General features: G+C 67.8%; 54 protein-coding genes and 2 tRNA genes (2 of these 56 cut by a window edge). 38 read left to right on the top strand and 18 right to left on the bottom strand.

All coding sequences use genetic code 11. From position 1 onward, the window contains the following. On the bottom strand, positions 1–460 hold the 5' portion of the coding sequence (locus tag ACYVAN_RS21530; protein ID WP_460962428.1) for an MBL fold metallo-hydrolase. It extends 347 nt beyond the left edge of the window; 460 of the gene's 807 nt are visible here — the first part of the coding sequence; the start codon lies at positions 458–460; the stop codon falls past the left edge of the window. Positions 461–694: 234 nt separating this feature from the next. Between ACYVAN_RS21530 and ACYVAN_RS21525 the strand changes: the two genes are divergently transcribed. The 3 genes from ACYVAN_RS21525 (at position 695) to ACYVAN_RS21515 (ending at position 2,446) form a co-directional block, all read left to right on the top strand. Continuing rightward, entirely contained in the window at positions 695–1,165 is a 471-nt protein-coding gene (locus ACYVAN_RS21525) for a ribose-5-phosphate isomerase (protein ID WP_460962425.1), read from the top strand. A 16-nt stretch (positions 1,166–1,181) separates the two neighbouring features. After that, positions 1,182–1,538 carry a hypothetical protein gene (locus tag ACYVAN_RS21520; protein WP_460962424.1) on the top strand — a complete coding sequence of 119 codons (357 nt, stop codon included), beginning with the start codon at positions 1,182–1,184 and terminating at the stop codon, positions 1,536–1,538. Positions 1,539–1,636: 98 nt separating this feature from the next. Further along, positions 1,637–2,446, top strand: a complete 810-nt coding sequence (locus ACYVAN_RS21515; protein WP_460962422.1) for an Fpg/Nei family DNA glycosylase — start codon at positions 1,637–1,639, stop codon at positions 2,444–2,446. Positions 2,447–2,468: 22 nt separating this feature from the next. Here ACYVAN_RS21515 and ACYVAN_RS21510 read toward each other — a convergent pair whose 3' ends face one another. From ACYVAN_RS21510 to ACYVAN_RS21495, 4 genes are all read right to left on the bottom strand, one after another. Further along, positions 2,469–3,239 (bottom strand): hypothetical protein, encoded by a 771-nt coding sequence (locus ACYVAN_RS21510; RefSeq protein ID WP_460962420.1) that lies wholly within the window; start codon positions 3,237–3,239, stop codon positions 2,469–2,471. Between the two features lie 195 nt (positions 3,240–3,434). Continuing rightward, positions 3,435–4,070 (bottom strand): 2'-5' RNA ligase family protein, encoded by a 636-nt coding sequence (locus ACYVAN_RS21505; RefSeq protein ID WP_460962418.1) that lies wholly within the window; start codon positions 4,068–4,070, stop codon positions 3,435–3,437. Positions 4,071–4,157: 87 nt separating this feature from the next. Next, complete coding sequence (locus tag ACYVAN_RS21500; RefSeq protein ID WP_460962416.1) at positions 4,158–5,612, bottom strand: MDR family MFS transporter; 1,455 nt, start codon at positions 5,610–5,612, stop codon at positions 4,158–4,160. Between the two features lie 406 nt (positions 5,613–6,018). Then, positions 6,019–6,089 (bottom strand) — tRNA-Gly (locus ACYVAN_RS21495). Positions 6,090–6,375: 286 nt separating this feature from the next. On the opposite strand from ACYVAN_RS21495, the gene ACYVAN_RS21490 reads away from it, so the two are divergent. Then, a tRNA-Pro gene (locus ACYVAN_RS21490) sits at positions 6,376–6,449 on the top strand. Positions 6,450–6,855: 406 nt separating this feature from the next. On the opposite strand, the gene ACYVAN_RS21485 is transcribed toward ACYVAN_RS21490, so the two are convergent. Then, positions 6,856–7,782, bottom strand: coding sequence for a sucrase ferredoxin (locus ACYVAN_RS21485; protein ID WP_460962414.1), 927 nt, complete (start codon positions 7,780–7,782; stop codon positions 6,856–6,858). 203 nt (positions 7,783–7,985) lie between these two features. On the opposite strand from ACYVAN_RS21485, the gene tig reads away from it, so the two are divergent. The 5 genes from tig to ACYVAN_RS21460 all read left to right on the top strand — a co-directional run bounded on the left by tig (position 7,986) and on the right by ACYVAN_RS21460 (position 13,332). Beyond that, positions 7,986–9,377, top strand: coding sequence for a trigger factor (gene tig, locus ACYVAN_RS21480; protein WP_460962412.1), 1,392 nt, complete (start codon positions 7,986–7,988; stop codon positions 9,375–9,377). 326 nt (positions 9,378–9,703) lie between these two features. Further along, positions 9,704–10,327, top strand: coding sequence for an ATP-dependent Clp protease proteolytic subunit (locus ACYVAN_RS21475; RefSeq protein ID WP_460962410.1), 624 nt, complete (start codon positions 9,704–9,706; stop codon positions 10,325–10,327). A gap of 35 nt (positions 10,328–10,362) precedes the next feature. Next, positions 10,363–10,995 carry an ATP-dependent Clp protease proteolytic subunit gene (locus ACYVAN_RS21470; protein WP_460962408.1) on the top strand — a complete coding sequence of 211 codons (633 nt, stop codon included), beginning with the start codon at positions 10,363–10,365 and terminating at the stop codon, positions 10,993–10,995. 302 nt (positions 10,996–11,297) lie between these two features. Then, on the top strand, positions 11,298–12,584 hold the full coding sequence (clpX, locus tag ACYVAN_RS21465) for an ATP-dependent Clp protease ATP-binding subunit ClpX (protein ID WP_460962407.1): 1,287 nt from the start codon (positions 11,298–11,300) through the stop codon (positions 12,582–12,584). Positions 12,585–12,687: 103 nt separating this feature from the next. Continuing rightward, the gene (locus tag ACYVAN_RS21460; RefSeq protein WP_460962405.1) at positions 12,688–13,332 is read left to right on the top strand and encodes an RBBP9/YdeN family alpha/beta hydrolase; all 645 of its coding nucleotides are present in this window, start codon (positions 12,688–12,690) and stop codon (positions 13,330–13,332) included. A 4-nt stretch (positions 13,333–13,336) separates the two neighbouring features. On the opposite strand, the gene ACYVAN_RS21455 is transcribed toward ACYVAN_RS21460, so the two are convergent. Next, complete coding sequence (locus ACYVAN_RS21455; RefSeq protein WP_460962403.1) at positions 13,337–14,200, bottom strand: alpha/beta hydrolase; 864 nt, start codon at positions 14,198–14,200, stop codon at positions 13,337–13,339. Between the two features lie 136 nt (positions 14,201–14,336). Further along, positions 14,337–15,185, bottom strand: coding sequence for a formate dehydrogenase accessory sulfurtransferase FdhD (fdhD, locus tag ACYVAN_RS21450; RefSeq protein ID WP_460962401.1), 849 nt, complete (start codon positions 15,183–15,185; stop codon positions 14,337–14,339). A 139-nt stretch (positions 15,186–15,324) separates the two neighbouring features. On the opposite strand from fdhD, the gene ACYVAN_RS21445 reads away from it, so the two are divergent. Continuing rightward, positions 15,325–16,641, top strand: coding sequence for an L-lactate MFS transporter (locus ACYVAN_RS21445; RefSeq protein ID WP_460962399.1), 1,317 nt, complete (start codon positions 15,325–15,327; stop codon positions 16,639–16,641). Beyond that, on the top strand, positions 16,641–16,748 hold the full coding sequence (locus ACYVAN_RS21440) for an MFS transporter small subunit (protein WP_460962397.1): 108 nt from the start codon (positions 16,641–16,643) through the stop codon (positions 16,746–16,748). Before ACYVAN_RS21445 ends, ACYVAN_RS21440 begins: the two co-directional genes overlap by 1 nt. Positions 16,749–16,789: 41 nt before the next feature. Here the strand turns inward: ACYVAN_RS21440 and ACYVAN_RS21435 are convergent, their stop codons facing one another. Continuing rightward, positions 16,790–17,155, bottom strand: coding sequence for a VOC family protein (locus ACYVAN_RS21435; RefSeq protein ID WP_460962395.1), 366 nt, complete (start codon positions 17,153–17,155; stop codon positions 16,790–16,792). Positions 17,156–17,531: 376 nt separating this feature from the next. Between ACYVAN_RS21435 and ACYVAN_RS21430 the strand changes: the two genes are divergently transcribed. After that, on the top strand, positions 17,532–18,146 hold the full coding sequence (locus tag ACYVAN_RS21430; protein WP_460962393.1) for a YwqG family protein: 615 nt from the start codon (positions 17,532–17,534) through the stop codon (positions 18,144–18,146). Between the two features lie 29 nt (positions 18,147–18,175). On the opposite strand, the gene ACYVAN_RS21425 is transcribed toward ACYVAN_RS21430, so the two are convergent. After that, positions 18,176–20,497: an FdhF/YdeP family oxidoreductase gene (locus ACYVAN_RS21425; RefSeq protein WP_460962391.1), complete on the bottom strand. Its 2,322-nt coding sequence runs from the start codon at positions 20,495–20,497 to the stop codon at positions 18,176–18,178. A gap of 230 nt (positions 20,498–20,727) precedes the next feature. Here ACYVAN_RS21425 and ACYVAN_RS21420 point away from each other — a divergent pair, with 230 nt between their 5' ends. The 4 genes from ACYVAN_RS21420 to ACYVAN_RS21405 all read left to right on the top strand — a co-directional run bounded on the left by ACYVAN_RS21420 (position 20,728) and on the right by ACYVAN_RS21405 (position 24,417). Beyond that, on the top strand, positions 20,728–20,937 hold the full coding sequence (locus ACYVAN_RS21420) for a M48 metallopeptidase family protein (protein ID WP_460962588.1): 210 nt from the start codon (positions 20,728–20,730) through the stop codon (positions 20,935–20,937). Between the two features lie 104 nt (positions 20,938–21,041). Next, the gene (locus ACYVAN_RS21415; protein ID WP_460962389.1) at positions 21,042–21,314 is read left to right on the top strand and encodes a type II toxin-antitoxin system Phd/YefM family antitoxin; all 273 of its coding nucleotides are present in this window, start codon (positions 21,042–21,044) and stop codon (positions 21,312–21,314) included. Further along, on the top strand, positions 21,314–21,712 hold the full coding sequence (locus ACYVAN_RS21410) for a type II toxin-antitoxin system VapC family toxin (protein WP_460962387.1): 399 nt from the start codon (positions 21,314–21,316) through the stop codon (positions 21,710–21,712). The genes ACYVAN_RS21415 and ACYVAN_RS21410 overlap by 1 nt, the downstream gene beginning before the upstream one ends. 71 nt (positions 21,713–21,783) lie before the next feature. Continuing rightward, on the top strand, positions 21,784–24,417 hold the full coding sequence (locus ACYVAN_RS21405; protein WP_460962385.1) for a valine--tRNA ligase: 2,634 nt from the start codon (positions 21,784–21,786) through the stop codon (positions 24,415–24,417). Positions 24,418–24,471: 54 nt separating this feature from the next. Here ACYVAN_RS21405 and ACYVAN_RS21400 read toward each other — a convergent pair whose 3' ends face one another. Then, positions 24,472–25,065 carry a pentapeptide repeat-containing protein gene (locus ACYVAN_RS21400; protein ID WP_460962383.1) on the bottom strand — a complete coding sequence of 198 codons (594 nt, stop codon included), beginning with the start codon at positions 25,063–25,065 and terminating at the stop codon, positions 24,472–24,474. Between the two features lie 125 nt (positions 25,066–25,190). On the opposite strand from ACYVAN_RS21400, the gene folC reads away from it, so the two are divergent. The 4 genes from folC to ACYVAN_RS21380 all read left to right on the top strand — a co-directional run bounded on the left by folC (position 25,191) and on the right by ACYVAN_RS21380 (position 28,070). Beyond that, a complete protein-coding gene (folC, locus tag ACYVAN_RS21395; protein WP_460962381.1) occupies positions 25,191–26,558 on the top strand; it encodes a bifunctional tetrahydrofolate synthase/dihydrofolate synthase in 1,368 nt (455 codons plus the stop codon). Further along, the gene (locus tag ACYVAN_RS21390; RefSeq protein WP_460962379.1) at positions 26,555–26,998 is read left to right on the top strand and encodes a DUF4233 domain-containing protein; all 444 of its coding nucleotides are present in this window, start codon (positions 26,555–26,557) and stop codon (positions 26,996–26,998) included. The genes folC and ACYVAN_RS21390 overlap by 4 nt, the downstream gene beginning before the upstream one ends. A gap of 386 nt (positions 26,999–27,384) precedes the next feature. Next, entirely contained in the window at positions 27,385–27,633 is a 249-nt protein-coding gene (locus tag ACYVAN_RS21385; RefSeq protein ID WP_460962377.1) for a ribbon-helix-helix protein, CopG family, read from the top strand. Next, the gene (locus ACYVAN_RS21380) at positions 27,630–28,070 is read left to right on the top strand and encodes a TA system VapC family ribonuclease toxin (RefSeq protein WP_460962375.1); all 441 of its coding nucleotides are present in this window, start codon (positions 27,630–27,632) and stop codon (positions 28,068–28,070) included. Before ACYVAN_RS21385 ends, ACYVAN_RS21380 begins: the two co-directional genes overlap by 4 nt. Positions 28,071–28,085: 15 nt before the next feature. Here ACYVAN_RS21380 and ACYVAN_RS21375 read toward each other — a convergent pair whose 3' ends face one another. Next, positions 28,086–29,186, bottom strand: a complete 1,101-nt coding sequence (locus ACYVAN_RS21375; RefSeq protein ID WP_460962373.1) for a zinc-binding dehydrogenase — start codon at positions 29,184–29,186, stop codon at positions 28,086–28,088. A 364-nt stretch (positions 29,187–29,550) separates the two neighbouring features. Here ACYVAN_RS21375 and ndk point away from each other — a divergent pair, with 364 nt between their 5' ends. The 5 genes from ndk (at position 29,551) to ACYVAN_RS21350 (ending at position 37,343) form a co-directional block, all read left to right on the top strand. After that, a complete protein-coding gene (gene ndk / locus ACYVAN_RS21370; protein WP_460962371.1) occupies positions 29,551–29,961 on the top strand; it encodes a nucleoside-diphosphate kinase in 411 nt (136 codons plus the stop codon). Positions 29,962–29,966: 5 nt separating this feature from the next. Next, positions 29,967–30,503, top strand: coding sequence for a GNAT family N-acetyltransferase (locus ACYVAN_RS21365; RefSeq protein WP_460962370.1), 537 nt, complete (start codon positions 29,967–29,969; stop codon positions 30,501–30,503). A 214-nt stretch (positions 30,504–30,717) separates the two neighbouring features. Next, positions 30,718–32,682, top strand: a complete 1,965-nt coding sequence (locus ACYVAN_RS21360) for a TIGR03960 family B12-binding radical SAM protein (protein ID WP_460962368.1) — start codon at positions 30,718–30,720, stop codon at positions 32,680–32,682. A gap of 316 nt (positions 32,683–32,998) precedes the next feature. Beyond that, positions 32,999–33,832, top strand: a complete 834-nt coding sequence (locus ACYVAN_RS21355; RefSeq protein ID WP_460962366.1) for a TIGR03936 family radical SAM-associated protein — start codon at positions 32,999–33,001, stop codon at positions 33,830–33,832. 169 nt (positions 33,833–34,001) lie between these two features. After that, the gene (locus ACYVAN_RS21350) at positions 34,002–37,343 is read left to right on the top strand and encodes a translation initiation factor IF-2 N-terminal domain-containing protein (protein ID WP_460962364.1); all 3,342 of its coding nucleotides are present in this window, start codon (positions 34,002–34,004) and stop codon (positions 37,341–37,343) included. Between the two features lie 235 nt (positions 37,344–37,578). Here ACYVAN_RS21350 and ACYVAN_RS21345 read toward each other — a convergent pair whose 3' ends face one another. Then, a complete protein-coding gene (locus ACYVAN_RS21345) occupies positions 37,579–38,574 on the bottom strand; it encodes a glycosyltransferase family 2 protein (RefSeq protein ID WP_460962362.1) in 996 nt (331 codons plus the stop codon). Beyond that, the gene (locus ACYVAN_RS21340) at positions 38,574–40,337 is read right to left on the bottom strand and encodes a hypothetical protein (RefSeq protein WP_460962360.1); all 1,764 of its coding nucleotides are present in this window, start codon (positions 40,335–40,337) and stop codon (positions 38,574–38,576) included. The genes ACYVAN_RS21345 and ACYVAN_RS21340 overlap by 1 nt, the downstream gene beginning before the upstream one ends. 626 nt (positions 40,338–40,963) lie before the next feature. Between ACYVAN_RS21340 and rplU the strand changes: the two genes are divergently transcribed. The 4 genes from rplU (at position 40,964) to proB (ending at position 44,453) form a co-directional block, all read left to right on the top strand. Next, a complete protein-coding gene (rplU, locus tag ACYVAN_RS21335) occupies positions 40,964–41,272 on the top strand; it encodes a 50S ribosomal protein L21 (protein WP_460962358.1) in 309 nt (102 codons plus the stop codon). Positions 41,273–41,286: 14 nt separating this feature from the next. After that, entirely contained in the window at positions 41,287–41,544 is a 258-nt protein-coding gene (gene rpmA / locus ACYVAN_RS21330; protein WP_460962356.1) for a 50S ribosomal protein L27, read from the top strand. Between the two features lie 156 nt (positions 41,545–41,700). After that, a complete protein-coding gene (gene obgE / locus ACYVAN_RS21325) occupies positions 41,701–43,311 on the top strand; it encodes a GTPase ObgE (protein WP_460962354.1) in 1,611 nt (536 codons plus the stop codon). Continuing rightward, on the top strand, positions 43,308–44,453 hold the full coding sequence (gene proB, locus ACYVAN_RS21320; protein WP_460962352.1) for a glutamate 5-kinase: 1,146 nt from the start codon (positions 43,308–43,310) through the stop codon (positions 44,451–44,453). The genes obgE and proB overlap by 4 nt, the downstream gene beginning before the upstream one ends. A gap of 72 nt (positions 44,454–44,525) precedes the next feature. Here proB and ACYVAN_RS21315 read toward each other — a convergent pair whose 3' ends face one another. Both ACYVAN_RS21315 and ACYVAN_RS21310 read right to left on the bottom strand, forming a co-directional pair. Next, positions 44,526–45,806, bottom strand: a complete 1,281-nt coding sequence (locus ACYVAN_RS21315) for an MFS transporter (RefSeq protein WP_460962350.1) — start codon at positions 45,804–45,806, stop codon at positions 44,526–44,528. A 134-nt stretch (positions 45,807–45,940) separates the two neighbouring features. Further along, positions 45,941–48,076, bottom strand: a complete 2,136-nt coding sequence (locus ACYVAN_RS21310; RefSeq protein WP_460962348.1) for a RecQ family ATP-dependent DNA helicase — start codon at positions 48,074–48,076, stop codon at positions 45,941–45,943. 146 nt (positions 48,077–48,222) lie between these two features. On the opposite strand from ACYVAN_RS21310, the gene ACYVAN_RS21305 reads away from it, so the two are divergent. Next, complete coding sequence (locus tag ACYVAN_RS21305; protein WP_460962346.1) at positions 48,223–49,527, top strand: glutamate-5-semialdehyde dehydrogenase; 1,305 nt, start codon at positions 48,223–48,225, stop codon at positions 49,525–49,527. Positions 49,528–49,579: 52 nt separating this feature from the next. On the opposite strand, the gene ACYVAN_RS21300 is transcribed toward ACYVAN_RS21305, so the two are convergent. Continuing rightward, entirely contained in the window at positions 49,580–50,416 is an 837-nt protein-coding gene (locus tag ACYVAN_RS21300) for an SAM-dependent methyltransferase (protein ID WP_460962344.1), read from the bottom strand. A 216-nt stretch (positions 50,417–50,632) separates the two neighbouring features. On the opposite strand from ACYVAN_RS21300, the gene ACYVAN_RS21295 reads away from it, so the two are divergent. The 3 genes from ACYVAN_RS21295 (at position 50,633) to ACYVAN_RS21285 (ending at position 51,932) form a co-directional block, all read left to right on the top strand. Then, the gene (locus ACYVAN_RS21295; RefSeq protein WP_460962341.1) at positions 50,633–50,854 is read left to right on the top strand and encodes a ferredoxin; all 222 of its coding nucleotides are present in this window, start codon (positions 50,633–50,635) and stop codon (positions 50,852–50,854) included. 197 nt (positions 50,855–51,051) lie between these two features. Further along, a complete protein-coding gene (nadD, locus tag ACYVAN_RS21290; RefSeq protein WP_460962339.1) occupies positions 51,052–51,675 on the top strand; it encodes a nicotinate-nucleotide adenylyltransferase in 624 nt (207 codons plus the stop codon). A gap of 92 nt (positions 51,676–51,767) precedes the next feature. Further along, positions 51,768–51,932 carry a hypothetical protein gene (locus tag ACYVAN_RS21285; RefSeq protein ID WP_460962337.1) on the top strand — a complete coding sequence of 55 codons (165 nt, stop codon included), beginning with the start codon at positions 51,768–51,770 and terminating at the stop codon, positions 51,930–51,932. 37 nt (positions 51,933–51,969) lie between these two features. Here ACYVAN_RS21285 and ACYVAN_RS21280 read toward each other — a convergent pair whose 3' ends face one another. Beyond that, positions 51,970–52,320, bottom strand: a complete 351-nt coding sequence (locus ACYVAN_RS21280) for a hypothetical protein (RefSeq protein WP_460962335.1) — start codon at positions 52,318–52,320, stop codon at positions 51,970–51,972. Positions 52,321–52,563: 243 nt separating this feature from the next. Here ACYVAN_RS21280 and rsfS point away from each other — a divergent pair, with 243 nt between their 5' ends. The 5 genes from rsfS to ACYVAN_RS21255 all read left to right on the top strand — a co-directional run. Next, a complete protein-coding gene (gene rsfS / locus ACYVAN_RS21275) occupies positions 52,564–53,016 on the top strand; it encodes a ribosome silencing factor (protein ID WP_460962333.1) in 453 nt (150 codons plus the stop codon). Beyond that, entirely contained in the window at positions 53,013–53,627 is a 615-nt protein-coding gene (locus ACYVAN_RS21270; protein WP_460962331.1) for a histidine phosphatase family protein, read from the top strand. Before rsfS ends, ACYVAN_RS21270 begins: the two co-directional genes overlap by 4 nt. A 50-nt stretch (positions 53,628–53,677) precedes the next feature. Next, the gene (locus ACYVAN_RS21265; protein ID WP_460962329.1) at positions 53,678–54,541 is read left to right on the top strand and encodes a DegV family protein; all 864 of its coding nucleotides are present in this window, start codon (positions 53,678–53,680) and stop codon (positions 54,539–54,541) included. A gap of 197 nt (positions 54,542–54,738) precedes the next feature. Beyond that, entirely contained in the window at positions 54,739–55,647 is a 909-nt protein-coding gene (locus ACYVAN_RS21260; protein ID WP_460962327.1) for a helix-hairpin-helix domain-containing protein, read from the top strand. Beyond that, a protein-coding gene (locus tag ACYVAN_RS21255; RefSeq protein ID WP_460962325.1) for a ComEC/Rec2 family competence protein crosses the window boundary here: on the top strand, positions 55,644–57,018 show its 5' portion. It continues 989 nt past the right edge of the window; 1,375 of the gene's 2,364 nt are visible here — the first part of the coding sequence; the start codon lies at positions 55,644–55,646; its stop codon lies off the right edge, out of view. The genes ACYVAN_RS21260 and ACYVAN_RS21255 overlap by 4 nt, the downstream gene beginning before the upstream one ends.

Here is a 57,018-nt window from a genome sequence, read left to right as displayed (position 1 = left end):
CCGGTCCGAGGTGCCGCAGCGAGACCGAACGCCCACCGAGTTGGAGGTCGACCCCGGCGCCGACCGGATGATCGGGGAGCGCGGGTTCCGTGGCGGTCAGCGCCGCGGCGACCTCGGGGCGACCCTCGGCGCGGTAGTGCGCGACCCAGTGATCGCGTTGCCGGGCCGACGTTCGCGCCAGGAACTCCCCGCAACCCTCGTGCGCCCACACCGGCGCGGGCAGCAAAGCGGACGTACCGAAGCAGTGATCGAAATGGCCGTGGGTGAGCGCCACCTGCACCGGCAACGACGTCACGCGACGGACCGCTTCGGCCAACTCGGTGCCCTGCGTGTGGTCGCCCCGGGTGTCGATGACCAGGGCTTGTTCCTCGCCGACCACCAGGCCGACGGTGAGGTCGAGTTCGGCGTATCTGCGGATGAGGACACCGTCGCCGAGTTCCTGCCAACCGTGCAGCGTCATCGATCCTCCGAAGTCATCGCCCGCAACCGGGCCGGGTCGCCCATATGGAACAGATCGCCCATCGAGGGGCAAGTTGTTCACCGAGGGACAGACTGCCCGTCGAGGCGCATACCACTCCGGGCGGGGGAGCCTCCTGGCGCGGGTTTCGGGACGATCTTCCGAAAAGCTACCCCGAACCGTCCACCACCGGACCAGGGTTCCGCTGCCCGGCACACCGTTTGGCAGACTGCCGATGTGCGCGTCTACCTAGGTTCCGATCATGCAGGGTTCGAAGTCAAAAGCCACCTGGTCAAGTGGCTGACCGACAAGGGTTACGAGGTGACCGACGTCGGTCCCGCCGAATTCGACGCCCAGGACGACTACCCGCCGTTCTGCGTCGAAACGGCCCGCCGCGTGGTCGCCGATGAGGGCAGCCTCGGGCTGGTCCTCGGCGGCTCCGGCAACGGTGAGCAGATCGCGGCGAACAAGGTCCCCGGCGCCCGTGCCGCGCTGGCCTGGAACGTCGACACCGCGAAGCTGGCTCGTCAGCACAACAACGCGCTGCTGGCCGGCATCGGTGCTCGGATGCACCCGATCGAGGAGATCGAGAGCATCGTCGAGGCGTTCGTGACCACCGAGTTCGAGGGCGGCAGGCACCAGCGCCGGATCGAGATGCTCGCCGAGTACGAGACGACCGGCGAAGCCCCGGCCCTGCCCGGCGACTGAGCCCGGCCGGTCGATCATGAGCACGACACCCCCGGCCAACACGCTGCTCACGCCGCTGGCCGCGTTCGCGGGAACGTTGGCCGGGGTGCTCGTCCTCTTCTACGCCCAGGTCAGGATGGTGCCTGCGCTCGCGGGCGGCATCCAATCGATCTGTCGCCACCCGGACTGCGTCCTCGGGCTCGGCGTGTGGCTGATCGTCGGTGCGTTCGCCGCGCTGTGTGCCTCGGTGATCGTCTCGACGATCGTGGCGTTCCGGCATCGCCAACCCGCCGTCCGAGCGGCCCTGCGGCGGGGCATGTGGGTCAGCGGATGGTGCCTGCTGGCCTACGTGGTCGAATCCGCCGCCGTCTGGATGCTCGTCCTGGGCTCCTGAAGACGGGCGACGTGTCCGCCTGTGCACTCGCGGTCACCGCTGAAGGAGCGCGGTCACCGCCCGGGAGGAGCGCGGTCACCGCCGAGGGGAACGAGGTCATGCCCGAAGGTCACACGCTGCACCGGCTCGCCGAGCTGCATCACCGTCGCTACGCGGGGTGCGAGGTTCGCGTGGCCAGTCCACAGGGCAGGTTCGCGGGAAGCGCTTCCCTCCTGAACGGTTCGGTCCTGCAGCGAGCGGAGGCGCACGGCAAGCACCTGTTCCACGTCTACCGGCCGGATCAAGTGGTGCACGTGCACCTGGGGCTGTACGGGGCGTTCACGGAATTCCCGGTGCCCGAGGAAGAACCCCGCGGACAGGTGCGCATGCGCGTGGTCGGCGACACCCACGGCACGGACCTGCGCGGTCCGATCAAGTGCGAGCTGCTGACCGGCGCCGAGGTGACGGCGCTGCGCGAGAAGTTGGGGCCGGACCCACTGCGGGACGACGCCGAACCCGAGCGCGCGTGGCAGCGGATCTCCCGGTCGAAAACGAGCATCGCCGCGTTGCTGATGGACCAGAAGATCCTGGCCGGAGTGGGCAACGTGTACCGGGCCGAAGTCTTGTTCCGGCACGGCATCCCGCCGCACACACCCGGGCGTGGGCTCGGCCATGAGCGGTGGCGGTCGATCTGGGCCGATCTCGCCGAGTTGATGGCTCACGGAGTTCGGGTGGGCCGGATCGACACCGTGCGTCCGGAGCACGACCCCGTGGTCACCGGTCGGGCACCTCGCCAGGACAGACACGGCGGGGAGGTCTACGTCTACCGGCGTGCTGCGGCGCCCTGCCTAGTGTGCGGGACGGCGGTGGCGACGGCCGAACTCGCGGCGCGCAAGCTCTATTGGTGCCCCTCCTGCCAGGCCGGGTGACCTTTCACCCCGCGTCAGGCAATCAGAAGCCGAAGCCGTCGAAGCCACCCATGTCGAAGTCGTCAAAGCCCGTGTCACCGGCTCCGTCCGCGCCGGCGTCCTCCATACCGGCTTCGTCCATGCCGGCTTCGTCCATCCCGCCGGCGTCCGCACCGGCCTCCGGCGAAGCGGCCGCCGCGGGCACTCCGGCCATGCCGCTGAACAGCGCACCGGCCAGCAGGAACGATCCGACTCCCCACGTGCCCGCGACCAGCGCCGGGCGCCACCACGGTTCGCTGTACCAGCCCTGCGGTACGGGACGCCCGGCCACGCGGCCACCGGGGTAGTAGTGCGGGGTCCGCTCGGTCGGTTCCGGAGAGGCGGCCTGCTGCCTGCCCTCCACCTCGACCTCACGGAACTCGGTGACCTTGCCCGCATTGCGCTGCTCGGTCGACTCGGGCAGCTCGGGGCCCGGATCCAGATCCATGGCGGTCCTAGCGGCCCGAACGTAGTAGAGGCCTTCGAGAGCCGTCTGAGTGGTCAACCGACACTGCTCGACGGAAGTGGCCTGCTCCATCTGCGACCCGGCCGCGTTGTGCCGCTCCGAAGCATCGGCAAGGGCCTGCTTGGCGGCGTCGTTGGTGCCGACGAGGTTGAGCACCTGTCCGCTGAGCCGCTCGATCCAGCGTCGCGCTTCGGCCGCGGCATTGTCGAACTCGCGTTGGTGGTGGGCAGCGGCTTGCCTCCGAGACCACCACACCGCACCGATGATCACCAACGCGGCGATGACGATGACGAGGAGCGCGGTCTCCATGACAGCCTCCGATGCGCTACCGGACGTTCGTACCCCTACCGTTTTCGGATGATTCCGACGATACGCCCATCCGTTGCGGGCGCGAACGGCTCTCCCCGGGCTCGTGGGTGATGTTCCGCGGCCGCGCACGCAACGGACCACCCCGAGCCACATTTACGAGGAACTTCTTCGCCGGTGGCCGGTCGGATGCCGGATTCAGCCGCCGAACGGAACCCGCGCGACCGTCTCCCACTCGGAACACGAGTGATCCCGGTTCAGCCTGACCAACGACATCTCGGGCACCTTGACGGTGACCGGATCGACGATCGTGGCGCCGAGCGTGGCGACGGCGAACACGGCCGGTCCCTCGGTGGTGGAGTGGGCGAGGCTGACGTGCTGGTCCACGTCCTCGGGTTCGGCGGGAACCTCGGCACCGCCCAGCGCCTGCCCGATCGCTTCCCGCACGGAGGCGCGGAGTTCGAGCAATGTGGACTGCGGCTCGGCAGGCAGGGCCAACGATTCCGGCAGCACGATCGCCCGGTGGAAAGCCAGCGACGGCGCCGGAATCTCCGCCAATCGCTCGCGGGTGGTCGCCACGGTCCGCTCCACCTGTTCGTCGGAGAGCTCGTCGGCGAAACCGACCTCCTGCACGACGATGTGCATCCACTCCAACGGCATGAGATCGAAACCGGGGAGGTCCACCAATGCGTACTGGTACTGGTTCGCCAGTTGGCGAAGCCCGTTCTCCGCCCCCAACGTCAGTAGCCAGGCGTAGCTTCTGCGCCCGGAGTACCAGCCGGTTCGCCAGCGGGTGTGGTTGCGGACCTGGTCGGCGTGTGGAATGTCGGTCACCCTTCAAATGGTGCACCCGGAACGCGCTTTGTGGGGCGACCTTGACCTATCTCACGCGGGTGTCGCCCGGTTGTGATTCCGCCGTTCTCAGCCACTCGAAGCCGGTGTGGATTCGGGCTCTCGCGGATGGTCCAACGTGGCGGCCGCGTCCGAGTCCCGGACGAGCCAGGAGATCGCGAAGCCGAGCAGTCCGGCCAGCGCAGCCGGGATGAAAGCACCGTTGTACGCGTCCATCCGGACCCGGAGGACCTGGTCGGCGGCGGACGGATCCACACCGGACATCCCGGAGGTGGTGAGCACCACGAGCACGGTGGCCACGATAGCGGTGCCGAGCGCGGTCGCGACCTGCCTGCTGACGTTGAACATCGAACTGGCATGCCCCATCGAGGTGGGTGAAACCTGGGCGAACGCCGCTGTTTGCAGCGGTGTCATCAACAACCCCATCGCGGTCCCCTGCAACAGAAGCAGCCCGACGACCAAGGTGAGGGGAGTGCGCACGTCCAACAGCTGCATACCGGCCGCGACCGCGATTTGGGTCGCGAACCCGAGCAGCAGCAGGCGCCTCGGACCGACCCTGCCGTACACGCGGCTGATCACCTGTGTGACCAACAGCATCATCAGGGCCTGCGGTGTCAGGGTAAGTCCGGCCGTCATGGGGGAGATGCCCCGCAGGTTCTGCAGGTACAGCGGAATCAGGAACAGCATGCTGAACATCGCGGTGGTCGAACACATGAGCAGCGCGTTACCCGTGCCGAACATCCGATTGCCGAGCAGCCGTACGTTGAGCATCGGGGCCGTCGTGTTCAGCTCCCGCCAGATCAGCGCGAGTATCAGCACCACAGCGGCACCGAGGATGATCCAGACCGTGGGCGCACCCCAGCCGGACTGCGCGCCCCGGTCGAGGCCGTACAGCAGGCACGCCAGCCCACCGCCGGCGAACACGAACCCCGGGAAGTCGAACCTGCCTGGGCGGTCCTGCCGCTCCTCCCGCAGGAAGATCACGGTGAAGGCCAGTGCGATCGCGCCGACCGGCACGTTGATGAAGAAGATCCACCGCCAGCTCGCGTAGTCCACCAACGCCCCGCCCAGCACCGGACCGAGCATCGGTGCGACGGTGATCGGGATCGCGAGTACCGCCGAAGCCTTGGCCCGCTCGTTGGCGGGGAAGGCGCGGAAGAGCATCGCCTGACCGACCGGCACGAGCATGCCGCCCCCGACACCCTGCAGCACCCGGGCGGCGATCAGCATCCACATCTCGGTGGAAAGACCGCACAACACCGATGCGAGCGTGAAGATCACCACGGCCGACTGGAAGGTCCGTTTGCTGCCGAAGCGGTCGGCGAGCCAGCCGGAGGAGGGGATGAACACCGCGAGGCTGATCATGTATCCGGTCAACACCCACTGCAGGGTGCCCTCGCCGACCTGGAATTCCCGGCCGAGCGTCGCCAGCGCGACGTTCAGGATCGTGATGTCGAACAGCTGCATGACCAAGCCGAGCACGAACGTGATCCCGACCAGCCACTTGTATTCGAGCCGTCGCAACAGCCAACTCCAGGTTCGATGTGTCGTGCTTCGTGCCGCTCCGGTGAACCGGCCAATCCACGCCCGATCGTTGCTACCCGTCCGGAGTGCTGCCTTCCGTTCGGTACAGCGCGGCGACCTCGGTGGCGCGCAGGCCGGACCCGCGCAGGCCGGACCCGCGCAGGTCGGACCCGGCGCAGCCGGACCACGTCTCCGGCTGCCTCCCCAGCGCGCGGACCCCAGTGGACGGAACTCACCCGGCCGTGAGCATGCTTCATCTCACGAACAACGGCCAACTCATTTCCATTCCGAAACACCGCTGAGCGTCACCTCGGTGGCGCTCGTGGCCGTGGGGAAGGCGAGGGCGCACGTGACAGGCGCACATAGAAGGGCCCTGCCCGCGAATCGCGAGCAGGGCCCTTCTCGGAGCGGGCGACGGGAATCGAACCCGCGTAGCCAGTTTGGAAGACTGGGGCTCTACCATTGAGCTACGCCCGCATGCTTGTTCGAGTGCTTGTTCGAGCTCAGCACCGAACTTGATCCATCATGCCTGATGCCTCGGGGATGAGTCCAGCGGGGGGTATGTCGGATCACATCCGTCGGGTCGACCGCAGGGCAGAACCGGTGGATCAGGCCCGTCGGCTTGGCCCGGTGGATCAGGCCCGGTGGATCAAGCTTTGTGGAGTTGTTCGGGTCCGTTCTCGACCTTGCTGTTCCAAGCTTAACGGGTCGCGATAGGGTCTCCGCAACACACCCCGGCGTTGAGGGTGTGTTGCAGCTCGGACGGGGTGTAGCGCAGCTTGGTAGCGCACTCGCTTTGGGTGCGAGGGGCCGTGGGTTCAAATCCCGCCACCCCGACGCTGCGATCGGCCACCCGCGCACAGCGCGGGTGGCCGATTTTTTCGCGAATCTCCCCGCCGGTCCGAGCCCGCCGGTCCGAGCCCGCCGGTCCGAGCCCGCCGGTCCGATTCCCGCCGACCACGCCGGATCACTCTCGGTGATGCCGCCTGTTCGATTCGCACGGTTGGTAACGATTGGCCGGATCGGCTCGATGGTCCCGGCGTGCACGATGGCACTCGAACTCACGGGCGTGGACAGCGATCACCGATACCCGCCGCGGTGGTGGGCGTGGTGCTGGGTGCCGCCTCACTGGGACTGGTCGGCGTTTCGATCTTCGTGGAGGGGCCGCGGACGCAGCTGCCGCAGCCCTCCGGCGGGATCGTCACGGCAGTGACACCCACCGACATGGGAGGTGCCGGAGCCGCTATTCCGGAACCTTGACGACGTGGGTGACCACGAACGCGCTCTGGTCGGCGGGTTCCTTGCCGCAGCTGTTCGGCCTGGGCGGTTCGAGTCGCCGCTCCTGCACGGTGACGAGCCATCGGCGCCCGTCCTGATGCGCCAGGAGTACTCGATCACCGGCCTCGTTCTCGATCCGCAACGCATCGACCAGCGGTTCGCCGACGTGCTCACGCACCGCGAGCTCGGCGGACTGCCCACGGGGTGACCACGTGGACCGGCCGCGGCAATGCTCGATGCTGACCTTTCCCGAAGCCGCTGCCGAAAGCGCCGCGTCCGCGCTGGGAGCGGTCATCTGCCCGTAGGTGAATCCACTGGGCAGCAGCACCGTGGCCGGGGCGAATCGGTGGCCGCCGGTGTGCGTCGTCTCCCAGACCGACTCCCCGTGGCGGTCGCCCAGCTCGTCGAGGAGCAGGCGTCCCCGGATCGCGCAACACCGGTCGCGTCGCCCGTTCGTGCACACCAGGAGCAGCGGGTCGTGGACGGGGACGCCGAGGTCGTCGTGTTCGCCCTGCGCGATCCGGTCGAAATCGAGGGCGAGGAGCTCCGTCGCATCGGTGACCTCCCAGCCGCGCAACCAGCACCGCTCCGGATGGGTGTGGGCGAGGTAGACCCGCCGGGGTGCGGCCGTGCCGGTGTCCGGATGTTTGCCGGTGCGCCGGATCAGCTGGACCCGTACACCGCTGCGCGCCGCGCGGTCGGCGAGCGCCTGCCCGACCGCCGGATCGAGGTGGCTCCGCAGCAGCGCGTCGGAGCCCCACGGGCCGGGCTGCTCCAGGCACAGCCAGGTGCTCGCCACGGCCGCGGTGCCCGGTCGCGGCTCGGCCCACTCGCGGGCCAGCGCCGAGCAGGTGGCGAGGTCGGAGGTCGACCCGGTTGGTGTTGCGTGCACATCTCCACTGAAGCACGTTCGCGGAGGGGTGGCCGCTCGCAGGGCGCGATGCCTGCCGAAAAGGGCGTTGTGGGAACCCCCGACCAGGACCGCTCCGCGGGAAGCAATAGACTCGGTGGTCAGCCCGGCATTGACGGAGCAGGGCCGACCTGTTCCATGCCGTATGTGCCGGGGTTCGAAGCACGTTCGCACTAGGAGACCACGTGAAGAGCACCGTCGAGCACCTGAGCCCGACGCGCGTACGGATCAACGTCGAGGTGCCGTTCGACGAGCTCAAGCCGAACTTCGACCGCGCGTACCAGTCATTGGCCAAGCAGGTTCGGATCCCGGGCTTCCGGCCGGGCAAGGCGCCCTCGAAGGTACTGGAGAGCCGCATCGGTCGGGCCCCCGTGCTCGACGAGGTCGTCAACGAGGCGGTTCCGGCCAAGTACCTCGAAGCTGTCAACGGCACCGAGATGCGCACCCTCGGTCGGCCCGAGATCGAGGTCACCAAGATCGAGGACGGCGAAGAGATCGCGTTCACCGCAGAGGTCGACGTCCGCCCGGAAATCACCATTCCGGCTTTCGGTGAGCTGTCGGTTTCGGTCGACGACGTCGAGGTCACCGAAGACGAGGTTTCGGAGCAGCTCGACGAGCTGCGTGCCCGTTTCGGCACGCTCACCGGTGTTGACCGGCCGGCGCAGAACGGCGATTTCGTCAGCATCGACCTCTCGGCCACCGTCGACGGCAACGAGGTCGAGGAAGCGCAGACCAGCGGCCTGTCCTACGAGATCGGCTCGGGTCAGCTGATCGACGGCATCGACGACGCGCTGATCGGCGCGAGCGAGGGTGAGACCAAGACGTTCACCACCAAGCTCGTGGCCGGCGAGTACGCCGGTCAGGACGCTGAGGTGACGGTCAAGCTGAACTCCGTCAAGGAGCGCCAGCTGCCCGAGGCCGACGACGAGTTCGCCCAGATGGCCAGCGAGTTCGACACCGCCGAAGGACTCATCGAGGACCTGCGCGAGCGGCTGGGCCGGGTCAAGAAGATGCAGCAGGGCATGCAGGCCAGGGACAAGATCCTGGACGCACTGCTGGAGACCATCGACGTCCCGCTGCCCGAGAGCGTCGTCCAGTCCGAGGTCGAGACTCGCCAGCACGACGCGGTGCACCCGTTCGAGCACGACGAAGAGCGCTTCGCCGCATCGCTCGAGGAGCAGGGCAAGACCCGCGAGGAGTTCGACGCCGAGACTCGTGAGGAAGCCGAGAAGGCTGTCCGCACCCAGCTGGTGCTCGACACCATCGCGGACAACGAGGACGTCAACGTCTCGGACAACGAGCTGACCGAACGGATCATCTACCAGGCGCAGCGGTTCGGCGTGAGCCCCGACCAGTATGTCCAGCAGGCCCAGGAGTCCGGCCAGCTCGGCGCGATCTACGCCGACGTCCGGCGCAGCAAGGCCCTGTTCTCGGTGGTTCGGCAGGCCACGGTCAGCGACGAGGCGGGCAACACGCTCGACCTCGACGAGCTGTTCGGCCAGCAGGACGACTCCGAGGAGACCCCTGATCAGGTCGAGGGCAGCGTCGAGGAGCAGTCCACCGCGAAGGCGGACTGACCCTTCCGACGACGGGTGACCTCGTGGGCCGCGCTCGTTTTCGAGCGGCGCGAGCTCTCCGGACGTCCGGTGGAGGAGCCGCGGGCTTCTCGGACTCGTTCGGGCGAAGGGACCCGAGCCCGACTGGCGGGTTCGAAAAACATGCTCTAAGCGAAAGTGGGCGGTACCGGGAAGCTGGTACCGCCCACGTTCGTTAGGGTCGGTTGTAGCGGATCACCCGTAAGGGAAAGCACGACGTGCCACGAAGTCCCGGCTGGACAGGCCGATGGCCGGGTCCATTGTGGAAGATCGTGGAAGAGGCCCACTGTGGGAGAAGGCAGGGAGACGTGACGCAACACCTGACTCACCCGGCGTCCGACGCGCAGTCGCCGCAAATGCGGTCGACGAACGGACTCTCGCTCAACGACTCGGTGTACGAGCGGTTGCTGCGGGAGCGCATCATCCTTCTCGGCTCCCAGGTCGAGGACACGATCGCCAACCAGATCTGCTCCCAGCTGATCCTGTTGGCGGCCGAGGACCCGGAGCGGGACATCTCGCTCTACATCAACTCGCCCGGCGGTTCGGTCACCGCCGGCATGGCGATCTACGACACCATGCAGCTGATCAAGCCCGACGTGGCGACGGTTGCCATGGGCTTCGCGGCTTCGATGGGTCAGTTCCTGCTCTCGGCAGGTGCCAAGGGCAAGCGTTTCGCGCTGCCGCACGCGCGGGTCATGATGCACCAGCCGTCGGCCGGACTGGGCGGTACGGCATCGGACATCAAGATCCAGTCGGAGGTCTTCTCCAAGCACAAGCGGGAGATGGCCGAGCTGATCGCGGCGCAGACCGGTCAGACCGTCGAGAAGATCATCGCCGACTCGGACCGCGACCGCTGGTTCACGGCCGATGAGGCGCGCGAGTACGGATTCGTGGACCACCTCGCCAACCGAGCCAACCTGCCGAGCAGCTGAAAGCGCGACGGACCTAGTCACGAGGAGTCACTCACGTGAGCTCATTCCAGCCTATGCAGTCCCGGTACATGCTGCCCTCGTTCGTCGAGCGCACCGCGTACGGGGTCAAGGAGTCCAACCCGTACAACAAGCTGTTCGAGGAACGGATCGTCTTCCTCGGCGTCCAGGTCGACGACGTGTCGGCCAACGACGTGATGGCGCAGCTGTTGTTCCTCGAGTCCGATGATCCGGACCGCGAGATTCAGATTTACATCAACTCTCCCGGTGGTTCGTTCACCGCGTTGATGGCCATCTACGACACGATCCAGTACGTGCGCCCGGACGTGCGCACGGTCTGCCTGGGTCAGGCCGCTTCGGCTGCGGCCGTACTGCTGGCGGCGGGCACCAAGGGCAAGCGCCTGGCGCTGCCGAACTCGCGGGTGCTGATCCACCAGCCGGCGACCGAGGGCATTTACGGCCAGGTTTCCGACCTGGAGATCCAGGCCAACGAGGTGCAGCGGATGCGGGAGCTGCTGGAGACCACGCTGGCCACGCACACGAACCGGCCGCAGGAACAGATCCGCGAGGACATCGAGCGCGACAAGATCCTGACTGCCGATCAGGCCCTGGAATACGGCATCATCGACGAGGTCATGCCGTACCGGAAGCTTTCGCAGCAGTCTTCCTGAAGCCAGGGGCGTGGTTTTCTGCGCGGACGGCCGTCGGCTGCCGGCGGGTGGAGATCTATTCACCGGCCGGCAGCGCCGGCTGCTACCGCGCTCGATCCGGTCGTCCGGAGGGCCACCGCGTGGCCGGAAGTGGCGTTGCCCACTGCGACACGCCCGGGTGCGGCGGGACTTCCGCCGTTCTCGGAGGGTGGCGGACACTGTGAGTCTCCCCGAAGACGGGGAATGACAGGTACCGTCGAAGAGGCACATACGGTTCAGGCGCGTTTCTCAATGGCGTGCCGGAGGGGACGGGGTCAGCGGTCATGGCACGTATCGGTGACGGCGGCGACCTGCTGAAGTGTTCCTTCTGCGGGAAGAGCCAGAAGCAGGTCAAAAAACTCATCGCCGGCCCCGGCGTGTACATCTGCGATGAGTGCATCGATCTCTGCAACGAGATCATCGAGGAGGAGCTCGCCGAAGCGGGAGAGGTCAAGCTCGACGAGCTGCCCAAGCCCGCGGAGATCCACGAGTTCCTGGACCAGTACGTGATCGGTCAGGGCTCGGCAAAGCGGAACCTCTCGGTCGCGGTGTACAACCATTACAAGCGCATCCAGGCTGGTGAGCGCACTACCACGCGGGACAGCCGCGAGGAGAACGTCGAGCTGGCGAAGTCCAACATCCTCATGCTGGGCCCGACCGGCTGCGGCAAGACCTACCTCGCGCAGACGCTCGCGAAGATGCTCAACGTGCCGTTCGCGATCGCCGACGCCACCGCGCTGACCGAGGCCGGGTACGTCGGTGAGGACGTCGAGAACATCCTGCTCAAGCTCATCCAGGCCGCTGACTACGACGTGAAGCGCGCCGAGACGGGCATCATCTACATCGACGAGGTCGACAAAATCGCTCGGAAGAGTGAAAATCCGTCGATCACCAGGGATGTCTCGGGTGAGGGCGTGCAGCAGGCACTGCTGAAGATCTTGGAGGGCACCACGGCGAGCGTGCCTCCGCAAGGCGGCCGCAAGCATCCGCACCAGGAATTCATCCAGATCGACACGACGAACGTCCTGTTCGTCGTCGCGGGTGCCTTCGCAGGCCTGGAGAACATCGTCGAGGAACGCGTCGGCAAGCACAGCGTCGGCTTCGGAGCCGATCTGCGCTCGAAGAGCGACGCGGACTCGGCCGAGCACTTCAGCGACGTCATGCCCGAGGACCTGATCAAGTACGGCCTCATTCCGGAGTTCATCGGTCGTCTTCCCACGGTCGCCAGCGTCACGAACCTGGACAAGCCTTCGCTGGTGCAGATCCTCACCGAACCTCGCAACGCGCTGATCAAGCAGTACAAGCGCCTGTTCGAGATGGACAACGTCGAGCTGGAGTTCACCCAGGCGGCGCTGGAGGCCATCGCCGACCAGGCGATCCTGCGCGGTACGGGTGCTCGTGGACTGCGAGCGATCCTGGAAGAGGTCCTGCTTCCGGTGATGTACGACATCCCCGGTCGTTCGGATGTGGCGAAGGTGGTCATCACCGAGCAGACGGTCCGGGAGAATGTGAACCCGACGATCGTCGCGCGGCAGGCGAATCGACGGGAACGCCGCGACAAGTCGGCTTGATCCGGATGTCCCGGCCCCGCCCGGCCGAACGGAGCCTGACCATGCGCCTCGACCGCGGATAGATGATCATAAGTTCAGTTGATCCATCGAGTCCGGGAGCGTCGTGGTGAGTGGCATTCATGTCTTGCTGGTGCAAGGCGTAACGGCAGGGGCGGGGCCCTGGCACTGGCAACACTGGCTCACGTCCCAGCTCCCGGGCGACGGCGTCGAGGTGAGGATGCCGTCTATGGCCGAAACGCAACGGCGGTCACCGGAGGGTCCGCTCGACCGGCTGAGACACTGGATCGAGGCGGCTCCGTCCACGGCCGAACTCGTGGTCGCGACTCATTCCACCGGTGCGGCGCTGTGGCTGCACCACGCGGCGACGATCGCGGACGATGCACGCCGCGCCGATCGGGTCCTGCTGGTGGCACCGCCGGACCCGCGAGGGCCCGATGCGGCGATCGGCGGACCGACCCCGTACCCGCTGGATCCGATGTCGCTGCGTCGAGCGGGCGCGGTGACCAGGATGGTCGCGGGCACCGGTGATCCCGAGCTGCCGATGCACGCGGCGCACGCGCTCGCCGACGAGCTGCAGATCGAACTCGACGTCATCCTCGACGGCGCGCATCTCGACACCGCAGCCGGGTACGGCCCATGGCCCGCCGTGTCGCGGTGGGCCATGTACGGCTCCGTTCCGCTGTCGGACCGGTTCGACGGCGAGCCTTACACGGCCGGGTACTCGGTGGAGAAGCTGCGCCTGGTGTGAACGGCTACCTGGTCTCTGCGGGGCTGTCGGGCACCTTGTCGCCGACGAACCGGATCATCTCGGGCAGCGCCTTGCGGTAGTAGCGGCTGTTGTGCCCACCGGGCGTCGTGGAAGCGACCTCGGGATTGGCGAGGTCGATGAAGCGACGCGCCCCCTTGATGAACCGGTCGGACGTGCCGCACCAGACGCCGAGCGGGACGTCGCCTAGCGCCCCCACGTGCCGCAGCGGATCCAGTTCGGCCCAGTCCGCTTCGTTCGCGAAGGCCCCGCGCTTGCGCATGGTCGACCAGTCGGTCACCAGCGCGGGGGAGACCACGGCCGTGGACCGCAGCGGAATTCGGTGCTCGTTCCGGCGGCGGGTGTAGACGAGCGCGCCGAAGCCGCCCATCGAAATCCCGCACACGCCGAACGGCTGGCCGTCCTCCCCGCCGAGTCCGCGTTCGCCCAGCCAGCGCGGGACCTCGTCGATCAGCATCCACATGGGGTCATCGCCCTCGACCCGGTGCCAGTAGCTGTTGCTGCCACCGTCGACGGCCAGCAAAGCGAACGGCGGGACCGCGCCGCGCGCGACGGCGGCGGACAACCAGGCGGGCAGGCCCGCGGCGGAGTTCCGCGCGTCCCCGTACCTGCCGTGCAGCACCAGGCACACCGGAAGGCCCTCGCGCGGAATGCCCTCCGGGTAGATGGTGAGGAGGTCGACCTCCCGGTTGCGGGCTTGCGAGTGGACCCGCTCGATCGAAACGTTCGGCAGGTTGCCGAACGGAACGGGGTCGGCGTCCTGGGTGGTGCTGGTCGCGTCACCGGTCAATCCGAGACTCGCGGCGGCGAGACCCGTGAAACCGAACGTGAGTGCCGTGCGCCGGCTCACCGGGTAACCTGCGCGCTCCACGGCACCTCCGAGACGACGGATTCTGGCGAGACTCCATGGTCGCAAGCCGGTCGTCCGTGTTCGGATGTGGGTCAGGTCGGGTCCGTTTTGTGCTTGTCCCCGACTCGGCCACTTGCTAGTGGCCCGAAGTGTCAGTCGCGGGGATCGCGATCCGGTCGGACCTGGTGTAGACGTTCATCGAACGTCCCCGGAGGAATCCGACCAGGGTGATGCCCTGTTCCTCGGCCAGTTCGACCGCCAGCGAGGAAGGTGCGGATACCGCGCTGAGCAGCGGAACTCCGGCCATCGCGGCTTTCTGGACCAGCTCGAACGACGCGCGCCCCGAAACCATCAGCGTGCAGCCGGACAGCGGAACGCGGTTTTCCAGCAGTGCCCACCCGAGCGCCTTGTCCACGGCGTTGTGTCGCCCGACGTCCTCGCGGGCCACGAGCAATCGGCCACCGGAATCGAAGAGGCCGGCGGCATGCAATCCACCCGTCCGGTCGAACACCCGTTGTGCTTCGCGGAGCCGTTCGGGGAGTTCGGTGAGCGTGTCCACCTCGATGGTCAGCGGATCTGCGGTGGGGGAGTGCTTGCTGCTCAGGCGCACCGAGTCGAGGGCGGCCTTCCCGCAGACACCGCAGGACGAGGTGGTGTAGAAATTGCGTTCCACCGTGGCATCCGGCGGTGCGACACCGGAGGCCAGCCGGACGTCGAGAACGTTGTAGGTATTGCGCCCGTCCGGCCCCGGGCTGTCGCAGAACCGCGCGGTGCCCACGTCGTCCTTCCCGGCGATGACGCTCTCGGTGAGCAGGAAGCCGTGCGCGAGTTCGATGTCGTTGCCCGGCGTGCGCATGGTTACCGAAAGCGGGCGGCCGTTCGTCCGGATCTCCAGCGGCTCCTCGGCGGCCAGCGTGTCCGGCCGGGTGCGGACTTTTCCGTCCGCGACGTGCAGCACCGGCCGTCGAGCGGTGACCCGTCCCATCGCACCTCCTCGTCAGGACCCTCTCCTCATGAGGGACTTTCGCCAGTATGCTCCCCGATCGTTCGAGTTCGATCGGATCAACCGGCCGGAGGCCCCCATGGCGGCAGGTTTCCTCGCTCCTTCGCGCATCGTCGCACCGATGGATTGGAATCGTTGGCTGGTACCTCCTGCCGCGCTCGCGGTGCACCTGTCGATCGGGCAGGTCTACGCCTGGAGCGTGTTCAAACCACCGCTGGAGTCCGAGCTGGGTTTGTCCGGTACGGCCAGTGCACTGCCGTTCCAGCTCGGCATCGTGATGCTCGGGCTGTCCGCGGCGTTCGGGGGAACGCTCGTGGAGCGAAATGGCCCCCGCTGGGCGATGGCGGTCTCGACCGTGTGCTTCTCGGCTGGTTTTCTGCTTTCCGCCGCAGGGGTCGCGTGGGGGCAGTACTGGATGGTGGTGCTGGGGTACGGCGTTGTCGGCGGCGTCGGATTGGGCATCGGCTATATATCCCCGGTATCGACTCTGATGAAGTGGTTCCCGGACCGTCCGGGCATGGCCACCGGAATCGCCATCATGGGCTTCGGCGGTGGTGCGCTGATCGCGTCACCGTGGTCGGCGCAGATGCTCGATTCCTTCGGAGCCGACAAATCCGGTATCGCCTCGACGTTCCTGGTGCACGGGCTGGTCTATGCCGTGTTCATGTCGCTGGGTGTGGTGTTGGTGCGCGTTCCCGCGGAGGGGTGGAAACCTCGGGGTTGGGAACCCGCCGCTCCGTCGTCCGGTCAGATGATCTCCACCGCCGACGTCTCGGCGCGCAACGCGTTGCGCACCCCGCAGTTCTGGCTGCTGTGGCTGGTTCTGTGCTGCAATGTCACGGCCGGGATCGGAATCCTGGAGAAGGCCGCACCGATGATCGTGGACTTCTTCGCGTCGAGTTCCACCCCGATCGCCGCGGGTTCCGCCGCGGGCTTCGTCGCGCTGCTGTCGCTGACGAACATGGCGGGCCGCTTCATCTGGTCGTCCACATCGGACATAGTCGGGCGCAAGAACATTTATCGGCTCTACCTGGGCGGCGGTGCGCTGCTGTACCTGGTGATCCTGTTGTTCGGGGGTTCGGGGCTACCGGTTTTCGTCGCGGCCGCGATGCTGATCCTCTCGTTCTACGGTGGCGGTTTCGCCACCATTCCGGCATACCTGAAAGACCTCTTCGGTACGTACCAGGTGGGTGCGATCCACGGACGCCTGCTCACCGCGTGGTCGGCCGCCGGGGTGTTCGGCCCGTTGATCGTCAACGCGGTCGCGGATTCGCAGGAGGCGGCCGGTGCTTCCGGGCCGGGCCTGTACGCGATGTCGCTGTCCATCATGATCGGGCTTCTGGTCGTCGGTTTCGTGGCGAACGAGTTGGTCCGGCCGGTGAACTCGAAGTACCACGAGCCCGAGCAGGGGCCGGTGTTGGCGGGAGGTGAGCGTTGATGAACCGCACGGTATTGATGTTCGCGGTGTGGGCGTGGGTCGTGCTGCCCTTCGCCTATGGTGTGTTCGAACTGGTTCGCAAGGCCACTCTGCTGTTCACGGGCTGAGGTGGGGCTCCTCCAACTCCCCCTGGTTGGAGGAGCCGGCCTCAGGGTTTCGTGAGGACTTCCAGGTTGTGGCCGTCGGGGTCGTCGAAGTAGAACCCGCGTCCGCCGTTGAGGTCGTTGATCTCGCCGGGCCGCTGGTGGTAAGGATCTGCCCAGTAGGTCATGCCCCGTTGACGGACGCGGGCCAGGACCTCGTCGAACTCCGGCTCGCTGATTTCGAAGGCGTAGTGCTGGGGGACGATCCGGTCGGTGTCCAGGTAGTCGAGGGTGACGTTGTTGGCTACCTGTACCGCCAGGAAGGGGCTGGCGTCTTCGGCCTCGGGCAGTCCCAGCACTTCGGTGAGGAACTTGGCACCGGCCTGCTTGTCCCGGCTGTGGACGACGGTGTGGTTGAGCTGCACGGACATGGTCTCGCCTCCTCGTCGAATACTGGAGCGAACGCTTCACGGTCGACCGTAGAAGTTCGAGCATGCTCGAAGTCAAGGGTGGTTATCCCGCCCGGCCGTTGGCACGACGGGCTGCTGATGGACCTGCTGGCCGGTGAACCCATCGCGCCACCGGCCGGGCGGCGCTGAATCGCGCACCGGGCCACGGCATCGACGGTGAGCAAGACCGAATCCGGCTGACCGCGGTGCAGGATGGCCGACTGACCGGTCGGTCCGATCGAATCCGTTGACGATGCGGAACGACAGGATGCGCGCCGGTTCGCGGCGGCGGAAAGCCCCGCGTGCTGGAGCGGGCGGATATCGTCTGGTGACCGTCGGAACACCAGTGAGGACAGCGATGACCACCACCAGCACCATCCCGGTCCGGCAGGACCTCCGGTTCGTCGAGGCAGTCGATCCGATCCACGAGCCGATTACCAAGTTCGGCGGCCAGCCGGTCTGGATCGACGAGCCGGCGTGGCCGCTTTCGGCCGAACTCGGCAGGCCGATGCGCTTCCTCGGGCAGATCCGCATGCCGGGTAAGGAGATCCGCCTGGCCTACCTCTTCATCACCGAGGACTTCGACGAGGACGGCGGTGTGGACACCTTCGAATCGCGAGGAGGTGAGAACGCCTTCTTCACACAGCCAGGTGCGCCCGCCGACTGTTACCAGGTGGCCGGGATCCGCAAGGGGCCCACGTTCGGGCCGGATCACACCGTCGAACTGTCACCGCACCCCGAAACGTCGGGCGAGGACGACGTGGATGACTTCGCCAGCCGACTCTGGGGCGCCCCGCGCTGGCTGCAGGCCGAGGAGGTCCCCGACGAGCCGGGAACCTGGCAGTTCGTGCTGCAGCTCGACAGCACCGACGACGACCTGCCCTTCGACGTGAACTTCGGCGACGCGGGGATCGGCTACGCCTTCATCGACGAGAAGACCGGTCAGGGGCGTTTCCTCTGGCAATGCGAGTGACGCGCGCCGCGTCGTGAGGAGACCGCCCCTCAGCTCTGCGCTCGCTCCATGCGGATGACGATGGCCTTGGAGACCGGGGTGTTGGATTTGTCGGCTACCGAGTTCAGCGGCACCAACGGGTTGGCCTCCGGATAGTAGGCGGCCGCGCAGCCCTTGGCGGTCGGGTAGGAGACCACGCGGAACCGCTCGGCCCGCCGTTCCTCCACGACGCTGTCGTCGTCCCGCCACTCCGAGATCAGATCGACCAGGTCACCGTCGATCAACCCGTGGGAGGCGATGTCGACCGGATTGATCAGCACCACGCGGCGGCCGTTCTCCACCCCTCGATAGCGGTCCGAGAGCCCGTAGATCGTGGTGTTGTACTGGTCGTGGCTGCGCAGGGTCTGCAGCAGCAGTCGCCCCTCCGGCACGTGGATGGGTTCGGGCACGTTGACGGTGAAGTTCGCCTTGCCGGTGGTGGTGGTGAAGGTGCGGCTGTCACGCGGGCCGTTCGGCAGCACGAACCCGTCCGGTCGCCGGACGAGGCTGTTGTAGTCGCCGCAGCCGGGCACGACCCGACCGATGTGCTCCCGCACCTTGTCGTAGTCCCGCTCGAACTCCTCCCACCGGACGGGGTGCTCCGGGCCGAGCAGCTCCCTGGCCAGGCGGGAGGTGATGGCGACCTCCGAGAGCAGGCACGACGACGCGGGCTTGAGCCGTCCCCGCGAGGCGTGCACGACCGACATCGAATCCTCGACGGTGACGAACTGCGGCCCCGACTCCTGCACGTCGCGTTCGGTGCGGCCGAGGGTGGGCAGGATGAGCGCGGTGCGTCCGGTGGTGGTGTGCGAGCGGTTCAACTTCGTCGACACCTGAACCGTCAGGTCGCAGCCGCGAAGGGCCTGCTCGGTGGCTTCGGTGTCCGGAGTGGCGGCGACGAAGTTGCCGCCCATCGCGAGGAGAGCCTTCACCTGCCCGGACTTCATGGCGCGGAGCGTGTCCACGGTGTCCAGCCCCTCCGCGCGCGGTACCGGGATGGCGAACTCGTTCTCGAGCGCGGCGAGGAAGCTTTCCGGCATCTTCTCCCAGATGCCCATGGTGCGGTCGCCTTGCACGTTGGAGTGGCCGCGCACCGGGCACACCCCCGCGCCCGGCTTGCCGATCATGCCGCGAAGCAGCAGCACGTTGACGACCTCGCGGATCGTGGCGACCGCCTGCTTGTGCTGGGTCAACCCCATGGCCCAGCAGGCGACCGTGCGTTCCGAGGAGATCAGCATCTCGGCGATCCGGCGGATCTGGTCGCGCTCCAGCCCGGTCGCCTCCTCCACCTCGGTCCACTCGATCCTGCTCGCCTGCTGCGCGAACTCCTCGAACCCGTAGGTGAAGGCGTCCACGAACTCCCGGTCGAGCACCGTTCCGGGATTCTCCCGCTCGGCCTCGAGCAGCAGCGCTGCCAGCGCCTTGAACAACGCGAGGTCGCCGCCGATGCGGATCTGCGCGAACTCGTCGGCCAGCGGTGTTCCCTCGCCGACCAGGCCCCGCACGTTCTGCGGGTTGCTGAACCGCATCAGACCTGTCTCGGGCAGCGGATTGATCGCGATGATCCGGCCGCCGCGCTGCTTGACCTTCTCCAGCGACGACAGCATCCGCGGGTGGTTGGTGCCGGGGTTCTGCCCGACGACGAGCACCAGGTCGGCGGCTTCCACATCGGACAGCGAGACCGAGCCCTTGCCGACACCGATGGTTTCGCTCAGCGCCGAGCCGGACGACTCGTGGCACATGTTGGAGCAGTCCGGGAGGTTGTTGGTGCCGAAGGATCGCACCAGCAGCTGGTAGAGGAACGCGGCCTCGTTGCTCGTGCGCCCCGAGGTGTAGAAGGCGGCGGCGTCGGGGCCGGGTAGCTCCCGCAGCTTCGCGGCGATCTCGCGGAAGGCCTCGTCCCACTCGATCGGCCTGTAGTGGGTGTCGCCGTCGCGGAGGATCATCGGATGGGTGAGCCTGCCCTGCTGGCCCAGCCAGTAGTCGGTCTTCGTGGCGAGGTCGGCCACCGAGTGCTCGGCGAAGAAGTCGGGCCCGACCAGCCGGGTGGTGGCTTCTTCCGCGACGGCCTTCGCGCCGTTCTCGCAGAACTCGGCGGCCTTGCGCTTGTCGCCCTCGGCCTCTCGCGGGTCGGGCCACGCGCAGCCCGGGCAGTCGAAGCCGGAACGCTGATTGAGCAGCGGCAGCGTCTTCGCGGTTCGGAGCGCGCCCATCTGCTCGTAGCTGCGTTGCAGCGAAACCGCCACGCCTTTCAACCCGGCCGCGGACGTGCCGCGTTCACCGATCTCGATGGCGGTTTCGTCGATGTCCTGCTTCGGAGCTTCACGCGACATACGTCGAATGATGCGCCCGATCGACTCCCGAACAATAGCCCGGGCCCCGAAGAATCATCTCGATGCGCACGGGTGGACGGCGTGTGTAGTCGCCCGATCACGGTACGTGCCGGTCCGTGTGGTCGGGCGTCCTGAAAAGGCTTCCCGGGCATGTCGCGGTCTGGTCACAGCGCATGCGTACGCCGGTCGACACTCTGGAAGTGCGAGATCTGGGATACCGGTGAGGGTCGCTGGGCAAGGGTGCGCGGCTGAACCTGCACTGGGCCACGATGCAGCTGCCGCCCAGCTTGATCCACTACGTGATCGCGCACGAGCTCGCTCACTTGGAAGACCCGAATCACCCGCCCGCGTTCTGGGTCGCGGTCGCCCGAGCGGTTCCCGACTACGAGGCGCGCAAGCTGCGCCTAGCGCGAGTGGGCGCGCACCTGTGGTCGGAATGACGCCACGCGTTTGACGCGGCCGGGCAGGTCGCCATTCGGCGTCCGAACTCACGTATCCCGAAAAGCACCCATTTGTCTGACCGAAGTGTAGTACTATGAGGCACATGAGTGAAGTACCGGTTCGACTCCTCAACCAAGAGACCGCGAGCGTCCTCGCTCGAGTCAAGCGCGGCGAAGAGATCGACGTGACAGAGCGCGGAACGGTGGTAGCCCGCCTGGTGCCTGCTGGATCGAATCCGCTCTCCGAGATCGCAGCAAGTGGCAAGCTGCGGCTGCCCGTTCTCGACGTGCCGATGCCTCGGCCGAAGGGGCCGATCCGCGTGGATCACGAGAGTGGCGAACTCGTCAGCGAGATGCGAGACGAGGAGCGTTACTGATGATCTACCTGGACACCGCCGCACTGATCAAACTGGTGCGTCGCGAGGCGGCCACGGATGCGCTGGTCTCCTGGCTCGACGAGCGCGCCGGACAGCCACTGGTCGCATCCACACTGGTGGAAGTCGAGGTTCCGAGAGCCCTCCAGCGCAGCGAACCGGAACTGCTCGGGTCGGTCCCGGCGGTGCTGCGGCGACTCGCCGTCTACGAGATGGACGACCTCGTGCGTTCCACAGCTGCCGAGTATCAGGATCCGTACCTGCGTTCGCTCGATGCGATTCACCTGGCGACAGCCTCAGCCGTCTTCGGTCCCCGACTCGAGTCGTTCGTGACCTACGACAAGCGGCTTCTGGCGGCGGCGGAATCGTTCGGGCTCCCGACGGCGCACCCGGGAGCGTGAACTCCGGTCCAGCGCGCATCGGCCTGAACTCCCCGCGAACCGCGTCGGAGGCGGCTCGTAGAATCCGACGCGTGACACAGACCCACGCCTCCCAGCCCCGTGAACTCCCGTCGACCTGGAACCCGGCCGACGTAGAGGCCGAGCTGTACGAGCGCTGGGTAGCAGCCGAGTACTTCACGGCCGACCCGCACAGCGACAAGCCGCCGTTCTCGATGGTCATCCCGCCGCCGAACGTGACCGGCAGCCTGCACATCGGGCACGCCTTCGAGCACACCCTGATGGACGTCCTCACCCGGCGTCGCCGGATGCAGGGCTACGAGGCCCTGTGGCTGCCCGGCATGGACCACGCGAGCATCGCGGTACAGGCCCAGGTGGAGAAGCAGCTCCGCGAAGAGGGCATCGACCACCGGGAACTCGGTCGCGAGGGTTTCCTGGAGCGGACCTGGGAGTGGAAGCGCGAGCACGGCGGCGCGATCCTGTCCCAGATGTGCAGGCTCGGCGACAGCGTCGACTGGACCCGCGAGCGGTTCACCATGGACGACGGGCTGTCCCGCGCGGTGCAGACGATCTTCAAGAAGCTCTTCGACGACGGCCTCATCTACCAGGCGGAGCAGCTGGTCAACTGGTCGCCGCAGATGCGCTCGGCGATCTCCGACATCGAGGTCGAGCACAAGGAGGTCGAGGGCGAACTCGTCTCCATGCGCTACGGCGACGGGGACGCCGAGATCGTCGTGGCCACCACGCGGGTCGAGACGATGCTCGGTGACACCGCCATCGCGGTGCACCCGGACGACGACCGCTACCGGAACCTGGTCGGCACCGAGATCGAACTCCCGCTCACCGGCCGCAAGATCCCGATCGTCGCGGATTCCCACGTGGACCCGGAGTTCGGCAGCGGCGCGGTCAAGGTCACCCCGGCCCACGACCCGAACGACTTCGAGATCGGCAAGCGGCACGAGCTGCCGATGCCGACGATCATGGACGAGCAGGCACGCATCGCCCACACCGGTACCGAGTTCGACGGCATGGACCGCTTCGAGGCGCGGGAAGCCGTCCGCGAGGCGCTGCGCGCGCAGGACCGCATCGTCGCCGAGAAACGCCCCTACGTGCACAGCGTGGGGCACAGCTCGCGCTCCAAGGAGCCGATCGAGCCGCGCCTGTCGCTGCAGTGGTTCGTCAAGGTGGGCCCGCTGGCCAAGGAAGCCGGCGACGCCGTTCGGGACGGCCGCGTCGCGGTTCACCCGCCGGAGATGTCCAAGCGCTACTTCGACTGGATCGACAACCTGCACGACTGGGCGATCTCGCGGCAGCTGTGGTGGGGTCACCGCATCCCGATCTGGTATGGCCCCAACGGCGAGATCGTGTGCCTGGGACCGGACGAGGAACCGCCGACCGGCGAGGGTTGGCGCCAGGACGAGGACGTACTCGACACCTGGTTCTCCTCCGGGTTGTGGCCGTTCTCCACGATGGGCTGGCCGGACGAGACCGCCGATCTGAGCAAGTTCTACCCGACCAGCGTCCTGGTTACCGGCTACGACATCCTGTTCTTCTGGGTCGCCCGGATGATGATGTTCGGCCTGTACGCGATGGACGGCGTCGAGCCGTTCAAGGTGATCGCGCTGCACGGCATGGTGCGGGACGCACACGGCAAGAAGATGTCCAAGTCCGCGGGCAACACCGTCGACCCGCTGGAGTGGATGGACAACTACGGCACCGACGCGTTGCGGTTCACGCTCGCACGCGGGGCCAACCCCGGCGCCGACTCGCCGATCAGCGAGGAATGGGTCGCCGGTTCGCGCAGCTTCTGCACCAAGCTGTTCAACGCCACCAAGTTCGCGATGATGAACGGTGCGCGGGTGCCGGAGGAGCTTGCCGACCGGTCGGAACTCACCGACGCCGATCGCTGGATCCTCGGCCGCACCGACCAGCTGGTGTCCGAAGTGGACGAGCTGATGGAGGACTTCCAGTTCGCCAAGGCCACCGAAGCGCTCTACCACTTCACCTGGGACGAGTTCTGCGACTGGTACGTGGAGCTTTCCAAGGTCCGGTTGGACGCCGGGGGAGAGGCCGCCGAGCGCACCCGCGAGGTGCTCGGCCACGTCCTCGACGTGCTGCTGCGACTGCTGCACCCCACCATCCCGTTCGTCACCGAGCTGCTGTGGACGACGCTGACCGGCAGGGAATCCGTGGTGATCGCGGACTGGCCGTCTTCGGTCGGCGCCACGCCAGACGAGGATGCCGCACAGCGGGTCGCCGCCACCCAGAAGCTGATCACCGAGGTGCGGCGCTTCCGCTCCGATCAGGGACTCAAGCCGGGGCAGAAGGTCGCGGCCAAGCTCACCGGCGTCGACGAACTCGGGTTGGGCGAGCACGTTCCCGCCGTTCGCGCGTTGGCCAAGACCACCGAGCCGGGGAACGACTTCACCTCGTCGGCGTCCATCGAGGTCGGTCTGCCGTCGGGGGCCGTGACGGTCGAGCTCGACCTTTCGGGCGCGATCGACGTCGCAGCCGAGCGCAACCGGCTCACCAAGGACCTCGCCGCCGCGGAGAAGGAGCTCTCGAGCACCGGGAAGAAGCTCGACAATCCCTCGTTCACCGACAAGGCCCCGGCAGAGGTAGTGGACAAGATCAAGGTGCGCCGCGAGACGGCGAAGGCCGACATCGAACGCATCACCGCTCGTCTGGAAGCCCTGCCGCAGGGCTGACCTTCCGGCCCGGGTGTGTCGATTTCGAGGAACCGGCACACCCGGAGCCACCGTTCAGAGCACCTGGAGTCCCATTGCCCGGGCCAGCACCGCGGCCTGGTCGGTGGTGATGACCGCTCCGGACAGCTCCGCGCGGGAAGGATCCAGCGCGCTGAGGTCGCTTCCGCGCAGATCGCTGCGGGAGAAGCCGCACCGGTCGAGTTGAGCACCACTGAGGTCGGTTTCGGCGAAGGTGGTGTCCGCGCAGTTCGCGCCGGTGAGGTCGGCTTCCCGCAACCGGACGCCCCGGAACGTGCTCTGGCGGAGGTCGGTTCCCGCCAGCCCCACGAACGACCAGTCACCACCGGTCACCCGGATCGGCCGCAGCGCGCAGTTCCGGAACGTGCTGCCGGTGAGCTTGCACCCGGAGAACTCCGCGTCGAAGAAGTTGCAGTTCCGGAACGTGCAGTTGGTGAAGGCGGAGTCGGCGTGCCTGGACACGTTGAAACGCACATCGGTGAACGTGCACTCGTCGAACCGGGTCCCCTGGCTCGACGACTCGGACAGGTCGATGCTGCCGAACTCGCACCGGGTGTACTGGAGCTGGGCCAGCTCCTCGGCGTACCAGTCCTCGCCTTTGAAGCTCGTGTCTTCGATCGGTTCTGCCACCGCGCGAGGCTAGCGTTCGAGGCCGACAGTCTGCCCGGTCGGCGCCCCCGGCCCGCCGGAACGTGGCCGGAGCGCGAACGTAGACTGTGACCTCGGAATACGCCGTCGTGCGCAGGGGAGTGGGGATGTCCGGCATCGAGCCGACCGCGTTGCAGGAGCTGCGCGTGGTGGAGGCCGAGCTCAATGAGCGCTGGCCGGAAACCAAGATCGAACCATCGCTCGACCGGATTCGGGCGATCACCGAGCTGCTGGCCGAGCCGCAGAACACCTACCCGGTGGTGCACGTCGCCGGTACAAACGGCAAGTCGTCCACGTCCCGGATGATCGACGCGCTGCTGGGCCGGATCGGCCTGCGCGTGGGCCGGTACACGAGCCCGCACCTGCAGCTGGCGACCGAGCGCATCAGCATCGACGGCGGGCCGATCAGCCCGGAGGGTTACGTCGAGGCGTACCGGGACATCGCGCCCTACGTGTCGCTGGTCGACTCCCGGCAGGACATCGCGATGAGCAAGTTCGAGGTGTTGACCGCGATGGCGTTCGCGGCCTTCGCCGACGCGCCGGTCGAGGCCGCGGTGGTCGAGGTCGGTCTTGGCGGCAGCTGGGACGCCACCAACGTGGCGGACGGCAAGATCGCCGTGCTCTGCCCGATCTCCTACGACCACGCCGAATTCCTGGGTACCGATCTCTACGGCATCGCCAAGGAGAAGGCGGGCGTCATCAAGCCCGAATCGGTTGTGGTCCTGGCTTCGCAGCCGCCGGAGGCACAGCAGGCGGTCATGGAACGCGTTGCCGAGGTCGAGGCGACCGTGGCTCGCGAGGGGCAGGAGTTCGGAGTACTGGGTCGCAGTGTGGCGGTCGGCGGCCAGATGCTGCGGATTCAGGGTCTGGGCGGGGTCTACGACGAGGTCTTCCTGCCGCTGCACGGCGAGCACCAGGCGCGCAACGCCGCGGTGGCGTTGGCGACGGTCGAAGCGTTCTTCGGTGCCGGGGCCGACCAGCAACTCGATGTCGATTCGGTGCGCGAGGCGTTCGCCGGTGTGATCACTCCCGGCCGCATGGAGCGGGTGCGCGCCGCTCCGGCGGTCCTGGTCGACGCCGCGCACAACCCGCACGGAGCGCGGGCGCTGGCATCGGCGTTGAACTCCGAGTTCTCGTTCCGCAGGCTGGTCGCGGTGGTCAGCGTGCTGGGTGACAAGGACGCGAGCGGCATCCTCCAAGAGCTGGAGCCGGTGGTGGAAGAGGTGGTCCTGACGAGGAACGCCTCCCCCCGCGCGATGGACCCGGACGCCTTGGCCGCGGTGGCCAAGGACATCTTCGGGCCGGACCGGATCGTTGTCGAGCCCCGGCTCGACGATGCCGTGGAGACCGCGATCGGCATGGCCGAGGAGACCGACGAACCCGGAGAATCGGTGTCGGGCGGCGGTGTGGTCATCACCGGATCCGTCGTCACCGCCGGCGAGGGACGAGCACTGTTCGGCAAGGAGCCCGCGTGAACGACCACGACCGAGACCGGGGACTGCCCACACCGCCGGAGAACGTGCGCGACCCGTGGAAGGGCTTGCGCGGCATCATGGCGGGCACGTTGGTCATGGAGTTCATCGTGTTCGCACTGGCGCTGCCGGTGGTGTGGCAGCTCGGCGCGGGGGTTTCCAGCGCGGGTTTCGTCGTGGTCGGTGTGCTGGCCGTGCTGATGCTGGTCGCGGGATTCGTGCAGCGCAAGTCCTGGGGGCTCGGGTTCGCGCTCGCGCTGCAGGTGATGGCGGTCGGATGCTGGATTGTGCACCCCGGCATCGGCGTCATGGGACTGGTGTTCGCGGCGATCTGGGGCTACATGCTCTACCTCCGCACGGACATCGCCAAGCGGATGCGGGAAGGGCGCCTCTACGACCAGCTCGGTCATCCGCCGGGCTACCCCCCGGAGAAGACGGACTGAGACGTGTTGGGGTGCCGGAGAACATAGTGGCCGGTTCCCATCACCTCGCGTCCTCGCATCGGTAATTCCGAGGGCGGATGCCGATTCGGGTCAAAAACGGTGACCTGTCGCTTTCGCACGCCAGGTTCGTTCTCGAACGCAGGGCGCCCAATCGCCGAGCGGATGCGGGAAGCGGCCCCTACGGCCTGCTCGGCCATCCGCCCGGCTTCCCCCGGAGAAGACGAATTGAGGTCCACGGTCTGCGCCCCGGCTCTGCTGGCGTGGCTCGAACGGTCGCTGATGCCAATCGAGAGCTCCGCGAACGAACGCGTCGTACAGTTACGAAGTAGGAGTTTCCCCTGGTCGAACGATGTGCATCATGATGACCCGGGCGTATGCTGTGATGCATGAGGACGACGATCTCGATCGACGATCGACTGCTCGATCAGTTGAAGGTGCGTGCGGCGCGCGAGCACACCACGGTCAGCGCTCTGATCGAGGAGGACGTACGGCTGGGTGAGCTGCGCCGAAACCAGCATGTGACCCCGGAAAGAGGACGTTTCCGGTTGCCGACGTTCGATCTGGGTGACCCGCGACCCGGCGTCGACCTCAACGACAACGCGGCTCTCCTCCGGTTCGTGGAGGAGGAGTCGTGATCGCCTGCGATGTCAACGTTCTGCTCAACGCGATGAACTCATCGACGACCGAGCATCCCGAGGTTTCCGAGTGGTTCGAGAACGCGTTGAACGGGCCGACCCCCGTGGGTATCCCTTCGCTGGTCTTCAGCGGGTATCTACGCATCATCACGAACCCGAGAGTGTTCGAGCGGGCGCTCAAACCCGAGCAGGCGTTGGAGTCGGTTGCCGCGATCAGAACCGCTCCCGCCTTCGTGCCGATCGAACCTGGTCCACGCCATTGGGAGATCTTCACCGACCTGTGCCGCAATGCGGATGCCAAAGGCAACCTGGTACCGGACGCGTATCTTGCCGCTATCGCGATCGAGCACGGGTGTGAGTGGATTACGGGGGACCGGGGTTTCGGCCGCTATCCCGGCCTCAGCTGGCGTCACCCACTGGACAGCAGCGCGAACTAGGCACTGCAGCGCGAACTAGGCGATGTCGACGACGGAGCGCCCGACGGTCGCACCTCGGCGGAGGGCGTCGTACGCGGGCTGCACCTCGTCGAACGGGTAGCGGCGGCTGATCGCCTCCTGCGGGCGCAGCAGACCACGCGCGACCAGGTCGAGCAAGATCGGCATGTCGCGCCTGGGTTTGGCGCCGTAGGACCCCTTGATCTGCAGCTTGCGCCGGGCGATGGTCGCCAGGTCGAACTCGGCGCTCGTACCCTTCGGGGCGATGCCGACGACCACGACCTGACCGCCTTCCACGACGGAATCCCGGGCCACGTTGAACGTCCCGACGTTGCCCAGCGCTTCGAACGCCACGTCCACACCACGTCCACCGGTGATCTCCCGGATCGCTTCCGGAGCGTCCACCTCGGCGGAATTGACGGTGTGGGTGGCTCCGAGTTCGCGAGCCGCTTCGAGCTTGTCGTCACCGATGTCGACGGCCACGATCCTCGAGGCGCCGAATACCGCGGCCAACTGGATCAGCGCGCTGCCGATCCCGCCGGAAGCCACCACCGCGACGGTGTCGCCGATCCGCACGTCGGCCGCGTGGCGCAGTGCCCCGTAGGCGGTCATCGTGGAACAGCCCACCGAGGCGACATCCCGCAACGCGACCCCGTCGGGAACCCGGTACACCGATGTCGCGGGGGTGACCGAGCGCTCGGCGAATCCGGCCATCGAGTACATCCACACCGGTTCGCCGTCCGGGCGGAACAGCCGGGTCCGACCGTCGTAGAGCTGGCCCTTGCCCCGGTTGAACGCGAAGAAGTCGAGGCAGATCTCCTCGTTGCCGCGCCTGCACTGCTCGCATTGCCCGCAGGGCATGATGAAGCTGGTGATCACGGGGTCGCCGACCGAGAAGCCGGTCACTCCGGGACCGATCTCGGCGACCGTGCCTGCGACCTCGTGGCCGAGCACGGCGGGCGTCGGGAATGGGAGTTCACCCTTGAGCACGTGCAGATCCGTGTGGCAGACCCCGCACGAAGCCACGTCGATGGCGACCTCACCGCTGCCGGGGCGGGGTTCGGCCAGCTCCTCGATCCGCATCGGCTCGTTCACGGCAGTGTGCACCGCAGCGCGCATCGCTGACCTCCTCGTCGGACCGGTCTGGCCCCAGCCGTCCGTGAACGGCTGCGCGTGACATCGCCCACCCGTGGCCGCTGTGAAGCTATCGCGGGATCTTCGGCTACACCAGGGTCCGCGCCCGGCGAGGTTCGCCCACCGGTCCGGCTGCGGGTCGATCTCCGCGAGCAGTCGGGCACCTCGCTCCGGTCGAAGACCCGCACACCGCTGAGCGTTTCCGGCCACCGTGGGAAGGTTGTTCCCGAGTGGACCCGGGCCGCCCCGGAGCACCTGCATCGATACGCTGTGGCCACACACGAGCGCGGACGCGTGCCGCTCCCGCGTCGTTTCACCAGCAAACCTGCCAAGAATGGAGAATCCACTCGTGAGCGAGCGCACCCTGGTCCTGATCAAACCCGACGGTGTCGAGCGCGGACTGGTCGGCGAGGTCATCCGCCGGATCGAGAGCAAGGGGCTGAAGCTGGCCGCCCTCGAGCTCAAGCACGTCGAGCAGCAGCTCGCCGAGCAGCACTACGCCGAGCACGACGGCAAGCCGTTCTTCGGTTCGCTGCTGGAATTCATCACTTCGGGACCGGTCATCGCCGCGGTCGTCGAAGGCCCCCGCGCGATCGCGGCGTTCCGCCAGCTCGCGGGCGGGACCGACCCGGTCGACAAGGCGGACGCGGGCAGCATCCGCGGTGACTACGGGCTGGAGGTCCAGTACAACCTGGTGCACGGCTCCGACTCGCCCGAGTCGGCTGCCCGCGAGATCAAGCTGTGGTTCCCGGAGCTCTGAGGTAGATGAGCACACCTGGGGCGATCAGCGGTCCACTCCGAGTGGATCAACCGCACCACGATCTGCCGCACGCGCTGACCGACCTCATCGGCAGGGTCACGGTGTCGGGTGGGGCGACCGGGTTCACGGCGACCACCGAGTTGGAGACGATCAGTGCCCTGGCGAAGGAGATCGTCGACGACGTCGCCGCTCGACCGAAGCTCCGCCACATGCTGATCATGGGCGAGGAGAACGCGCTGGCCGGGGCGATCGTGCTGCGTCCGAGTGCGCAGCCGGTGGTGCGACACCGCGCCGAGGTCGAGTGGTTGCTGGTCGATCCGGAGTTGCAGGGCAACAAGCTCGGCACCTACCTGCTCGACGCAGGGGTCGAGCACGCCAGGGCGCTCGGGATCACGCAGCTGTACCTCTACACCCGATCGGGGCAACAGTTGGAGGCGTTCTACACCCGCCGCGGGTGGGTCGAGCGAGGACGCTGGCCGAACTCGTTGCACGTCGGCGACGAGGATGTCCGGGACCAGATCTGGTTCACCCGCGACCTCTGATCTGTCGCCGAACGGACGGGGAAGAGCGGTACGGACGGGAACCACCACGCGATCTCCGGACGCGTGGCGGGGTCGAACATCCGACCCCGCCACGCGTCCGCCCAGGTCCGACCGCCCGACCTGCGTTGCCGGTTCCCCGGTCCTGTCCGCAAGCGCCGCTGCCGTGGTGCCGCCCGTCCGCGACCGCCGGGAGTCTGGCATTACCCTGGGCAGCGTGAGTGTGGAGTCCGTTTTCGACCGGCTGGAACCGCTGCTTCCGCGCGTTTCCAAACCCGTGCAGTACGTGGGTGGCGAGCAGAACGCCACCGTGAAGGACTGGGACGAAACCTCCGTGCGGTGGTGTCTGATGTATCCGGACGCCTACGAGGTCGGCCTGCCCAACCAGGGCGTCATGATTCTCTACGAGATCCTCAACGAGTTGCCGGACGTGCTCGCCGAGCGCACGTACTCGGTGTGGCCGGATCTCGAGGAGTTGATGCGCGAGCACGACATCCCGCAGTTCACCATCGACGCGCACCGTCCCGTCGGCGCGTTCGATGTGTTGGGCGTCAGCTTCGCCACCGAGCTCGGCTACACCAACCTGCTCGGCGCACTGTCCCTGGCCGACATCCCACTGCACGCGGTCGACCGCACTGGTGATCACCCGATCGTCTTGGCGGGCGGTCACGCCGCGTTCAACCCGGAACCGGTCGCCGATTTCATCGACGCCGCGGTGCTGGGCGATGGTGAGGAATCGGTTCTGGAGATCACCGCGACGATCCGCCGGTGGAAGGACGAAGGGCAGCCGGGCGGCCGCGACGAGTTGCTGCTGCGGCTCGCCGAGGGCGGTGGCGTCTACGTCCCGAAGTTCTACGACGTCAGCTACCTGCCGGACGGTGCCATCGAAGCCGTCGTGTCGAACCACGAACGGGTTCCCCACCGCGTCTTCAAGCGCACCACGATGGAACTCGACGAGTGGCCCTACCCGAAGCAACCGCTGGTGCCGTTGGCCGAGAGCGTGCACGAGCGGATGAGCGTCGAGATCTTCCGGGGCTGCACCCGGGGCTGCCGCTTCTGCCAAGCGGGCATGATCACCCGACCCGTGCGGGAACGCTCGCCCGAGGGCATCGGAGAGATGGTCCAGAAGGGGCTGGAGTCCACCGGTTTCGAAGAGGTCGGCCTGCTGTCGTTGAGCTCGGCGGACCATTCCGAGATCGGCGAGATCACGAAGGGGCTCGCGGACCGGTACGAGGGCACGAACACGAGCCTGTCGCTGCCGTCGACGCGGGTGGACGCCTTCAACGTCGACCTGGCCAACGAACTCGCCAGGAACGGGCGGCGTTCGGGGCTTACCTTCGCGCCCGAGGGCGGCAGCGAGCGAATCCGCCGCGTGATCAACAAGATGGTGTCGGAGCAGGACCTGATCCGCACCGTCTCGACGGCGTTCGCCAACGGCTGGCGGCAGGTCAAGCTCTACTTCATGTGCGGCCTGCCGACCGAGACCGACGAGGACGTGCTGCAGATCGCGGAGATGGCCAAGGAGGTCATCCGCGCGGGTCGGGAGGTCTCGGGGCGCAAGGACATCCGGTGCACGATCTCCATCGGCGGATTCGTGCCCAAGCCGCACACCCCGTTCCAGTGGGCGCCGCAGTGCGACCCGGAGACCGTCGACGAGCGATTGCGCAAGCTGCGCCACTCGATCAATTCGGATCGAAAGCTCGGCCGCAACATCGGTGTGCGCTACCACGACGGCAAGCCTTCGCTGGTCGAAGGGCTGCTCTCGCGCGGTGACCGCCGGCTCGGCCGGGTGATCGAACGGGTCTGGCGGGAAGGCGGCCGTTTCGACGGCTGGAACGAGTACTTCTCCTACGACCGCTGGGTGGCGTGCGCCGAAGCCGAGCTGCCCGCGCTCGGCGCGGACCTGGCATGGTTCACCACTCGTGAGCGGGAAGAGGGCGAGGTGCTGCCGTGGGATCACCTCGACTCCGGTTTGGAGAAGGAATGGCTCTGGACCGACTGGCAGGACGCGCTGGAGGCCCGAGAGCAGGACGACTGCAGGTGGACGCCGTGCTTCGACTGCGGGGTCTGCCCCACGATGGGAACCGACATCGAGATGGGCCCGAGCGGGCGGCCGTTGCTGCCGATTTCTCCGGTCGGCCAGGGATCGCCGGTCGAGAACCCGGCCTTCTCGCAAGGCTGATCCGGCTGCGCTGAGTGGCTGCGCTGAGTGGCTGCGCTGATCCGGCTGCGCTGAGTGGCTGCGCTGACCCTGCGTTGGCCGGCGGGCGTCGGGTGGCGGGCGTCGGGTGGGCGGGCGTCGAGCGAACCAGCGGAGCAGCGAACCACGCAGACCGGGGAGTCTGCCGGTGGCGCGCGAGTTTCGCCGCCGTGTTCGGCGTCCGCGCCGCAATGGGTCAGACTGGTAGGTGACCGGGTGGTCGTGTCAGTGTGCCTGGTCGGAGAAGACACATCGTCAAGGATGGTCGAGGTTTCGACCTGTTTTCGGGAGGGCGTCGGTGAGTCGGCACGATCACCCCAATCCGTCCGCGTCGCCGGTGCAGAAGCTGCGCGTGCGCTACGCCAAGCGCGGTAGGCTGCGGTTCACGTCGCATCGCGACCTCGCTCGGGCGTTCGAGCGGTCGCTACGGCGTGCTGGGATTCCGATGGCCCAGTCGCAGGGGTTCAGCCCACGGCCCAAGGTCTCCTGGGCGGGCGCGGTGCCGACGGGGGTCGCCAGCGAGGCCGAGTACGTGGAGATGCAGCTCGTCGAGCGGGTGGACCCCGAGGTGCTGCACGCCGAGCTCGATCCGGTGTTGCCCGTCGGGTTCGACCTGCTCGAAGTCGTGGAAGCCGCGCCGGGTGCGTTGGCGGATCGGCTCGAGGCGAGCCGATGGCTCATGGAGATCCGCGGGATCGATGTCGGTCGACTGCGGGACGCGGTCTCGAAGTTGGTGGCCGCGGACAGCGTCGAGGTGGAACGGATGACCAAGGACGGTCGCAGGAGTTTGGACGCGCGCGCGGCTTTGGTCAGCGCTGAGGCGCACGCCGGGGTCGAAATGGTCGCTCTGAGTAGTCAGCCGGCTTCATCCGTCGCCCATGTGGACGATTGGCCGAAGGGGAGCGAACCATATGGGATACTTGAGACGGTCGTGCGGCAGACAACACCGGTCGTACGACCCGACGACGTATTGAGCGCTCTTCGCGTCGTCGCCGGTCTGGCACCGTCGGTCGCTGGGAAAGCGACTCGGTTGGAGCAAGGTCGGCTCGACGACGCAGGAGGGCTCGCCGATCCGTTGGCCCAGGACAGGGCGGCGACCGGAGTCCGGCGGGGGGAGCCCGCGGCCGGATGAGGGGCGTCGGTTCGACACGTCGTCGACCCGCCGTGTGACTTCCCGGCTCAGGAAACCCGGGACGGAGGGGACCAAAGAATTGCCGTCGCTCGCGGGTGGCGGAGACCGAAGATCGCACATGTCCCTGTGCGGCCGCGTCGGTGGACGCGCCCGGGGACGGAGGAGCTGGATGTTGAACACGAATTCGCCCGCTGGGAACCCCAGCGGGCCATCGCCCACACCTGACCGTGAAAGCCGGCCGGCCGATGAGGCGACCGGCGGTGGAAGTTTCGAGCTGCCCGCCAAGCTGCGTGTGCACGCCCTGGCCAAACTGCTGGGATCGACCAGCCGAGAGATCATCACGACGCTGAACTCCCTCGGTGAGGTGGTGCGCAGCGCCCAGTCGAACATTTCGCGGGAAACGGCCTTGAAGGTGGTGCGTTCGTTGCGGCCCGAGCAGATCGATGCCTCGAGCTCGGCCGACGGGGCGGTGCCGACCGCTGGGGCCGCCGAGGGGACCACCGAGCGGCAGAGTGAGCAGGTCGCCGAATCCGCGCCCGCCGAGGCTCAGGAATCGGACTCGAAGACCGAGTCGGCCACCGGATCCACTGGTGAGCCCCCCACGCCTGCCGACGACACCACTTCCGAAGCCGATCCGGCCACCGGGTTGACGCCTGTCTTCGCGGCGCCGCAGGCCATGTTCCTGGCTCCGCAACCGCCACGTCCCGCCCCGGCCGAAGTCGATCAGTCCGATCAGGCCGACCAGCCGGAGAAGACGCAGCGGCGCGACAAGACCGACCAGCGGGACAAGGCCGACCAGCGCGGCAAGACCGACCAGTCGGAGAAGACCGACCAGCGGGACAAGACCGAGCAGCGGGAGCGGACCGAGGAGTCCGCCAAGCAGCCGGAGAAGACCGAGGCCCAGTCGGACGATCAGCAGGCGGCCGAGGACCTCGCCGAGGACTCCGACGAGGATTCGGATTCGGGCGGCCGCCGTCGCCGGCGCCGCGGCCGTCGTGGCCGGGGACGTGGCCGAGGTGGCGAGGGCGACGCCGAACTCGCCGACCAGGAACCCGAGGTGGCCGGCGCGGGCGAGAAGCGCAAGAAGGACGACAAGAAGGACGACAAGAAGGACGACAAGAAGGACGAGTCGTCGGGCGGTAAGAAGGACAAGTCCGAGCCTGCCGAGGAGTCGACCGGCGAACAGACCTCGGGGGAGTCCGAGTCGGAATCCGAGGGTGACGCTCAGGAGTCGAGTCGGCGGCGCCGTCGACGGCGCCGCCGCAAGGGCACCGGGGACGACGACTCGAACACCCGTGACGACGATCCGCCGAACACCGTCGTGCACGTCCGGGAGACCGCTTCCGAGAACGGCCGGGCCGAGCAGAGCAGCGACGACGAGGTTCGCGCCATCAAGGGCTCGACCAGGCTCGAAGCCAAGCGGCAGCGCCGCCGGGACGGCAGGGAAGCCGGCCGTCGTCGCGCCCCGGTGCTCTCCGAATCGGAATTCCTGGCCCGGCGGGAATCGGTCGACCGCAAGATGGTCGTGCGCGAGAACGGTGACCAGACCCAGATCGCCGTGCTCGAGGACGACGTCCTGGTCGAGAACTTCGTGACCTCGTCGGGGTCCGGCTCGCTGGTCGGCAACGTCTACCTCGGTCGGGTACAGAACGTGCTGCCCAGCATGGAGGCGGCGTTCGTCGACATCGGCCGTGGCCGCAACGCGGTGCTCTACGCGGGTGAGGTCGACTGGGACGCGGCCGGTCTGGCAGGCAAGTCGAGGCGGATCGAGCAGGCGCTGTCCACCGGTGACAGCGTTCTGGTCCAGGTCACCAAGGACCCGGTCGGGCACAAGGGTGCCCGGCTGACCACGCAGATCAGCCTGCCCGGCCGCTTCCTGGTGTACGTGCCGGGTGGTGGGGCGACCGGGATCAGCCGGAAGCTGCCGGACAACGAGCGCAAGCGCCTCAAGGAGATCTTGAAGCGGATCGTTCCCGAGAACGCCGGTGTGATCATCCGCACGGCCTCCGAGGGGACCAGCGAGGAGGCCCTGGACCGCGACGTCCGACGGCTGCAGGCCCAGTGGGAGGTCATCAAGGAGCGGGCGGACGTGCCGAAGGCACAGGCTCCCCAACTGCTCTACGAGGAGCCGGACCTGCTGATCAAGGTCATCCGCGACCTCTTCACCGAGGACTTCTCGGCCATGACCGTTCAGGGCAACGATGCGTGGGAGACCATCGAGGCCTACGTCCAGCACGTCGCTCCCGACCTGGTCGGCCGCTTGAGCAAGCACACCGGCAAGACCGACGTGTTCACCGAGAAGCGGATCAACGAGCAGATCTCCAAGGCGCTCGACCGCAAGGTGTGGTTGCCGTCCGGTGGTTACCTGATCATCGACCGAACCGAGGCGATGACGGTGATCGATGTCAACACCGGCAAGTACACCGGGTCCGGGGGCAACCTCGAAGAGACGGTCACGCGGAACAACCTGGAAGCGGCCGAGGAGATCGTGCGGCAGCTGCGGCTGCGCGACATCGGCGGCATCATCGTGATCGACTTCATCGACATGGTGTTGGAATCCAACCGCGACCTCGTGCTGCGTCGCCTGACCGAATGCCTGGGACGGGACCGCACCCGGCACCAGGTCGCGGAAGTGACCTCGCTCGGGTTGGTGCAGATGACCCGCAAGCGGGTCGGAACCGGCCTGCTGGAGGCCTACAGCAGCACCTGCGAGCACTGCCGTGGCCGAGGGCTGGTCGTGTCGACCGACCCGACCACGCACGTGCACAGCAACAACCAGTCGGGCGGCAACGGAGGCCAGTCTCGCCGGAACCGGAAGGGCGGAAAGTCGGACGGCTCGGGTGACTCCGGAAACCAGACCGAATCCTCGTCCGAGGAGCGGTCGGAGGATTCCCGCCGGGAGGACGGCAAGCGGACCGAATCCGGGAAGTCGAAGTCCGCCGCGGCGGAGGCCGGGACCAAGGCCCCCCAGACTGCCGAGGCGGAGTCGTCCTCGGGCTCGAAGTCGGATCAGGCTGGGAAGTCGGATCAGGCTGGGAAGTCGGATCAGGCTGGGAAGTCGGATCAGGCTGGGAAGTCGGATCAGGCTGGGAAGTCGGACCAGGCTGCCAAGTCCGACCAGGCTGCCAAGTCGGACCGGCCGAAGCGCTCGAAGCCTGCCAAGCAGGAGGCGATGCCGGCCGAGCCCGTGGTCGAGCAGGGTGCGAAGAAGTCCGAGGAGTCGGCCACCCCAGAGCCGGCCGCGAAATCCGCGGGTCCGGAGCGTCCCGCTGCCGCTGAGGGAGAAAGCAACGGGCGTCCCGGGCGGCGCAAGGTGCGCAGGCCCGCGGGCAGCGCCGGTGCGCCTGCGGCTCCGGTGGTGCTCGCGCCGGAGTCGGAGCCGGCTGCGAAGCAGCCAGAAGACCCGAACATGTACGGGGCTTCTCAGGTACTTCCAGCCGAGACCGCGACGGCGACCCGCAAGCGTCGTCGGTCCGCTTCGCGCCCGGCAGGACCCGCGGGGCAGGACTGAGCACGAGCCTGCGGTCGGAACGCCTCGGCAGCGGAGGCGAGACGGGCTGATCCAGGCGATAGCTGAAAGGCCGGTGGGGTGGTCCCGTGCGGACCGCCCCACCGGCCTTCGTGTCCTGCGCGCCCGACTCCGCGTGACGGGCTCGCCGGCGCGCCCGGGTGGACTCGGGCAGGCGTTCCCGCGGCCTCCTCGCGCTCCTGCGGCCTCGGGGAGACACCGCGTGCTCCCCGGAGGCTCAGCGGACGTTCGCGGACACCGTGCGACCTGCCACGAGGTCGGTCACGTCCCGGTCCCGTTCGGTGCGGTGCAGGATCAGCTCGGCGAGCAGCCCGACCGAAACCATCTGCACCGCGAATATCTCCAGCAGGATGCCCAGCGTCAGCAGGGGTCTGGTGCCGATCGACTGGTCGGTGAACAGCCACACACCGGTCAGGTAGACCAGGATCGACGTGCCCAGCGCGCCCGCCACCACGCCGAGGCCGCCGAACAGGTGAGCGGGACGCCGCCCATAGCGGGTGAGCGCCACGACGGTCAGCAGGTCCAGGGCGCCTCGTACATAACGTTCGAAGCCGTACTTGGACGTACCGTGCACCCGCGGACGGTGGTGCACCGCGAGCTCGCGGACCCGATAACCGAGCTGATGGGCGAGCGCCGGAATGTATCGGTGCAGCTCCCCGTACAGGGGCACCCGGCGGTACACCTCGGCCCTGCCCGCTTTGAGACCGCAATTGTGGTCGGACAGTCGCAAGCCGGTGATCAGCCCGGTCATCCAGTTGAAGAACTTCGACGGCAGGCGCTTCCCGACCGGGTCCTTGCGCTGGGCCTTGTGCCCACTGACGAGGTCCGCGCCATCGTCGATCTCGGCGAGCAGCCGGGGGACCTCGGTGGGGTCGTCCTGCAGGTCGGCATCGATGGTGACGATGACCTCGCCCCGGACAGCGCCGACTCCGGCGGCCAGCGCCGCGGCCTTGCCGAAGTTCCGCCGCATCCGGAGGCCCCGGAAACGGGGGTCGGACGTCGCCAGCTCGGTGATCATCCGCCAGCTTTCGTCGGTGCTGCCGTCGTCGACGACCACCAGCTCCCACGTACGGTGCTGGGCCTCCATCGCTTCCCGCACCTCGGCGAACAACCGCGTCAAGCTCTCGCCTTCGTCTTTGGCGGGAGCGAGCAGTGAGATCTCCACCTCGGTCGGATCGCCTGCGTGTTCGATCGGGTGTGGCCGTTCGTTCATCAGCTGACCTGCGGACTTTCTGTTAGCGGGCGTGCCCACCAGCCGTCGGGGAAGCGGAAGGCGATGCGGAGCGGGCCGGTGGTTGCGGCGGGCGCCACCGCGCGGAAACCGAGACCGCTCTCGATCCCGACCGTCTCCGACTCGGCGTCGGCACGAGGCAGGTCGACCACGCCACCACCGACGACGCGGCCCTGCTGGTCGAGCACCGCTACGCAACGGGCGCGTTCGATACCCGAGATCGCCCAGCCCTTCAGCATCCGCGCATTGCCCTGGATGCGGTCGGTTTCGACGTTGAGGACCACGTCCCAGCCGTGGGGGCGGGGTTCACGGAAGCTGCCGACGCTCGGAACCCGCCACTGCGATGTGTTCACCCGGGAGTCGATCTCGACCGGACCGCTGCAGCCGAGGGTGAACTCCTCCGAGAACGGATAGTGCTCCAACGCCCGCATGCGCGGGAGGAGCTTCCCCGGCTCGGGGAACCGGTCGGTGAACGGGTCGGTGGCGCCGACCCGCGCCGCTACCGCGAGCATTCGCTGGTTCGACGAGTCTTCGCGGACGCTCTGTGCCACGGGAGCACCGAGAGCCACCGTGGCCATTACCGTGCTCGTCACGAGGACGGCGTGCAGCCGTGGAGCGCGGCGGGCCGCGAGCACGACGACCAGCACGGTGATCCACAGGGCGGCCGCCATGCTGTTGTAGCGGCTCTGCAGGCCCGCCTGCTCACCGAACGCCGCGCGCGAAGCGGCGATCATCGCCGCACATCCGAGCGCGTACACCGCCAGACCCCACCAGGGGGCGATGTCGCGATGGTCACTCCCGGGCGCGGGCAGGTGCAGCGCGAGGAGCGCGAGACCCGCTACACCGGCGAGCACGGCGAGGGACGGCTCGGTGCCGGTCCATAGCATGCCGAGCATGCTCATCCCGGTCAGCAGCACCTGGGCCGGGTCGTCGGTCGGCGTACCGCCCCCACCACCGCGGGGCCCCCGGAGTACCAGCCAGGTCGCCACCACGGCGAAACCCACCACCAGCGGTGTGATCACCCAACGACGACGGTCCCCGCGAAGCAGGCAGACCAGTGCCAGTGCCGGCCACACCGCGAACGAGGTTCCATAGCTGATCGACGCCAGCAGACCGGCCAGCACGGCGACGACGGGCCGCCCGCGTTGGACGGCCAGCAACGCGGCGAGTACGAGCAGCAGCGCCAGGATCCAGGAGGCTCCGCTCATCGACCGCACGTAGTTGTGGATGCCGTGCGGGTTGAACACGAGAGTCGAGGCCGCGACCACCAACCCGGCCCGCGACCAGTTGCCCAGCCGTGCGGGCAGCAACGCGTAAACGAGCAGGACGCAGCCGACGCCGAACCCGAGGACGACCACACCCAGCGGCTGGTTCAGGCCGTTGCCGAACCGGGCGCTGAGCCAGAACAGCAGGCTCGGCAGTACGAACGGGTGCTCGTTGCGGAAGCCGAACAGCGCTTCCGGGCGAAGTGATCCGTCCGGGTCGGTGATGTCGAGCAGGACCCACCAGTAGTCGAAGAAGTGCATCTGCGAGTAGCGGAGGACTTCGCGCAGCATCATCAGCGGCGGGAGCGCTGCCAGCAGCGTCAGCAGCCGTGGTCCGGATCGGGAGGCTCGGAGACGGTGGACCCACCGCGCGGGGTTCGCCGTCGACGGAGGAGGAACGCGGGACGCATTGTCCGCAGTGGCGTCTGGCGCCCCAGTGGCCGGTTCCTCTGTGGCGTCCGGTGTGGTGGTTTCGGTCACGCGGTGCTGTCCCCAAATCCCGTGGTCGAGCGGCGATCAACAGTAGCAACCCGAATCGGGCGGGTTGACCGAGAAGTGATGGTTCGGCCGAGCCCGGCTGTCGTGCCCCGCCGGGCCGGAAGGGGGTGTCCAACGGGCTGGTGCGCGGTGGATTTGACCCCCGGTCCGCGATGGTCGTACTCTGGTTCGGGCCCGTCTGCGACGGGCATGTCGTGTGCGGATCCGGAGAACGACGGCGATCAGCTCGGGACTCACGTGAACGGAAGGTGCACCGGTCGATTCCGGGCTCCTCGGTTCGGGTCGAGTCAGGTTGATCGACGCGGGGGATGGGGGACGTGCGACACGCATCGATTCCAGCGCTGAAAGGCGCGGAGCGTCCGAGTGGATGCCCCTCTCGATCGGGTGAGTTCAGTCGGACTGTATGATGTGCGGGAACTTCTCGCCGCCGAGACGGGCGGAGAGATAAAACGCCTGCGGAGACCGTGTAACGCCCCTGAAGGGCTTCGGGTGGCGACGCAGGAACCCACCGAAATCCGGCCTGGCCGGATCAGAGGAATCTCCGGCTTGGTCGGAGAGGGCGTCAACGGGTGAACTAGCGAAACCGAGCAGCGGGAGACTTCCGACTCATGTACGCGATCGTCAAGACCGGCGGCAAGCAGTACAAGGTGGCTGTCGGCGACGTCGTCGAGGTCGAGAAGCTCGAAGGCGAGCTGGGCTCCGAGGTCACTTTCCCGGCGCTACTGGTCGTCGATGGCTCCGATGTCACCGCCGACGCCAACGCGCTGGCCAAGATCTCGGTGACCGGCAAGCTGGTCGAGCAGACCAAGGGCCCCAAGATCCGTATCCACAAGTTCAAGAACAAGACCGGCTACCAGAAGCGGCAGGGGCATCGGCAGAAGCTGACCCGTGTCGAGGTCACCGGCATCGACAAGTGAGGACCTGAGTAGGCATGTCTACTAAGAAGGGTGCTTCCAACTCCCGGAACGGCCGCGATTCAAACCCCAAGTACCTCGGGGTTAAGCGCTACGGCGGCCAGGTCGTCAGTGCCGGTGAAATCCTGATCCGGCAGCGTGGCACGAGCTTCCACCCCGGCTTCAACGTTGGGCGTGGCGGTGACGACACCCTCTTCGCGCTTGCTTCGGGCTCGGTCGAGTTCGGGCGGAAGCGTGGACGCAAGACCGTCAACATCGTGCCGGCCGAGGCCTGACCCGGCTCTCGGCAGTACAGCTTTCCCTGCGAGGGGTGGGTCCGGTCGTACCGGCCCACCCCTCGTTTTTGTTTGTTCCGGACGCGTCGATCATCGCTGTGGTGCTCGTCGCAGCCGGACTTCTCACGAGCGTTCCCGAGCCGCGCTCGTACGCTCGTGAGACGAACCCACAAGCACCGGAGTGCCGCCTCCGCCGGGGCACCTCCGGCCGGTGCGGTTCGCCAGTTCCCAACCAGCTTCTTCCTGGAGGCACAAGTGTCGCGGTTCGTTGACCGTGTGACCATCCACATCTCCGCGGGTGATGGGGGCAATGGTTGCGCCTCGGTGCACCGGGAGAAGTTCAAGCCGCTCGGCGGTCCGGACGGGGGTAACGGTGGTCGCGGTGGCGATGTCCGGCTGGTCGTCGACCCCGGCGTGCACACGCTGCTGGACTTCCATTACCGCCCGCGGGCCACTGCCTCCAACGGCAAGCAGGGGCGCGGCAGCATGCGCAACGGTGCCCTGGGTGAGGACCTCGTCCTCCCGGTCCCCGACGGCACCGTGGTTCGGACGCAGGACGGCGAGGTGCTGGCAGACCTGACCGGAGCGGGGACCACGTTCGTCGCCGCCGAAGGGGGCCGTGGCGGACTGGGCAACGCCGCGCTGTCGTCCAAGGCGCGAAAAGCTCCCGGGTTCGCGCTGCTGGGTGAGCCCGGCGAGGAGGCCGAACTCGTCCTCGAGCTGAAGTCGGTCGCCGACGTGGGATTGCTCGGGTTCCCCTCGGCGGGCAAGTCGTCGTTGATCTCGGTGCTCTCGGCGGCCAAACCGAAGATCGCGGACTACCCGTTCACCACGCTCGTGCCGAACCTCGGTGTGGTCACGGCGGGTGAGACGGTGTTCACCGTCGCCGATGTGCCGGGTCTCATCCCGGGAGCGAGCGAGGGTCGTGGACTCGGGCTCGACTTCCTGCGGCACATCGAACGCTGCGCCGTGCTGGTCCACGTCGTGGACTGCGCCAACCTGGAGTCGAGCCGGGACCCGCTCTCCGACGTGGACGCCCTGGAAGCCGAGCTGGCGCAGTACACGGCGGCGCTGCACGCGGAGGACGGCAGCGATCTCGCGGACCGGCCACGGCTGGTCGTGCTGAACAAGATGGACGTTCCCGAGGCCAGGGAACTGGCCGAAATGGTGCGGCCTGATGTGGAGGCGCGTGGATGGCCCGTGTTCGAGATCTCCACGGCCACCCATGAAGGGCTTCGCGAGCTCGGTTTCGCGCTCGCCGAGACGGTCGAGAACCACCGGGCGGAGTTGCCGGAACCGGAAGCGGCCCGCGTGGTCGTGCGGCCCGGGGCCGTCGGCGGGCGCGCCGAGTTCACCATCGAGGAGGACCCGGAAGGTGGCTTCATCGTTCGGGGCGACAAGCCGGAGCGCTGGGTGCGCCAGACCCAGTTCGACAACGACGAGGCCGTCGGATACCTCGGGGACCGGCTCGCACGCTTGGGCGTGGAGGAGGCGCTCGCGAAGAAGGGTGCCGAGCCGGGGAGCCAGGTCACCATTGGCCAGGTCACCTTCGACTGGGAGCCGTCGACGCCTGCGGGCATGGCGACGTTGTTGACCGGCCGCGGGAGCGATGTGCGACTCGAATCGGACGACCGCGTGCCCGCGACGGTGCGCAAGGCTTCGAAGAAATCTCGGCGGACCTCGCTGGACACCGAAGGACACCTGATCTCGGGTGGCGAACCGAGTGGCGGCGACCGCGACGAGGAGGACGAGGAGGGCGGGCGGTGAGCGAACCCGCCACGAGGTCTTCGACGAGGCAGACGATCGCGGACGCTCGACGGATCGTCGTCAAGATCGGATCGTCCTCGCTGACAACCCGGAACGGGCTCGATCAGGGTCAGCTGGAACACCTGGTGGACACGGTTGTCCGGCGATTTCGCGCAGGCACCCAGGTCGTGCTGGTGTCGTCGGGGGCCATCGCGGCGGGTATCGCCCCGCTGCGGCTCGGCAGGCGGCCGCGGGACCTCGCCACCAAGCAGGCGGCGGCCAGCGTGGGGCAGCAGACGTTGGCGGCGGCTTATGCCGCTTCGTTCGCCAGGTACGACCTGACGGTCGGCCAGGTTCTGCTCACCGCCGACGACGTCGTGCGGCGGGCCCACTACCGAAACGCGCAGCGCACGCTGAATCGGCTGCTGGCGCTGGGTGTGGTTCCGGTGGTCAACGAGAACGACACCGTGGCCACGCACGAGATTCGGTTCGGCGACAACGACCGGCTCGCCGCGCTGGTGGCCCATTTGGTGGGGGCCGATGCGCTGTTCCTCCTGTCCGATGTGGATGCGCTCTACGACGGGGATCCCCGGCTGGGAGGCGCTCAGGTGGTCCGCGAGGTGAACGGGGTGGCGGACATGGCCGGTGTCAACGCAGGCACCACCGGAGCCTCGGGTGTGGGTACCGGCGGTATGGCTTCGAAGGTCGAGGCCGCGCGGGTGGCGTGTTCTTCGGGCATCCCGGTGCTGTTGACTTCGGCTGCGCAGGCCGCCGATGCGCTGGGTGCGGCCGAGGTGGGCACGGCGTTCGCCTCCACGGGCACGCGGCTTTCGGCCCGGCGGTTCTGGCTCGCGCACGCGGCGGGAGCGAACGGCCGTCTGCACTTGGACGAGGGTGCGGTTGCCGCGGTCGTCGAGCGGCGCCGCTCGTTGCTGGCTGCGGGGATCACCGGTGTGGAGGGTGAGTTCGACGGCGGTGATGTCGTCGATCTCGTCGATCCTTCCGAGGCAGTGGTGGCGAGGGGGACAGTTTCCTACGATGCGACGGAACTCCCCAAGATCATCGGGCGTTCGAGTCACGAGCTGCCACCGGAGCAGCGTCGCGAGGTCGTCCACGCCGACGACCTGGTGCCGTCCCGCCGCCCCCGAAAGCCCTCCGCTTGACCGAGGAGGCGTGCCGGGTTCGCTCTCGAACGTGGTGCGGTAGCGGAGGCTCAGCCGTCGTCTAGGCCGTGCTCAGCGGAGTTCCGAGGCGCGGGTTTCCGGCAGGGTGAGGATCACCAGGAACGCGATCGCTGCGCCCGCCGCGATGTACCAGAAGAACATCGTCGAAAGGCCGAACTCCGCGAAAGCCTGGATGACCAGTGGGGCGGTGCCGCCGAACACCGCGACGGTCAGGTTGTACCAGGCGCCGATCCCCAGTCCACGAAGTTCGGTGGGGAAGAGCTCGGACATGATGGCCGGTGCGATCGAGGTCATCGCCGTGTACATCCCGATACCCACACCGAACACCACCAGCAACCCGACGAAACTCGGACCGACCAGTGTGGACAGTGGTACGACGAGGACGGCGGTGGCCGCCGACCATGCCAGCAGTTGTGGGCGGCGGCCGATCCGGTCGGACAGCGCGCCCATCGGGTACTGCAGCGCGATGAACAGCACCGTGGCGATCGACAGCGCGAGGAACACGTCGGTGGCGTCGGCGCCACGAGACTCGACGGCGAACGGGGTGAGGGCACTGAAGAACGTGTAGTAGCACAGGGTCGAGAGCATGCTGAAGCCCACGAGTTGGCCGACCGCACCAGGATGCCGGGACAATGTGGTCCATAGTGGACTCTTCAGGGCTCGTGCCTTCTCGCGGTTCTCCTCGAACTGCTCGGTCTCATGTAGAGCCCGGCGCAACCAGATGCCGATGAGTCCGAGCGCGCCGCCGACGATGAACGGGATGCGCCACCCGTATTCGGCGAGCTGGTGTTCGGTGAGCAAACCGGTCAGGGCGTAACCGAGCAGCGAAGCGATCAGTAGCGCCGTTCCGGTGGAGATGTAGAAGAACGACGAGTACCTGCCTCGTCGTTCGGGTGGTGCGATCTCGGCGAGGTAGGCCGACGCGTTGGATACCTCGCCGCCGAGCGACAGTCCCTGCGCGATCCTGGCGAGCACCAGCAAGGCCGGTGCTGCCCAGCCGATCGTCTCGAATCTGGGCAGCAGGCCGATGATCAGCGATCCACCCGCCATCAGGGTGATTGTCATCAACATCGCCGTCTTGCGGCCCTTGAGGTCCGCGAAGCGGCCGAGCAGCCAGCCGCCGAGCGGGCGGAAGAAGAAGGCCAGCGCGAAGGTGGCGAGCGTGTTGATCAGTGCCAGTTCACCGGGGAAGAAGGCGCTGGCGAAATAGACGCTGAACGCCGCGTAGATCGTCCAGTCGTACCATTCGATGGCGTTGCCGATGCTCGCTGCGACGAGCTTGCGTACCGGTAGCCGGTGTCGTTCGGGGGTTGTGGTCGCGGGCGTCGTCATCGGCGCGTCGCCTCCTGGAATCGAACAGGTGTCGACACAGTACGGACAAGTCGACCACGAGCGGAAGAGCCGATCGCGGAACGCGTCGTGTGTCCGGTGGTACGGGAGTCACCACGACGCGAAGCCGGGTCGGATCAGTTGGTGGTCGCGAGAGTGAAAGGCAGCACTGCCGGAGCGCCTGCTTGGCGGAGGAGACGGCTGACGACGGTGACGGTCCAGCCGCTGTCGGCGTAGTCGTCCATCAGCAGCACCGGCCCATCCAAATCGGACAAAGCGGCGGCGAGATCGTCGGGAACCTTGAACTGCTGCCACAACGAAGCGACCCGCTGGGCGCTGTTCGTCGCACGCTTCGGCGCCGTGTTCGGATTCGTGGTGACCTCGCCGAGCAGCGGAAGCCGCCCGATCGATGCGATCTGGGACGCCAGGTTCCGAACCAGTCGCGGCCGGGTCCGCGACTCGAGCGCCACGACCCCGGCGGGGCGCTGCTCCCAGTCCCAGGCGGCCAGCACCTGCACGCAGGCCTTGAACAGGTCCTCCGGCAGATCCTGATCCGGCGAAGACGTCCCGAGCAGATCACGCAGCCGATTGCCCCAGCCGATGTCCGTCAACCGGCCGACGGCACGGCCCTGCGAAGCCTGTTCGCCCGCGGCGAGCCTGCCCGAGACCGGCACGTCCAGCGCGTCCAAACCGCTCGGCCACATCTTGCGCGGGGTCAGTTCGACGCCCGGGCGCCGCAGCCGTTCCTCGGCGTGCTGCACGGCCTGGTCTTCGACCTCGGCGGAGTAAGAGTCGCCCGTGCAGTTGTCGCACCGCCCGCAGGCCTCGGCGTGCGGATCGTCGAGTTGGCGCCGCAAGAAGTCCATGCGGCACTCGGAGGTGGCCAGGTAATCCAGCATCGCCCGCTGTTCGGCTTTGCGCTCGGCCGCGATCCGTCCGTAGCGCTCGGCGTCGTAGCTCCACGACTCGCCGGTGGACTCCCAGCCGCCCTTGACCCGCCGCACGGCCCCGTCGACGTCGAGCACCTTGAGCACCATCTCCAGCCGCGAACGCCCCAGCTCTACCCGCGGCTCCAGTGCCGCGGTCGACATCGGGCCACCGGCCTGCGCCAGCGCGTCCAGCACCGCCCGCACCGTGGGTTCCGGGGGAAACGCGAGCGACGCGAAATAGCTCCAGATGTCCTGGTCTTCGCGGCCCGGCAGCAGCAGGACTTCGGCGCGCTGCACACCGCGCCCGGCACGGCCGATCTGTTGGTAGTAGGCGATCGGCGAGGAGGGCGCGCCCAGGTGCACCACGAAGCCCAGATCGGGTTTGTCGAAGCCCATGCCCAGTGCCGACGTCGCCACCAGCGCCTTCACCCGGTTGGCGAGCAGATCCTCCTCCGCCCGCTGGCGTTCGGCCGGTTCCGTGCGGCCGGAATAGGCTGCGACCTCGTAGCCCTGGTCCCGCAGGTAACCGGCGACCTCGTCGGTGGCCGCGACGGTCAGCGTGTAGATGATCCCGGACCCCGGCAGTTCCCGGAGCCTGCTGGCCAGCCAGCCGAGCCGCGCCTGCGCCGTTGGCAGCGAAACGACGCCCAGACGCAGGCTCTCGCGGTCCAGCGTCCCCCGGAGGACCAGCGTCTCCTGCTGGTCGGCCGTCGGCACCGCGCATTCGCCGCCCACACCGAGCTGCTCCGAGACGTCCTGCACCACCCGGTCGTTGGCGGTGGCCGTGGTCGCCAGCACCGGCACACCCGGCGGCAGTTCGGTCAGCAAGGTCCGCAGCCGTCGGTAGTCCGGCCGGAAATCGTGGCCCCAGTCGGAGATGCAGTGCGCCTCGTCGACCACCAGCAGGCCCGCGTTCTGGGTCAGTTCCGGCAGCACGTTGTCCCGGAAGTCCGGGTTGTTCAGCCGCTCCGGACTGACCAGCAGGACGTCGACTTCGCCGATGACGACCTGCTCCTCGATCGCCGCCCAGTCCTCGGGGTTCGCGGAATTGATCGTGGCCGCGTGCACCCCGGCGGCAGCCGCCGCCTCGACCTGGTTGCGCATCAGCGCCAGCAACGGTGAGACGATCACCGTCGGTCCTTCGCCGAGCTCCCGCAGCAACGCGGTGGCGATGAAGTAGACCGCGGACTTGCCCCAGCCGGTCCGCTGCACCACGAGGGCGCGCCGGCGTTCCAGCACCAGCGCCCTGATCGCGTGCCACTGGTCCTCGCGGAGTTCGGCTTCCGGTCCTGCCAGTTCGCGGAGTCGTTCTTCGGCGAGTTCGCGCAGCGCGTGTTCGTCCACGTCCCGATTCCTACCGGACCGCTCCGGAACCGCCGACACCACCCGCCACCGGCGCGTCGGACCCTCGAAGAAAGCACGAGGCCACGGGCGGGCCATACCGCGATACGGCGTGCCGCGGGCTTGGCGCGAAGGATTAATCTGGGGTGGTGACGAGCACTGAGGTCCTCACCGAGAACGAGTCGAAGACGCACGGCGACGAACTCCGCGAGCAGGTGCGCGCGGCCGCACGTCGGGCCAACCAGGCGGCAGCGGAAATGGCGCTCGCGAGCAGGGGAGTCAAGGACGATCTCCTTCACGCGATGGCCGATGCGCTGGTCGAGCGCGCTCCGGAGATCCTGGACGCCAACGGACGCGACGTCGAGGTCGGTCGTGATTCGGGCATGCCGGAAGGACTGATCGACCGGCTGAGCCTGACCGAGGAACGGATCAGCGGGATGGCCGACGGCCTGCGGACCGTGGCCGGACTACCCGACCCGGTCGGTGAGGTCGTTCGCGGCAACGTACTGCCGAACGGCGTGCAGCTCCAGCAGGTTCGGGTGCCGCTGGGCGTGGTCGGAATCGTGTACGAGGGACGGCCGAACGTCACGGTCGACGCCGCTGGACTCGCCCTCAAGTCCGGCAACACCGTGCTGCTGCGTGGCTCGTCCTCGGCCGAGAACTCGAATGCCGCGCTGGTGAACATCCTGTGCGAGGTGCTCGCGGAGCGCGGTCTGCCGACCGGTGCCGTGCAACTGCTGCCGTGCCACGACCGCGCTTCGGTCCAACACCTGATCACCGCGCGCGGCCTCGTCGACGTCGTCATCCCGCGCGGCGGTGCCGGACTGATCTCGGCGGTTGTGGAGCAGGCCACCGTGCCCGCGATCGAGACCGGGGTGGGAAACTGCCACGTCTACGTGGACGCCTCGGCGGACGTCGACACGGCGCTGCGCATCCTGCTCAACTCCAAGGCCCGTCGGCCGAGCGTCTGCAACTCCGCCGAGACCGTGCTGGTGCACGCCGACATCGCCGAGGAATTCGTGCCCAAGGCTCTGGACGAGCTGAGCGCGGCGGGCGTGACCGTGCACGGTGACGCGCGGGTGCGGACCCACGGTGGTGCGAGTGTTGTCGAGGCGACCGACGAGGACTGGGACACCGAGTACCTGTCGCTCGACATCGCGGCCGCGGTCGTGGACTCGCTGCCCGAGGCCGTCGACCACATCCGCACCCACGGGTCCGGGCACACCGAGGCGATCGTGACGTCCGATGTCCGGTCCGCGCGCGCGTTCAGCGCCCGTGTCGACGCGGCGGCGGTCATGGTCAACGCATCCACCGCTTTCACGGATGGTGGCGAGTTCGGCATGGGGGCGGAGATCGGCATTTCCACCCAGAAGCTGCACGCCCGTGGGCCGATGGGACTGCCCGAACTGACCTCCACGAAGTGGCTGGCCCACGGCGACGGCCACGTGCGCTGACGGCCCCTGGAGAGACCGGCCCGGCCGGGAGCTGCCGCTCACGGCCGGCCGGTCAAGGTTTGCGGGCGACTCCACCCAGCAACAGGCGATCCTCGTCGTTGGGCGGCGCGAGCAGGGGACCGTCGGGCCACCAGTTGAACAGCTCCGTCAGCCCCGGCTCGACCATCTCCAAGCCCGAGAAGAACGATTCGATCTGCGCGCGGTCGCGGTAGTAGCAGGTCCCCATGAGCCTCTGGAACCGCTCTTGGGAATCCTCGGCCATTCGAGCCAGCCCGCTGCCATCCCCCGGGTGGAACAGGTGGCACAGCGCCACGAAGGAACCGGAGGGGAGCGCGTCGACGTAGTACCGCATGATTTCGGTCGGGTCGGCCTCGTCGGCAACGTGGTGCAACGTGTTGCAGTGGATCAGGCCGATCGGCTGGTCGAAGTCGATGTGCTTGGTGACGACCGGGTCTTCGAGCAGCGCGCGGGGTTCGGTCAGGTCCGCCGCGGCGAAGTGGGTCCGGTCGTTCTCCTCGAGCAGGGCACGCCCGTGCGCGGCGACCATCGGATCGTTGTCGATGTAGACGGTGCGGGCTTCGGGATTGAGGCGTTGGGCGGCCTGGTGGGTGTTCTCGGCCGTGGGCAAGCCGGATCCGCAGTCCAGGAACTGGGTGATGCCCGCGTGCCCGGTCATGAAGCGGACCGTGCGGATCAGCCATTGGCGGCACAACCGCCCGGTTTGCACGGCCTCCGGAGCGATCCGCTGGACCTCGCGCAGGACTGCTCTGTCGACCTCGTAGTTGTCCTTGCCGCCGATGAACGCGTCGTATACCCGCGCGATGCTGGGGTTGGTGGTGTCGATCTCGGCTGCGATCTTGTCGGCCACGGAACGGTCGGCGGAGGACATCTCATCCCACTTCGCTCGTGCGGGTTACTGGGCTCCTCGGAGCCTATTCGGTCCGAATTCTCCCGTGGGAGCTGGCTCGCGAATTGTGATCCCGGGGTTTCGGGGACGGGCGGCGATGAGCGATCGATACGTTCGCGAACGGGTGAGAGCCGACGTTCGCCGTTCACGCCCGGCGGCGGTCTGGTGCATGCTCACGCCGGATGTCGGGAGGTGACCATGAGTTGGTCGATCGAGGTGGACGGGGGCCTCTGTGTGGGGTCCGGCATGTGTGTGGCGACCGCTCCCGAGCATTTCGAGCTGGAGACCGGCGTCTCCTGCCCGGTGCGGGAGCGGGTCGAACCCGCCGAGGAAGTCGTGGAGGCTGCCGAGATGTGTCCGGTGGAGGCGATCACGATCCGCGACACCGAGACGGGGAAGGTCATGTCGCCGATGGAGTGACCCCGAACACGTATCCCGTTGGCCGCGTCATGACAGATGCGGGCGGCACTCCCACCAGTGCGCGCCTGCGAAACGGCAGCGCCCGCTACCGGTAGGTGGACCCCCAGCTGCCACCGGTTGCGCAGGGCTGTGGGCTCGGCCACCGGGGGAGCGGTGGCCGGGCCCACGGTCAACTCCAAACCATTAGGGTCGGTTCCATGTCTCATCGGCGCCGGATCGGCGTAATGGGTGGCACGTTCGATCCCATCCATCACGGGCACCTCGTCGCCGCCAGCGAGGTGCAGGCCCAGTTCGGACTCGAGCAGGTCGTCTTCGTGCCGACCGGGCAGCCTTGGCAGAAGGGCCATGAAGAGGTGAGTCCGGCCGAAGACCGCTATCTCATGACGGTCGTCGCCACGGCGTCGAACCCGCGCTTCCTGGTCAGCCGGGTCGATGTCGATCGAAGCGGACCCACCTACACCCTCGACACGCTCAAGGATCTGCGCGGGCTCTTCCCGGACGCCGAGCTGTACTTCATCACCGGCGCGGACGCGATGGAACAGATCCTGTCGTGGCACCGGGTGGAGGAGCTCTTCGACCTGGCGCACTTCATCGGTGTCACCCGGCCCGGCTACTCGCTGGACGGTGAACATCTTCCCAAGGGCGTCGCGTCGCTGGTCGAGATCCCGGCGATGGCGATCTCCTCGACGGGATGCCGCGAGCGGGTGCGCGCGGGCCTGCCCGTCTGGTACCTGGTGCCGGACGGAATCGTGCAGTACATCGCCAAGCGGGGCCTGTACCGGCCGGAGCCCGGCTCACCAGCACCGGAGTGGGGACCGTGAGCATCCGGTAAAAATCCGGTGCATCTCGGATCAGCCGGGTTATCAGCTGGGCGGACCTGGCCCGAGCGACGAATCGACGGCGTTCCTTCGCCGTGCACACGCCTGGTGCGCCGCACAACGGCGTCACCGTCGAGCGCGTTCTCACCGACAACGCCTGGTCCTGCACCAGCGATCTACCACTGCCGGTGGTCGAGCCGGTGCACGTCCGGGCGGTGGAGTTCGGCTGTTTCCCGTTCGAGGCGCGGCGCGATCGCTGAAAGGGCCCGGCGCACGGCCGGGCCCCGCTCGGCAGCGTCACTGGAAGTTCTTCAGGACCTCCCCGGCCCGTTGGACTCCGGCCTGCATATCGTCGAAATCCATCGCCGGCGCGAATTCGACCTGGGCTCCGAGGGTCTCGAAGAACGGTTCGACGATCGACGGAAGATAAGAAGCGTCCTGCATGTCGAACACGAAGTACGCGGTGCGCTTTCCGTTCGACGGGCTGAAGAACGCCGCCTCCGGCTGCAGCTCATCCCTGGCCCACAGCATGACCTTTGGCAACGTGCCGTCGCGAAACGCCTGGTTGCCCTTCTCCGTGTCGATCGAGACTTTCAAAAGCATTCTCATGCCTGGCCCCCGTCGCTGCACCGGTCCGGTGCGCGGCACACCGGTTCCGCACCGGGCAGCACTGCCTCCACGGTGCCGAGCGGCGCGCGTCCCGGCCAGTCGATCAGGGCACCTCGTGAACGGTCGAGGTCAGGCCATCACCAACGGTTACGCGGATGCTCGCTCGATATACTCGCGGTTACCGATCTCACGGCGACCCCGGCGGGATGCCGCCAGGTCACAACCGGCTGGATATCCTTTGTCCGGTGTGGTGCACAGACCGTGCCCACCGAGAGGAGTGACGTGGCAGCCAGTGAAGATGCCCGCAGGATCGCCCTTGTAGCGGCGCAGGCGGCGGCGGACAAGAAGGCCCATGACCTGGTTCTGCTCGACGTATCCGAGCAGCTGATCATCACCGACTGCTTCGTGATCGCATCCGCGCCCAACGAGCGGCAGGTCGACGCGATCGTCGAGTCGGTCGAGGAGAAGATGCGCGCCGCGGGGCACAAGCCGGTGCGGCGCGAAGGAGAACGCGAAGGCCGCTGGATCCTGCTGGACTTCGTCGACGTGGTCGTGCACATCCAGCACGTGGATGAGCGTGCCTTCTACGAGCTGGAACGGCTTTGGAAGGACTGCCCCCGGATCGACTTCGAAGATCGCAACGCCGGCCCTGACAGCGCAGGCGGTTCGGGAAGCGCAGGCGGTTCGGAAAACGAGGGCGGTTCGGACGCCGAACAGGAGAGCGGCCCGCAGTGACGTTACAGCGGCTGGTGCTCTGGCGGCACGGCGAGACCGACTACAACGCCGCCGGACGGATCCAGGGACACCTCGACACCTCACTGACCGAGACCGGACGGGAGCAGGCTCGGGGAGCCGCTCCGGCCGTGGCCGGTTTCCAGCCGGCGGTCGCGCTCACCTCGGACCTGCGTCGAGCCGCGTCGACCGCCGCGATGTTCACTGAAGTCAGTGGCATGCAGGCCCGGCCGGACAAACGCCTGCGGGAAACCCACCTGGGTGAATGGCAGGGTCTGAGCGGGGCAGAGGTGGAACACGGTTGGCCGGGTGCGATGGGAACCTGGCGGGCGACGCCCACCTGGGCGCCGCCCGGCGGCGAATCCAGGGTGGATGTGGCCGCTCGGGCCGTCGAAGTCGTCGAGGAACTCGATCTCGCCGAGAACGGCACCGCGCTGCTCTGCGCGCACGGCGGACTGATCACGGCGTTGACGGCGCGGCTGCTGGACTGGCCGGTGGACATGTGGCCGAGTCTGGGTGGTGTCGCGAACTGCCATTGGGTCGTGCTCTCCCGGCGGAGTGGGCAGGATGCCCGCTGGCGCCTGATCACCTACAACGGCGGCACGCCGCTCTGAGCGCCCAGCTGCCCACCGTTCCCCAACCCGTCCACGAGAATTGATTCGCGTTGTCCATTGCCGTCGTCACCGATTCGACCGCCTATCTGCCGGACGGTTTGGCAGACCGGCATGCCATCCGGTCCGTGCCGTTGCACGTGAGCGTCGACGGTGTGGGCACCTTCGCGGAGCCCGGATTCGGTTCGGACGAGCTCGCGACGGCGTTCGAGCGCAAGCAGCGGGTCACGACGTCCGGTGCGAGCGCCGCGGACCTGGCGCGCGTCTACCGGGAAGTGCTGGACGAGGGCGCTGACGGGGTCGTATCGCTCCACCTGTCCAGGCGGTTGTCGAGCACGTGGGATGCGGCCCGACTGGCTGCGAACGAGGTCGACCCGGAGCGGATTCGCGTCATCGATTCTCGTTCGGCGGCGATGGGGCTGGGGTTCGCCGCGCTCGCCGCGTCCGTGAGCGCTGCGGAAGGAGCCGAACTCGCGGGGGTGGAGCGCCGTGCGACCGCGGCGGCTGAGGAGACCACCACGTTGTTCTCGGTGCAGACGCTGGAGTACCTGCGCCGCGGTGGTCGCATCGGTACGGCTGCCGCTCTGCTGGGGACCGCTCTGGCCATCAAACCGTTGTTGCACGTGCACCAGGGCCGGATCGATGTGCTGGACAAGGTGCGCACCACGGCGCGGGCGATGACGCGATTGGTGGACCTGGCAGGCGAAGCCGCCGGTAGATCGTCGGTGTCCATCGCGGTTCACCACCTGGCGGCACCGGAGCGCGCGGAAGCCATCGCGGATCGGGTCCGGTCGACGGTCGTGGAGTGTGAGGACTGCGTGGTGTCCGAGGTGGGGCCGGTGATCGGCGCGCACATCGGGCCGGGAGCGGTCGGCGTGGTGCTGCTGCCGGGCGGCTGGCGCTCACCGGCGAAGTAGTACCGCGGGCTGGCCTACCTGCGGACGCATTGCGCTCTGCGGTTTTTCTTGCAAGCTCGGAAATTCCTCCTATCGTGGTGCATCCGCTCGTCCTGTTCGGGTGATGCGATGGCGAGTCATCCACAGTGGAGTCAGTTCTCCACGGTCTTGCTTTTGCTGATGTACAGGGGTTTTCGCCTCGCTCTAGCTTCGGATGCATGGTCGATCTCTCCGCTGCGCCGGCGAATGCCGCCCGCTCCACCGCGCCCATGACTGCCGCCGCCGCTTCCGGGACAGCCGGTTCCGGGACTGCCGCGTCCGGGACTGTCGACGAACGCGCGGATCCCACGCCCAGTTCGGCGGCGGCCGACCCGCGTGCACGCCTGCGGGCGTTGATGACGCACCGCGACGAAGAAGACGATGTCGAGGCCGCCACGCGGCCCACCCGGTCTCGGGAATGGATGTCCGAACTGGCGGCTCGGTGGCTGCCCGCACGGTGGCTGCCCGAATCACTGCGGCATGCCAGGTTCGATCCCGGCCGAGCCGGGCTGCTCGGGTTGTCCCTGCTCGCCGTGCTCGGCTTGCTCGTCGTTGCCGCCACCACGTGGGTCGAGCAGCCGGAAGCCGAGTCAGCGCCGCCGCCACCACCGTCGATCGTCGCCGCGCCGAGCACCAGCGCCCCGCCCGCGGAGATAGTCGTCAGCGTGGTCGGCCAGGTGGCCCGGCCAGGACTGATCAGCCTGGACGAAGGTGCCAGGGTGGCCGACGCGCTCGAATCCGTCGGCGGTGCGCTGCCGGGCACCGATGTCACCACGATCAATCTCGCCCGCGAACTCGTCGACGGCGAGCAGCTCCACGTCGCGGTTCCCGTGCCGCCCGGAGTCGAGGTTCCCGAAGACCCCGCTGCACCCGGCGAGTCCCCAGCAGGCTCCGGCAGGCGGATCGACCTGAACACGGCAACCGAGGAGGATCTTCATGAGCTGCCCGGAGTCGGCGAGGTCACCGCCGAACGGATCGTGAACTGGCGCACCGAGAACGGGTCGTTCACGTCGGTGGACGAACTACGTGAAGTCGCAGGCATCGGGGAGGTCCGGCTTTCCCGCCTGCGGGATCTGGTGCGGGTATGACCACCGTTCCCGGGCTGGCGGCCGTCGACCTCCGACTCGCTCCGGCGGCGCTGGTGGTCTGGGCGGTCACTCTCGTGGCCGTTCCGCTGGGTTGGGTTCCGCTGACGGTCCTGGCCGGCTCGTTGCTCGGAGCGGGCGTGCTGGTGCGGAGGGTGGGGAAGGCGCACCGCTGGATCAACGGAGTTCTGGCGGTGCTGGTCCTCGGGTGTACGGCGTCGGCGGGAATGGCGGCTCGGACCCACCAGGTCGAGCGACATCCGCTCCGGGAGATCGCGCGAAGCGGTGCGAAAGTCACTGTGCGAGTCGAACTGGACATGGCTCCGCGAGTGCTACGGGGCGAGTCCTACGGTGCACGCCGAGCCCAGGACCGGTCGCTGGTTCGGGCGCGGCTCCGGTCGTTGGAACGCGGTCACGAGCGGATCGTGACAGGCGGCTCCGTGCTGCTGCTCGTCCCCAGCGACTCCTGGCACGAGTTGATCGCAGGCCAGCAGGTCACGACCAGCGGCAAGGCGGTCCCGCCTCGCTCCGGTGAACTCACCGCCGCGGTACTGCAGGTGTTCCGGCCACCCACAGCGGTCGAGCCCGCTCCTGGCTGGCAGCGTGCGGCCGAGGAACTGCGGGAAGGACTGCGCCGAACGTCCGCTACGATGCTCGGCCCGGCCGCAGCGGGCCTCCTACCCGGACTCGTCGTCGGGGATACCGGTGCGCTTCCGCCGGAGGTGGTCGGGGAGTTCACCGACGCGGGACTCACCCATCTCACGGCCGTCTCGGGCGCGAACCTGGCAATCGTGTGCGGTGCGGTCCTGTTGCTCCTGCGCGGAGTCGGGGCCGGGCCGTGGCCCTCCGCGTTCGCGGCGAGCGCGGCACTGATCGGTTTCGTCGTGCTCGCCGGTCCTGAACCCAGCGTCCTGCGGGCAGCTGTGATGGGCATGATCACGCTACTGGCTCTGGTGTTGGGACGTGAGCGCTCGGCCATGCCCGCGCTGTGCGCCAGCGTGGTCGGATTGCTGCTCGTGCTGCCCGGTCTGGCGACTGACGTCGGGTTCGCGTTGTCGGTGTGCGCGACTTCCGGGCTGGTACTGCTGGCCCCGGTCTGGTCGGAGGCGCTGCGCACCCGCGGTCTCCCGACCGGGATCGCCGAAGCCGTGGCGGTTCCGGCGGCCGCCCAACTGGTGACAGCTCCACTCATCGCGGCCGTGGCCGGAGAGATCAGCCTGGTCTCGGTGCTCGCGAACCTGCTGGTAGGCCCGGTCATCGCTCCCGCGACCGTGCTGGGCGTGCTGGCCACGATCAGCGCCCCCGTCGTGCCGGCGGTAGCTCACGCGTGCGTGTGGCTGGCCGGGCCCGAGCTCGAATGGGTCCTGTTCGTGG

The sequence above is a fragment of the Parasphingorhabdus pacifica genome (assembly GCF_054779195.1).
This window is presented reverse-complemented; position numbering and strand designations above follow the sequence as displayed.

What these genes read in the sequence shown, in the direction of transcription:
- ACYVAN_RS21510 (WP_460962420.1), bottom strand. Translation starts at nt 3,239, where the DNA reads ATGGAGACCGCGCTCCTCGTCATCGTCATCGCCGCGTTGGTGATCATC.
- clpX (WP_460962407.1), top strand. Translation starts at nt 11,298, where the DNA reads ATGGCACGTATCGGTGACGGCGGCGACCTGCTGAAGTGTTCCTTCTGC.
- ACYVAN_RS21415 (WP_460962389.1), top strand. Translation starts at nt 21,042, where the DNA reads ATGAGTGAAGTACCGGTTCGACTCCTCAACCAAGAGACCGCGAGCGTC.
- ACYVAN_RS21425 (WP_460962391.1), bottom strand. Translation starts at nt 20,497, where the DNA reads ATGTCGCGTGAAGCTCCGAAGCAGGACATCGACGAAACCGCCATCGAG.
- ACYVAN_RS21435 (WP_460962395.1), bottom strand. Translation starts at nt 17,155, where the DNA reads ATGTCCGTGCAGCTCAACCACACCGTCGTCCACAGCCGGGACAAGCAG.
- rpmA (WP_460962356.1), top strand. Translation starts at nt 41,287, where the DNA reads ATGTCTACTAAGAAGGGTGCTTCCAACTCCCGGAACGGCCGCGATTCA.
- ACYVAN_RS21315 (WP_460962350.1), bottom strand. Translation starts at nt 45,806, where the DNA reads ATGACGACGCCCGCGACCACAACCCCCGAACGACACCGGCTACCGGTA.
- ACYVAN_RS21350 (WP_460962364.1), top strand. Translation starts at nt 34,002, where the DNA reads ATGTTGAACACGAATTCGCCCGCTGGGAACCCCAGCGGGCCATCGCCC.
- ACYVAN_RS21440 (WP_460962397.1), top strand. Translation starts at nt 16,641, where the DNA reads ATGAACCGCACGGTATTGATGTTCGCGGTGTGGGCGTGGGTCGTGCTG.
- folC (WP_460962381.1), top strand. Translation starts at nt 25,191, where the DNA reads ATGTCCGGCATCGAGCCGACCGCGTTGCAGGAGCTGCGCGTGGTGGAG.
- ACYVAN_RS21365 (WP_460962370.1), top strand. Translation starts at nt 29,967, where the DNA reads ATGAGCACACCTGGGGCGATCAGCGGTCCACTCCGAGTGGATCAACCG.
- fdhD (WP_460962401.1), bottom strand. Translation starts at nt 15,185, where the DNA reads ATGGGACGGGTCACCGCTCGACGGCCGGTGCTGCACGTCGCGGACGGA.
- ACYVAN_RS21295 (WP_460962341.1), top strand. Translation starts at nt 50,633, where the DNA reads ATGAGTTGGTCGATCGAGGTGGACGGGGGCCTCTGTGTGGGGTCCGGC.
- ACYVAN_RS21300 (WP_460962344.1), bottom strand. Translation starts at nt 50,416, where the DNA reads ATGTCCTCCGCCGACCGTTCCGTGGCCGACAAGATCGCAGCCGAGATC.
- nadD (WP_460962339.1), top strand. Translation starts at nt 51,052, where the DNA reads ATGTCTCATCGGCGCCGGATCGGCGTAATGGGTGGCACGTTCGATCCC.
- rplU (WP_460962358.1), top strand. Translation starts at nt 40,964, where the DNA reads ATGTACGCGATCGTCAAGACCGGCGGCAAGCAGTACAAGGTGGCTGTC.
- ACYVAN_RS21375 (WP_460962373.1), bottom strand. Translation starts at nt 29,186, where the DNA reads ATGCGCGCTGCGGTGCACACTGCCGTGAACGAGCCGATGCGGATCGAG.
- ACYVAN_RS21445 (WP_460962399.1), top strand. Translation starts at nt 15,325, where the DNA reads ATGGATTGGAATCGTTGGCTGGTACCTCCTGCCGCGCTCGCGGTGCAC.
- ACYVAN_RS21260 (WP_460962327.1), top strand. Translation starts at nt 54,739, where the DNA reads ATGGTCGATCTCTCCGCTGCGCCGGCGAATGCCGCCCGCTCCACCGCG.
- ACYVAN_RS21515 (WP_460962422.1), top strand. Translation starts at nt 1,637, where the DNA reads ATGCCCGAAGGTCACACGCTGCACCGGCTCGCCGAGCTGCATCACCGT.
- ACYVAN_RS21385 (WP_460962377.1), top strand. Translation starts at nt 27,385, where the DNA reads ATGAGGACGACGATCTCGATCGACGATCGACTGCTCGATCAGTTGAAG.
- ACYVAN_RS21345 (WP_460962362.1), bottom strand. Translation starts at nt 38,574, where the DNA reads ATGAACGAACGGCCACACCCGATCGAACACGCAGGCGATCCGACCGAG.
- ACYVAN_RS21520 (WP_460962424.1), top strand. Translation starts at nt 1,182, where the DNA reads ATGAGCACGACACCCCCGGCCAACACGCTGCTCACGCCGCTGGCCGCG.
- ACYVAN_RS21430 (WP_460962393.1), top strand. Translation starts at nt 17,532, where the DNA reads ATGACCACCACCAGCACCATCCCGGTCCGGCAGGACCTCCGGTTCGTC.
- ACYVAN_RS21410 (WP_460962387.1), top strand. Translation starts at nt 21,314, where the DNA reads ATGATCTACCTGGACACCGCCGCACTGATCAAACTGGTGCGTCGCGAG.